Raw genomic sequence first — 57,671 nt, forward strand, 5'->3', positions numbered from 1 at the left:
TGGCGGAGAGATAGGGATTTGAACCCTAGATACGCTATTAACGTATGCCGGTTTTCAAGACCGGTGCTTTCAACCACTCAGCCATCTCTCCGTTGTTGGCGCGCATCTTAAGGGCTATTCATAAATATGTAAAGTACTTTTTTGAACTTTTGACAATTATTATAAAATACCGAGCTTAATAATATTGTTTTGGACGTCGCGCCAAGAAAGCACAGACAATGCTTACAAATACGATGCACAGAAACACAGCGCCAGAATCAATAGCAATATGGATCAGCTTTTCCCAACTGTTAAACTTTTCTGCCATTAACGGAATTACCGAAATAGATGCAACGACCATAAAAATCTTTAATGCTGCGAAAAAATCAAAACGCCGATTAAAGTTCATCCATGTGGTAATCAAAACAAGTAATAAAACAGGCGATGATAACGACACCCAAGCATTGCTAACATATATGAGCAAATAGTGGCAAATGATACACCCGAGTACACCCCATGTGATCCACACCCACCAATTTTCTCGTCGCTTTAGAAACAAATCTCCCATAACCTATCTTCTTATATTTATTCACAGGTAACAAACTAGGTACATCTATACTAAGAATTACTAGACTAACAAACACAGTTTAAAAAACAACCAGCATACGATGAATTATTTTGCTCATCAGTAGTAAGGTTTTTATTAGGGTTTAGTAATGAACATAGCTTTAAGAGAAATTACTTTTTGAACGGGAAAATACCTCGCTGATAATCATAGACTCCGCAAATAAAACAAAATTTAAGTAAAACCCCTCTATTCCATTAAAAACTTAATATATGGCAATTTTTCAAGTTGTTATATCTAAATCAGCTTGACTTCATAACGGCCATAACGATAATGCAAACCATTATCAGTTAACACCATATTTGGTACAAGCGTATGGACCGCATATTCCTTAACTGACTTCAGTTGCACCATTTATTGGTGTGGCATTCACTTGTTCTTCTGGATAGGATTTTATGGACAACTCAACTTTTCAATCTTCTATTAAGCGCCGTGGTACTCTCCGCTTGGCTCCTATTGCTATCGCGCTTGCTTCAGCTATAACGGGTACTCATGCCTTTGCCGAGACCGAATCAGATAGTAGTCAATCTGCAAATGAAATTGAACGCATCTATGTGACAGCGTCAACGGCAGGCAACTACTCTGACGCAGCGACCAAGTCTGCGACAAAGATGATTCTTTCTTTGAAAGAAACGCCGCAGTCGGTGTCGGTTATTACTCAGCAACAATTGGAAGACTGGAAATCAGTTAATATCAAGGACATTTTGCAACACACCACAGGGGTTTATGCCAGTACATCTCGCAGCCATGACCGTCCATTTTTCATGGCGCGTGGCGAGCGAGTCAACTTAGTTCAAGTTGATGGCGTTCAGCAATTTCCGGGTGGCCGCCGTTCAGATGTAAATGGTGACGCCATTGCCTACGAACGTGTCGAAATTTTGCGTGGTGCAAACGGTTTAATGACTGGTGTGGGCTCCCCTACAGCAACCATTAACTTAGTTCGCAAACGTGCTATTAGCAAAGAACTAGACGGTCATGTAGGTGTAACCACTGGACGCTGGAACAATAACCGTGTCGAGTTAGATGTTTCTACTCCACTTAGTAGTGACGGCAGTATTCGTGGCCGTGTTGCAGCAGCACACTATGATAGAGACTCTTTTGTAGACAGATATAGTCAGGAAAAAACTTCTGTTTATATGACAGCTGAAGCAGACTTAACAGAGTCTACACTTTTGCGTATCGGTTACGAGTATGCAGACACAGAGTCTTTGGGTGCAATGAATTCACACGCTGTTCCTTACTATTTCAGCGATGGCTCTTTGTTTAATGCTGACAGAAGTGATACGGGCCTTGCCGCGAAGTACAGCTCCTGGCCGCTTGAAGAAAATACTTATTTTGCAAGTATTAACCACGGTTTTGACAACGGGTGGCAGCTAAATACTATTGCAACGTATAACACCATTGAGATGGAAGGCGGCAACCTGTTCTTTGTGTGGACAGATGACTATTACAATCCAGACGGAACCAATACACTAGGGCACAGCTACAATTTTGTGATCAGTGACTCAAAAGACACGCAAAAGACATTTGATATTAACTTACAGGGTGGCTTCGAGTTTTTAGGTCGAGAGCATGACCTTATCGTCGGTTTTAATTTGTTTGATAGAGAGCGTGTTGGTTACAACAAAAAAGATGGTCAGCGCGATATCTCAATCGACAACATTAACTATTTCAAGTGGACAGGCGACGTACCGCGTTATTCATACACTAATTTAGGCACAGCTAACTACACCACAAATCATGATAGTAGCGGTATATATATAGCCACACGCCTTTCTCTTACTGATAATTTAAAGTCTATCATTGGTGTTCGACAAACCGATTGGGAAGTAGTTGAACATAGAACCAACCGCAAAACGGGTGAGTTTGCTCACAGCAAAGGCGGCAGCTATGAATTAAGCAACGAAATTACACCATATGCAGGCCTCATTTATGATGTGAACGACGAGTTCAGTATTTACGCAAGCTATACCGATGCATTCGAGCCTCAAAACAAATACGACAAAAATGATAACCTGCAAGATCCTGTAGTCGGCGACAGCATTGAAGCTGGTTTAAAGGCCGAAGTCGGGCTTTTAAACTTTTCTTTCGCAGTATTTGAAAGCAATAAAAACAATGTTGCACAAGATGACCCAACTCAAAAGCAGCTCACACCAAATGGTAATACAGCAACCATTCTTATCGATGGTGCCAGAACCAGAGGCTTTGAGTTAGAGCTCAGTGGTGAAATCTCTCCAGGGTTTAACATCTATTCAGGTTATTCATACGCTAAGACGGAAGATGAAACTGGTTACCCCCTGAATACCGAAGTACCAAAGCAACTATTTAACTTATACACAACATACGAACCAACTGAATTGATAGAAAATTTAACGGTTGGTTTAGGTGTCAACTGGAAAGACGGTTATTGGGTAAATAGTACCCGCCCTGCTGGCAATGGCGAATATTACGAAGCACCTTGGGGACCAATGCCTGTAGAGGTTAAAGAGCTTCGTACTCACGGCTCTATCGCATTATTTAATTTGATGGCCCGTTACGATGTAACCGACAACTTAAGCGTTTCACTTAATGTAGACAACCTGTTTGATAAGAAATACTACAACGCCATTTCTAAAAACCAAGGTTATGTCACGTGGGGTGAACCAAGGAATTGGAAGCTATCAGCAAGATATAACTTCTAAACCAATCTCTCTTTCTCTCTAACAAGCGAGCTGATCGGCTCGCTTTTTCGCACACACCAAATTTAACGCTAAAATCGCAACGCCGCCATGTAAATTTATTGTTACACCCAATTATTTGTTATTAATACTTATATTAACAATCTGTTTTAGAAACAAAGTGGTCAAACCTCTGTTTATTTATCCGTCAAATCTTGAAATCTAGGTGTATCTCAGATTATTCCTATATTAGCTCAATTCCGAGCTATTAAAGGAAACGATACATCATGAAAAAGGTTAATTTACTCCTGTCAGCGCTCACAATAATGACAGCTAATGCGTATGCTTCTCCACCTACAGATGTCCAACCAAATGTGGTTGGTGGTATAGAAACGCCAGCTTACTCAAGACCATATCAAGTTGCTCTGCTTATGAATGGCCGCCAAGGGTGCGGCGGAACACTGATCAGCCCAAATTGGGTATTAACAGCCGCCCACTGCCTCGATAGCGCTTCGACTTCGAGCTTAACCGTACGTGTCGGCGCACACTCAATCAGTCGTGGTGACGGTCAATCCATCAGAGTATCTCAGATTATAAACCATGAGCGTTGGCGCGGTGCAAATGGTATCCGCTCGGGCTACGACATTGCTCTTCTAAAACTAGCCTCACCTGCATCGAATCAGTATACACCGGCAAAACTACCAACTGCCGCCATTGAATCTCAATATGCAAATGTCGGCGATTATGTCACTGTCTCTGGTTGGGGTCTTACCTCAAACCGAGGCAGACCGAGCGATGTATTGCGAGAAGCAGACCTACCGGTGATCAGCAATAGTAGCTGTAGCTCATTGCTAAACTTCTCTATTCCAGGTTCGGTGATTTGTGGTGGTGGCGAAGGCGGTCGCTCTGCCTGTAATGGCGACAGTGGCGGCCCATATGCGGTGCGTGTAGGTAGTGACTTCTACAGTATTGGAACAGTCAGCTGGGGGATTGGTTGCCAAGGGGCAACTGCTTTTACGCGTACTACTAGCTATATAGACTGGATAAAACAAAAAACCGGGATTGGCGAAGACAACCCGCCAGTAGCAGATTTCTTATACGCAGTGAATGGAACTTCAGTCAATTTTACTAGCAAATCGACCGATGACAATGGCATCTCTGGTTTCGATTGGCAATTTGGTCAAGGAAACGCCTCTTCATCGTTAGAAAATCCAAGCCATGATTATAATTCAGAAGGTAGCTTTAACGTTACTTTGACAGTAACTGATACCAAGGGACAAACCGATAGTATTTCAAAACTCGTTACTGTAGGCAAACCGACTGATTGCGCCGCGCAATGGCAAGCAACACAGAATTACTCACCTGGTGATAAAGTGACATTTAATGGTGTGGTCTATGAAGCAATTTGGTGGTCACAAGGTGCGCAGCCTGATCTATATAGCAATGTATGGAAATCCAGTGGCAAATGTGATGGTTCAACAGGCCCGCTGCCTGTTGCTGATTTCACCATAGTAAAAAACAATCTAACCGTCTCGCTACAAAATCAAAGTACAGGGGCAGTTTCATACTCATGGGACTTCGGTGATGGCGCTACTAGTAGTCTACAATCACCAACACATACGTACGCAGTAAAAGGTCAGTACACTATCACTTTAGTTGCAAAAAATAACAAGGGTGAATCAGCAACGTCCAGCAAGCTTGTAACAGTTGGAGAAGTTACAGGTGGGTGTGGTGGTTTACCAACATGGTCTGCCGATGCTGTCTACCTAAAAGGTGACCGAGTTGCACACAATAATGCTATCTATGAAGCCAATTGGTGGGTACAAGGAGAAAACCCGGCTAATTCAGGTAACTGGGGTCCATGGACATATATCCAACCATGCAATTAACAAACTGATAGTAAAATGTAAATTTTACTTTTAAAGCCATTCAGTCCCATGTAATCTTGTAGGAAAAATTAGTCATACAGAGAGCATGGGACTTAATCAACAAGATAGAACAGAACTCACCCGGTTAGGTGAAAGGATCCAAAAAACCTTTAATGCAGTAAAAGATACGTTACCCGATCATGCACAAACAATTGGCGGATTTACAAAGCACCTAGATTATAACCGCTCAAATAGCCAACGGTTTTTCTCCGCATGTAAAGCCAACAGTGGTTTGCAAGTGCTCGTTGAGTTGCCTGGTATCCACGCTCTAAAACTGCTATCACAAAAGCTCTCCCCTGAAATATCCCACTCGCTAATGAGCCAAGTAAATCAAGTTGTCACTTTGTTTATTCAGTGCATTGAAAATAATGCGAAAAGTCATGCAGACTTAAAACGTCGTATTCTTGCGCCATTGCACCAAATAGATAACGGTGACGAAAACACTAACCACAAAGCCCAATTATATAAAGCGGCACAAGCACTTCTAAAATTTAGTGTTGAAGAAATATTTTGCGTCTATATTTTGCGTAAAAATCAGAACGATCCAAGATATTTACAAGAAGTCGCACTTATTAGTAAATCCGGTATAAACCGACAAGTTGGTGCAGTACCTTTCGTGCAATTTTACACCCACCCTCACCCAGAGCACTTTAAAGGTCCCATCACCATTACGCGCTCTAGTACTTTGCAAACAAACGAGTTCACCCTTGGTGTCTCTAAAGAATATTCAAGCACTGGGTTTATAGAGGCTTTCAGTACTTATTCACCTAGCAATTCTGGACTGGTATTTGACCCTTTACCTAGCAATAATTGTAACGTCACATTTGTGTTTAATAACCCCGACGAAGTAGTCAACCCGTTACATCAAAACAGCCCTTGCAGTTCCACAAGTCTATCGATTAAAAACCCAGCGAAAAAGCTCACTATGCTTGTTTTACTTGAAAAGCAAATAGATAAATGTAGTACCGTAAACATTGGCTGCTATCACAGCAACCAAAAAGTAGAGGAAGGTAAACTCAAGGCCAGTGACTTATGGACAGAGCGCTTTCCTGAGTTTCCCGAGCTTAAAATTACGTCTTTAGAAGAGCGCTTCGCGCACAGTCAATTGCAACCAGCTCAAAAAGAAAAGCTGCGCTATTTGCTTGACGTCAGTGACACCAATACAAACGACTTTATCTGTTATGCAACAGAAGTAGATTATCCTATTTGGTCAAGTACCTATAGAATATACTTCGAGCATCAGTGATCACAGCTTGTCCAAGTTGCTTAGAAGGTCTGAAGCATGCTTCAATATTTCGGCCTGTTGCTCAGGTGGCTTTTTACGCCATGTCGCGTAGACCATTCGGTTACGAGGATTAGCAGAAAACGTCTGTTCATGCTCGTTCATAAAGTGCCAATAGAGCGAGTTAAGTGGGCAAGCATTCTGTCCGGTAATAGATTTAATGTCGTAGTGGCAATTGGAACAGTAATCGCTCATTTTGTTGATGTAGTTACCGCTGGCTGCATATGCTTTAGAGCCAACAATTCCACCATCTGCAAACTGGCTCATACCACGAGTGTTTGGCATTTCTACCCATTCAATCGCATCAATATATACGCCCAGATACCACGCATCAACTTGAGATGGTTCGATACCAGCTATCAAACAAAAATTACCTGTCACCATTAAGCGCTGAATATGATGAGCATAGGCATAATCGAGGGACTGTTTAACAGCATGTTTTTGACAATTCATTTTGGTTTCTCCATGCCAAAACCAAACTGGTAAGTCTCGCTTTGCTTCAAGCGTATTTAATTGTCCATATCGCGGCATATTGAGCCAATAAATACCGCGTACAAACTCTCGCCAGCCAACAATTTGCCTAATAAAACCTTCCACTTGTGCAATATCTATTTCATCTTCATGTTGATGAAAATAAGCTATAGCAGTATCTACAACAAATTTTGGACTGATAATTTTGCTATTCATAGCAAATGACAGTCTAGAGTGGTACAGACTCCATTGTTTTTTTACATACATATCGTCAGCTTTGCACGTCATGGCATCTTGAAAAAAACCAAATTTACTTAATTGCGTTTCACAAAAAGAAACAAGAAGCGCCTTAGCTTGTTGTCTATTAATAGGCCACAGACATTTTGCTTCATAGGTACCAAAGGTGCTGACCTGATGCTTTTGTAATCTAGCAAACACATCACTCACATCATTTGCGAACACCAAAGGTTCTGGGATGTGGGATAAGTCTTTTTGCTTCAACTTATTACGGTTATTAGTATCAAAATTCCACTCTCCTCCCACAGGCTGTCCATTGTCCATGAGAATATTAAACCTAACCCGCATTTTTCGATAAAAAGCTTCTAACCGATGCTTTTTTCCAGCGCAGAAATAGGTCGCTAATTCACTATCGGATAAATAAAAGTGCTCTGTTTCATAACCTCGAGTACTCAATTTACTGTGTGCACAAAATTCACTAAGCTGTATGCGGAGCCGATACTCATCAGGCAGCTGATATTCAAAAGTCTCTATCGCATATTTTTCAAAAAGTGTATCTAATAACGTAGGTAAATCCTCATGAGGCTGAGTGTCATCTAGTGTTAAATGGACAACATGATGACCCGCTTTTTGAAGCGCAAGCGAGAATGCCTTCATTGCTGCAAAAAATGCACAAACTTTCTGGATATGGTGTTTTACATAATTTGTCTCTTGGTGCAACTCTGCTATCACGTACAAGGTGTTATCGTTTATACACTTGTACCATGAATGACTGGCATTGAGTTGATCGCCCAATATAAGTCGTAGCGTTTGGTAAGTTTTAGCCATGGTTTTTTAACTCTCTTTAACGCGGCTCAAAGCACAGCGTTTCGAACAATATTTCACATTCGGCCAATCCCTTGCCCACTTTTTGCGCCAGGAAAACGAACGCTTGCATACAGGGCAGGTTTTCGTAGGTAAGTTCAGTTTTTTGTGCATCACCCTTCCCTTACATGCGTCGCCAAAATACGTTTTGACTCTCTTTTAACGTCTTCTCGATTTTTCCAGTGCCATAACAAGGCTTGTGCTTTGGTATAACTTTCTTGTAAATTTATTATCGGTAACGGGTAATCAACACCAATCTCAATGCCGTACATCAATTGCTCCATGTCCGTTAAACCCCAAGGCAAATGCACCAAAGGTGCTGGAATATTGTCAAGCTCCGGCACCCATTTTTTGACAAATATGCCCTCGGGATCTTTTTCTTCACCCTGTTTAACAGGGTTATAGATCCGTATCGTATTTATCCCGGTTACACCGGCTTGCATTTGAAACTGACTGTAGTGTATCCCCGGTTCAAAATCTAAAAATAACTTTGCCAAATGCGCGACCCCAACTCGCCAATCTAGCTCTAAGTGGTGACATAAAAAACTCACTAACATGGCTCGCATTCTAAAGTTTAAGTATCCCGTTTTTATTAAGCATCGCATGCAAGCATCAACCATGGGTATGCCTGTAGTTCCTGTTTCCCAAGCACGAAGCCTCTCGGAGGCTTCATCACCATCAATCCTAGGCATGCATTCATATGCGCGGTTAACACATCTAAACTCCATCTCGCATTCACTCTCAAACTTCTGAATGAAGTGACAGTGCCAATGTAGCCTTGATGCAAAAGCCACAAGCGAGCGCCGCCATTGTGGCTTTTTCCAATTAGCCAAAACTGACTGGTATACCTGTTTCAAGCTCACATTTCCCCAAGCAAGGTGAGCTGAAAGCCTAGAACAATGTTTATGCGACTTCTCAGGGCTCGACAAAGAAAAAGCATACTCTTTTCCCCGACTGCCAAAAAAAGAGTCGATCGTAAGCCAAGCTTGAGTTTCTCCGCCGCTTTGAAAGTCAGCTGCATCGCTTTCATATTTAAAACGTGCTATGTCAACATGCCTATCGAATAGGTTACTAGCTGAAAACCAGTTAACCTGGCTACAATTAACGTCGAATAGCGGGCCACGCATGACTTGTTGCCAATGCTTGTCCCAGCAAGCTCGTGCTTTCAGTCCTCTGATCACCGCCCCTTGAGGAAATTCGCGCCAAGTAATATCGCGTTCATCGCACCACTGTGAGACTTGCTTATCTCTATCATATGTAAAACCAACTCCAATCTCCTGATGAGAATACAAGCCATCTATACCCACCTCTTGGTTGATCTGCTCTAGCACTTCAAGGATCTCTCCATAAGCGCAATATAAACTTTCGGACGGGATATTGTGTGCGATGTCTTCCAAAGATTGTGCAATAAATCTAAGATGACGACGTGAGGTATGCTTATCTTTTACCGCGCTTGGCTCAAAGCAATAAAACAGTAGTATCGGTTTGCCCGATTGGCTGGCCTCATACAATGCTGCATGATCCTTAAGACGCAAGTCTCTCTTTAACCACACTAGGTTAACGCCCATTTTCGGCTCTCATAACTGGCCAATCTACCATATCAACGCTTTCGAAACTTGGCTTTGATCCACAGAGCCATTTCTTTTGAAATGACCCGTCTTGATCATACATCTGAGTTTGTTTTTCGATATTGAAATGCCTACCGCCTCTGGGGTCATCGCCAACACCTGCAATGTACTGCCAATTCCCCCAATTTGAAGCAACATCATAGTCAATCAGTTGCTGTTGGAAATACGCTGCGCCATAACGCCAATCTACTTGAAGCTCGTTGACCAAACAGCTAGCAACTATTTGACGACCTCGATTAGACATGAACCCAGTCTCATTTAACTCTTTCATACAGGCGTTCACGAGCGGATACTGAGTTGTGCCGCAACACCAACTTTTAAATCGCTGTGGGTAATAGCTTGTCAAAGGCCGCCCCCCCTGCGAGCCTGTAAACTTAAACAACATAGCACCTTTTAGCATAGCTTTATGATGGAAGAAATCTCGCCACATCAACTCAAAGCGTATCCAATAAGTCGATTCATTTGCTCCATTCTCTTTTTCATACTGAGTTAAATGGTTAATTATTTGCCTTGGCGAGAGATTGCCAACGCTAAGATAAGGGCTAAATTTAGTTGAATTGTATTTTCCATCTAGCGTATTTCGGGTCTGTTTATATATAGAAGCAGCGGGCTTTAAAAAATATTCTTCAAGGTGGTTTTGCGCTGCTCGCTCCCCCCCTAAAAAATGGCTCAGGTCTGTTGAGTTTGTGCTTTCTAGCTGATAGTTTTTTGAATTAAATGCTTTTAAATTTAGGGGAAATGGCAATGTATCTGCAAAAACATCTTCTGACGACTCAGAGATAGCCAGTTTGTCCGCTTTTTTTCTAAATTTCGAAAAAGAGCCTCTTAAGTCTTGGTCATTTACCTGCTGAGGGCCAAACAACAAGTTGTTGTGCTGATGTATAAAGCGTACACCCCCATTATCGGATTTAATATCTCTCAGCAATACCTGTTCATAATAACCAGCTCCTGCATGACAGCCCACTATGTCTATATCTGCTTGTGAGATTACTTGATTTAATACTTCTCTTGAGTTCCCTTTAAACACTTGTAACTCATACCCCAATTGTTGCAACTGCTCAGCTAAATCAATTAGGCTGTCTTTTATAAACTGCTGCCGCTTTGGGCCGAGGTGGACATGACTATAGTTGGTAGGCTCAAAAAGTGCTTGGTCAAACACATAAATAAAAAGGATGTTTTTACACGCATATAGAGTGGAATTTAATGTAAGGTTATCTTGAAGCCTTAGATCATCGGTAAACCAATATAGTGCATTATTCATGACGCGTTAGTACTCTGCCCATAAAATCAATATTTGACAGAGATATACGTATCAACAAGGAGATTAGATTTACATACTTGTTAGAGATTGCGAGGAAAAGGGTTAAGGCTATAGACGGCCTTAACCAAAAGTCTTATGTTGTTTAAGCAATGCTCAGGTTGATCTCTCGAAGCGCCTGCGCAGGATTTTCTGCTTTAGTAATTGGTCTGCCAATAACCAAATAATCACTGCCTGCGGCAATTGCTTTTGCAGGCGTCATAATACGCTTTTGATCACCTGCATCACTGCCTGCTGGCCTAATACCTGGCGTGACCAACTTAAACTCGTTACCTAGCTCAGCCTTGAGAGATTCAGCTTCTTGAGCAGAACAAACAACGCCATCTAATCCCGACTCTTTAGCAAGCTTTGCTAGATAAAGCACTTGCTCTTGCGGTGTTTTATCAATTCCAAGCTTATCCAGCTGAGCTTGATCCATACTGGTCAGCACGGTTACGGCGATAAGTAATGGCGCTTTTTCACCATATTTGTTCAAAGCTTCTTTCGCTTTACTCATCATTTCAGTGCCACCACTTGCATGCACGTTAACCATCCATACGCCCAACTCTGCAGCCGCAGTCACAGCCTTGGCAACCGTATTCGGAATGTCGTGGAACTTCAGGTCTAGAAATACGTCAAATCCAAGATCTACCAGCTTTTTAACAAACTGAGGTCCAAAATAAGTAAACATCTCCTTACCTACTTTTAGTCTACACTCGTTTGGAGAAAGCTGAGACACAAACGCTAACGCTGCATTTTCGTCATCATAATCCAATGCAATTAGCACTTTTTTCAGTTCAATATTTGACATAATTACCTTAATTTTCTTTTAAAAGAATCACATACAATATTAATATCCATCTAAACCTCGACTTGGTACAACTGACTCCCATGTCTTACAAGATGGGCATAACCAGTATAGTTTATGGCTCGTAAAGCCACATTTATTGCACTGATAGTCAGGTTTTGTGGATATATAAGATGTCACTAGATGATCTATCTCTTCTAGCACATCTTGCATTTTTACATTTTTGGAACTCAATAACTGTAGTAAATAGCTGAAGCCTCTAATTGAGGGTTCTCTTTTCAAGCTATCAGTCAAAAACTCTATCGCTTCGGCTACTCTTCCTGATTCAACCAACCCCTGACAGTGTTTTATTTTTATTGTGACACCAGCGTTAGGTAGTAGCTCTTCAATCAACCCATAAAAATCATCTGAAATATTTAAGGATACATAGCAAGATTGAAGATCATGAATAACAAGAGGTGCAATTTGTGGAAACTCTGAGGTTAATTTTCGCCAATAATAAATGGCTTTAACATTGTCTTGGCGCCCATGCGCATCCAAACCTAGTTCATAAAGCGGCCTGATCGCCTGATGATTAAGTTTGGTTGCCCTTTCTAAATATTGGGTATCATTAGACTCAAGGGCAACTTCACAATAAAAGTTTGCTATCGCAGCGCAGCTTGCCTTATCGCTAAAAAGTTCTGAATACGCCTCATACATATTCACGCCTTTTTGCCAGTCCCTTGTTTGCGAGTAAAGCTGAATAGTCGGTTCCAAGGCTTCTTCAAAACCCGCTTTAACCAAAACAACTAAATTTGATTCAGCTCCGTCTAACAAGCCCGCCATTATATAATCTTTTGCGAGTTCAAGCCGACATGACTTTACCAGCTCAATGTCTAAATTGGGCTGTTCAATAAGAAGTTCATGGATTTTAATTGCTCTATCCAGTTCACCGCGTTTTCTAAATAGCGTAGCTAAGGTGAGATAGTGCTCGACGGAGTCTGCGGATACTTCTAATAATTCAATTAAATGCTCAAGACCCTGATCTTCTTCTCTGTCGAGCAAGAATTTCAGGCCTTTACTATATTCGGATGTGATTTTTCTATTTTGCTCATGTGCTAAGTTTTTAGCACTGTTCTTCCCCATTACATAACCGTAAGCGGCAGCAACAGGAAGCAGCAAGAACAAAAGCTCGATCATGGCTGGCTTTGATCTTTATTCAATAATAAGTTGTTTGTTTTATGTAACTGACTATTCTTTCGTTTTAACCTTACTATTGAGCCTAAGTTAAACAAAACACCAAGAATTATACCTGTAAATAGACATAAGCTCAGTAGTGTCGCTAACGGCATTTCGGCACTTGCAACGATAAAGTTTACTTCAACAACATTCGGATTTTGTGTGCCTACTACAAACGCCACTAAAAGCAACACCAAAAGTAGTCCCTTTTTTACAACTCGAACCAAACTAGGTACTCCAATTACCCTTCGAGACTGGCGTTAACGCGATCTCTTAATTCTTTACCAGGCTTAAAATGTGGCACGTACTTACCGTCTAGTTCAACCGTTTCGCCTGTTTTAGGGTTGCGACCAGTTCTTGGTGAGCGATAGTGCAGAGAGAAACTGCCAAAGCCACGGATTTCAATTCTATCAGAGCCAGATAGTGAACCCGCCATTTGTTCTAAAACTTCTTTTACTGCATTTTCTACGTCTTTTACAGGAACATGTGCATGCTGTTCAGCAAGTTTTTCTATTAATTCAGACTTTGTCATAACGTTTCCTTTAAATAAAAAAAGAAGGGCTAAAGTGCCCTTCTTGATTAGACTTAAAAATTAGTCTTTTTGAGCATTTTTGAAAGCTGCTGCCATTGCATTTTCGAATGCTGGCTCTTCTTTCTTCAGCTTCTCTAGCGCTTCTTTCTCTTCAGCTTCGAAGATAGCTTTAACTGATAGGCTGATCGCACGGTTCTTACGGTCAACACCAACAAATTTAGCTTCAATTTCGTCACCTGCAGAAACAACAGAAGTTGCATCTTCAACGCGCTCTTGAGCGATGTCAGCTACACGGATGTAACCTTCAACACCTTCAATAAGCTCTACAGTTGCGCCTTTCGCGTCAACTTCAGTCACTTTACCTTTAACAATAGCACCTTTTTTGTTTGCGTCTAGGTAGTTATTGAAAGGATCTGCTTCGATTTGCTTAACGCCTAGTGAGATACGCTCACGCTCTGGGTCAACTTGAAGAACGATTGCAGTGATCTCGTCGCCTTTCTTGTACTCACGTACAGCTTCTTCACCTGGAGTGTTCCAAGAGATGTCAGAAAGGTGTACAAGACCGTCGATGCCGCCGTCAAGACCGATGAAGATACCGAAGTCAGTGATTGACTTGATCTTACCAGTAACTTGGTCGCCTTTGTTCTGTAGACGAGCAAATTCCTGCCAAGGGTTAGCTTTACACTGCTTAAGACCAAGAGAAATACGACGACGCTCTTCGTCAATTTCAAGAACCATTACTTCAACAGTATCACCTAGTGAAACAACTTTTGAAGGGTGGATGTTCTTGTTAGTCCAGTCCATTTCAGAAACGTGTACTAGACCTTCAACGCCTTCTTCGATCTCAACGAAACAACCGTAATCAGTTAGGTTAGTTACGCGACCAGTAAGCTTAGCGCCTTCTGGGTAACGACCAGCGATTGCTGCCCAAGGATCTTCGCCAAGTTGCTTAAGACCTAGAGAAACACGAGTCTTCTCTTTGTCGAATTTAAGTACTTTAACAGCGATTTCGTCACCAACATTTACGATCTCAGATGGGTGCTTAACACGCTTCCAAGCCATATCAGTGATGTGAAGTAGACCGTCAACACCGCCTAGATCTACGAATGCACCGTAGTCTGTAAGGTTCTTAACGATACCTTTAACTTCTTGACCTTCAACAAGGTTAGCAAGAAGTTCTTCACGCTCTTGTGAGTTCTCAGATTCGATAACTGCACGGCGAGAAACAACAACGTTGTTACGCTTCTGGTCAAGCTTGATTACTTTGAACTCAAGCTCTTTACCTTCAAGGTGAGCAGTGTCACGTACAGGACGAACATCAACAAGTGAACCAGGTAGGAAAGCACGGATTGAATCAACTTCAACAGTGAAACCACCTTTAACTTTACCGTTGATAACACCGATAACAGTCTCTTGGTCTTCACATGCTTTCTCAAGACGGATCCAAGCTTCGTGACGCTTCGCTTTCTCACGAGAAAGGATAGTTTCACCGAAACCGTCTTCGATTGCGTCTAGTGCTACGTCTACTTCGTCGCCTACAGCAACTTCTAGTTCACCAGCAGCATTTTTGAATTGCTCTGCAGGGATTGCACTTTCAGACTTAAGGCCAGCATCAACAAGAACGATGTTGTTCTCGATTGAGATAACAGTACCTTTAACGATAGAGCCTTGCTCTGCTTCAAAACCCTTTAGGCTTTCTTCAAATAACTGCGCAAAATTTTCTGACATACTAAATACGTCTCATATATAAATGTACCAATAAGCAACCATGCTGCATGGGGTAGTTAAAAAAACACCGGCAGCCTTGCCAGTGCTATGAAAAATTAGCTAACTTTTGGAAGTTTACCTGCCAATACAGCTTCATCAACAAGTTTAAGTACTTGCTGGTACACTTGGTCGGCATCTAAAGTCGTGGTATCAATATGAATAGCATCATCAGCTGGCACTAGCGGCGCCACCTTTCTATTCATATCTCGCTCATCACGTGCTTTAATATCTTCTAAAAGGCCCTCAATTGTAACATCAAGGCCTTTTTCCTTCAACTCATTAAAGCGTCTCTTAGCTCGTTCTTCGGCACTCGCTGTGAGATAAATTTTTAATTCAGCTGATGGAAAAACAACGGTACCCATATCTCGGCCATCTGCGATAAGGCCGTTTTCTGTTCTGAACGCACGCTGCCTGCGAAGGAGCGCTTCCCTAACGCGTGGAAGCATTGCAATTTTAGAAGCTGTGGCACCTACTTCTTCATTTCGAATAGTGTTCGTTACATCTTCACCTTCTAGTACGATTTTAGACTTCTTTGACGCACTATCAATCACAAATTGGACATCCAGATTCGCAGCCAGTGGCACAAGCGCTTCTTCATTATCCAGAGCGATTTGATGATGTAACACTGCAATAGATAACACGCGATAAATTGCGCCACTATCTAATACATCCCAATTTAGTTTCTCAGCCAACAAGCGACAAACAGTCCCTTTGCCAGAACCGCTGGGGCCGTCTACGGTGATTACGGGCATTGCAGCCTGCATTAAAACCTCCTGAAATGCACACCTTATATAAATCGGCGCCCATTATACGCAAGTTTGCTGAATAGATCCTTATCAACATGTAACTTTTTGTTCTATTGTCGGATTTGTATCTTTTATAGGTATGAGAGCGTGTAAGAAACACGCTCTTTTTGCAGAAATATTAGTGATGTGAAATTGATGCCAATACGTCAAAGTAGGTCGGGAAAGTTTTAGCAGTACAACCTGGGTCGTTAATGGTAACGGGTTGCCCACCCACAGACACCATCGAAAAGCACATTGCGATTCGATGATCGTTATAAGTGTCGATCTCAGCAAGTTTAAACTCTTCTGGAGGCGTAATTTCAATAAAATCCTCGCCTTCAACAACTTCAGCGCCGACTTTACGAAGTTCTGTGGCCATGGCATACAATCGGTCAGTTTCTTTAACTCGCCAGTTGTAAATATTGCGAATGGCAGTTTTACCTTCTGCAAATAATGCCACTGTCGCAAGTGTCATTGCCGCATCTGGGATCGCATTTGCATCAATATCCACCCCTATTAACTGGCCCTTTTTGACAATAAGCTTCTCGTCAAACCATTCAATTTTTGCACCCACTTGTTCCATGACTTTTGCGAAGCCAATATCACCTTGTACACTCGATTTACCAACGCCATTGATCTCGATTTCACCACCGGCAATAGCAGCAGCTGCAACAAAGTAAGAAGCAGACGACGCATCGCCTTCAACCATTATACTTTTAGGCGATGTATAACCTTGCTGTCCTTTGACATAAAAAATTTGGTAGTCATCGTGCTCAACGACCACACCGAATTGCTTCATAACACCAAGCGTAATATCAATATATGGCTTAGAGACCAACTCTCCAGAGATTTTAATTTCACTGTCTCCGTCAAATATCGGCGCAGCCATCAACAAAGCAGTTAAAAATTGACTTGAGATACTACCGTCAATTTCAACTGTTCCGCCTTGCAGCTTTTTGCCTGTGATCTCTAGTGGTGGGTAGTGCTCATTTTTAAGATAAGTAACATCAGCTCCTAGTGCATCCAAAGCATCTACAAGGTGACCAATTGGGCGCTCTTCCATTCTCGGCTCACCCGTAAGCGTGAACTTACCTTGTGTCGCCGCCAAAACCGCTGTTAAAGGTCGAAATGCAGTGCCTGCGTTACCTAAAAATAAAGGTTCAGATGGCGTTTTAAACTGTCCGCCATTACCGTGCACCAGTGCAACCGTTTTGTCGTCGTTTAGTTCGACTTTAACACCCATGACGTCAAGTGCTGCGAGCATATGACGAATATCGTCACTATCCAGTAGATTTCGCACCTCAGTGACGCCGTCACACAAGGCTGCGAGCAACAAAATACGGTTTGATAAACTTTTTGAGCCAGGTAATGTAACTGAACCAGACACTTTCTTAATTGGTTTTAAAGGTAACTGTTCCATCAACTATGCTCCTTGGCAAACTTTTCCATAAATGCAATAAGTGCTTCAATACCTTCTTTTGGCATAGCGTTGTAGATGCTTGCACGCATACCACCTACAAATCTGTGGCCTTCAAGTGCCATTAAGCCGTTTTGTTCAGCTTGCTGTAGGAAGCTGTCATTTAATGCATCATCTTTTAACCAAAATGGGACGTTCATCAATGAACGACAAGACTCTGCCACTTTGTTGTAGTAAAAATCAGAGCTATCAATATAGTCGTATAGAAGCGCTGCTTTTTCCTTATTATGTTTCTCCATCGCAGGCACACCGCCTATAGACTCAAGATACTTAAATACTTCGGCAGCTAAATACCAAGCATAAGTTGGGGGTGTGTTGTACATGCTATTTTGCTTTGCTTCGATGGCATAATCTAAAATTGCAGGCTTTGGCAGGCCTTCTCTTTCTAATAACGTCTTGCGAATAATTGCGATACTTAAACCAGAAGGACCAATATTTTTTTGTGCACCAGCATAAATCAAATCAAAGTCATCTACGTTGATTTCGCGAGAGAGAATCATTGAAGACATATCGGCAACAATCGGCGCTGTAGGATGTTTAGGCACTTCAAATATTTCGATACCATCGATGGTTTCATTCGGGCAATAATGAATAAATGATGCGTTTTGTGGTAGTGACCATTCTGAAACTGGTAAAATATCAAATTGACCATCTTTGTCGGTGCGAATATCAACTGATTCTACTTGTGTAAATTTAGCGCCCTCTTTGGTCGCACCCACAGACCAAATACCATTTTCTACATACACGCCTGGCGCACTATCTAAATGCAGATTCAAAGGTACAGCAGAGAAGTGCCCTCTACCACCACCATGCATAAATAGCACTTCAAATTCATCCGAGATATTCATTAATCTTCTCAGGCTCGCTTCACATTCTTCTGCCAGTTTTAAAAATGGCTTTGAACGGTGGCTGATCTCCATAACAGATACGCCCAACCCCTGCCAGTTAATGAACTCAGCTTGCGCTTTCTCCATGACGGCGGGTGGCAACATAGCAGGACCTGCACAAAAGTTATAAACAGTCATATTTTCCTCATTCCAAATAAGACGTATCGCTCAAACAACACAAATAAAGTTTGTACAACGCGACACGGAAATAAAATTTTCAATCTATGAATTTACATCAAATACGGAGTCAGATAAAACAAAATTCTGGACTAAATCATCTTGGTTGGTTGAATTTTTTTAATAAAAAAGCGGCCTAAGCCGCTTTTGTATTATTCAGAATCTTGTTCTGGTGCACTTGGTGGTGCTTCTTCGCCAGTTGCATCATCTACAACTGCATCATCAATGTCATCTACTTCAATTTCTTCGATGCGCTGAAGCCCAACAACTTGTTCGTCTTCTATAGTACGGATCAAAATAACACCTTGCGTGTTACGACCGACTGTAGAGACTTCATTTACGCGTGTTCTAACCAAAGTACCACGGTTAGAGATAAGCATAATCTCATTGTTATCTTCTACTTGTACTGCACCAACCACGTTACCATTACGTTCAGTTACTTTGATCGATACAACACCTTGTGTTGCACGACTCTTAGCAGGGTACTCGTCAAGTGGTGTGCGCTTACCATAACCATTTTCTGTTACAGTCAAAATTGCACCATCATTTTTCGGCACAATTAAAGATACAACTTTCACGCCATCAGGCATCTTGATGCCGCGAACACCTGTCGCAGTACGACCCATTGGACGCAAGGCTAACATTTCTTCACCCGTTTCAGGGTCAAGTTTCACTTCACCAGTCTCAGAATCGCGTAACTTTTCATTGAAACGCACAACCTTACCGTGATCAGTAAATAGCATGATGTCATTACTGCCATCAGTGATATCTGCACCAATTAGGTTATCACCTTCATTAAGGTTGATTGCAATGATACCACTTGCACGTTGTCGACTGTACGCAGTCAATGGTGTCTTCTTAACTGTACCATTTGCCGTTGCCATCAAGACATATTTGTCTTCTTCGTACTCTCGAACTGGAAGAATTGTTGTAATTCGCTCGTCAGCTTCCAATGGCAATAAGTTTACTATCGGCTTACCACGTGCTTGACGTGACGCCAATGGTAATTGATAAACTTTTAGCCAATATAGTCGGCCAGCTGTCGAGAAGCACAATATCGTGTCATGGGTATTGGCAACAAGTAGACGCTCGATAAAGTCTTCATCTTTCATCTTAGTTGCCGCTTTACCTTTACCACCACGGCGCTGCGCTTCGTAGTCTGATAATGGCTGGTATTTTACATACCCTTCGTGTGAAAGCGTTACTACAACGTCTTCTTCATTAATCAGGTCTTCTAAGCTGATGTCATGAGCTGCTGCTGTGATTTCTGTCCGGCGTTCATCGCCATATACTTCTTTAATTTCAACCAATTCGTCACGGATTACTTCCATTAGACGCTCTGGTGAAGAAAGAATAAATAGTAGCTCTGCAATCACATCAAGAAGCTCTTGGTACTCACCTAAGATCTTCTCATGCTCTAGACCGGTTAGCTTATGTAAACGTAAGTCTAGAATTGCTTGTGCCTGTTGCTCGGATAGGTAGTACTGACCATCTCTAATACCAAGTTCATCCGCTAACCAGTCAGGTCTAGCAACATTTTGCTCGCCAGCACGCTCTAACATTGGTGCTACTGAACCTAGCTCCCATGCGCGTGAAGTTAACGCAGCCTTAGCCTCTGATGGAGTTGGTGACTTTCGAATAAGTTCGATAATAGGATCTATATTCGCAAGGGCGATTGCCAAGCCTTCAAGTGTATGTGCTCTGTCTCTAGCTTTACGCAAGTCAAATACAGTACGACGTGTGACAACTTCGCGGCGGTGGATAACAAACGCCTCTAGCATTTCTTTCAAGTTGAAACACTTAGGCTGGTTATTGTCTAGCGCAACCATGTTCATACCGAACACAGTTTGAAGCTGCGTTTGAGCGTATAGGTTATTTAATACAACCTCACCCACTTCTCCACGCTTGATCTCAATGACGATACGCATTCCGTCTTTATCAGACTCATCACGTAACGCACTGATGCCTTCGACTTTTTTATCTTTTACTAACTCGGCAATTTTTTCAATAAGGCGAGCTTTGTTAACCTGATAAGGGATCTCATGGACAATAATTGTTTCTTTGCCCGTTTTTTCGTCCGTCTCAATTTCAGCACGAGCACGGATGTAAACTTTACCACGACCCGTTTTATAAGCTTGCTCAATCCCTTTTTTACCACTAATGATTGCCGCTGTTGGGAAATCTGGGCCTGGGATATATTCCATTAGCTCTTCAATGGTGAGATCTGGGTTTTGAATAATAGCCAAACAGCCATTGATAACTTCAGTTAGATTGTGTGGCGGAATATTTGTCGCCATACCAACTGCGATACCTGATGAACCATTTACCAATAGGTTTGGAACCTTGGTCGGTAATACATCAGGAATTTGCTCAGTGCCATCGTAGTTTGGCACATAATCAACAGTTTCTTTCTCTAAGTCAGCAAGTAGTTCGTGAGACATTTTAGCCATACGTACTTCGGTATAACGCATTGCCGCAGCTGAGTCACCATCTACAGAACCGAAGTTACCTTGACCGTCTACCAACATATAGCGCAACGAAAACGGCTGAGCCATACGTACGATAGTATCGTATACCGCACTATCACCATGAGGGTGGTATTTACCGATGACGTCACCGACTACACGAGCTGATTTTTTATAAGGTTTATTCCAGTCATTACGTAGCTCGTTCATTGCGAAAAGTACACGACGGTGAACTGGTTTTAGTCCGTCACGTACGTCTGGCAATGCACGCCCTACAATTACGCTCATCGCGTAATCTAGGTATGAATTTTTCAATTCATCTTCAATATTGACCGGGAGGATTTCATTGGCGAGATCAGTCATTTGATACCACTTTCCTTCAGAGTCTTGCCCTTTTGTGTCAAACTATTAGCAACAAAGGGTTAAGTTATTATTTATTCGGCTGCCGATAGTAACACAGTTAAATTCAATTTGCAGTCGTAAAATGTCTGGTATTTTTATAAATAGCCAATACAATGCGCCCAGATAAACGAGGAAGCTTTTTATGACCGAACATCAAAATGTAGATCACCAAGAAATCGCAAAATTTGAAGAAATCGCCGAGCGATGGTGGGATACCGAGGGAGAATTTAAACCGCTACATGACATCAACCCATTGAGATTGGACTTTATTAATGACAAAAGCACAGGCTTGTTTTCTAAAAAAGTACTAGATGTCGGTTGCGGAGGTGGGATCCTGACAGAAAGCATGGCAAAGCTTGGGGCACAAGCCACTGGCATTGATATGGGTCAAGAGCCATTAAACGTTGCCAAGTTGCACAGTCTTGAAAGCGGCGTAGATGTGGACTACCAGAAGATCCCTGCCGAAGTATTTGCACAGCAGCATACAGAAGAGTTTGATGTAGTTACTTGTATGGAAATGCTTGAACACGTGCCTGACCCAGCTGCGATTATTGGCGCCGTTGCACAGGCAGCAAAACCAGGTGCCAGTGTCTTTTTCTCTACGTTAAATAAAACACACAAAGCCTACTTACTTGCAGTGGTCGCGGCCGAAAAAGTATTAAAAATGGTTCCTGAAGGTACGCATGATCACAACAAATTCATTCGACCGTCGACGCTAATTGGCTGGGCCGAAGAACATGGTTTAAAAGTGCGTAATGCAGCTGGTATCAGTTATAACCCATTTACTAAGACATTTACGCTTACTAAAGACGTCAGTGTTAACTACCTACTTCACTTTGAGAAATTAGCATGACCAAAGCCGTTCTGTTCGATTTAGATGGTACGCTATTAGATACCAGTGACGACCTCGGGGCTGCGTTAAATCACGTGCTCAAAGAGCACGGATTACCGACTTTACCCAAAAATGAATATAGTCCGGCAATCTCTAATGGGGTAAAAGCCCTGTTAGAAGTAGGCTTTAAAGACAAGTTGGTCGACTACGACTTTGCCTCATTAAGGAAGCAAGTTTTAGACTATTATGAACAAAATATTTCTGTTCACAGCCATTGCTTTGACGGTATTACCGATATGCTAAAATCGCTCTATGCGCAAGATATCGCTGTTGGTATAGTAACAAACAAGCCTGAGTTTTTGACTTTCCCACTTCTTGCAAAAATAGATGCATTAAAAGATATTAAAGCAGTTGTGTGTGGAGATACGTTAAAAGTCGCCAAACCCCACCCTGAACCACTGCTATATGCTGCTAAAAAACTTGGTGTTACGGCAACACAGTGTACTTATGTAGGTGATGCACAACGTGATATCGAAGCAGCTAAAGCAGCAAAGATGCGCTCAGTCACAGCTTTATGGGGGTTCATTCCTTCTCTTGACGAAGCACTTTCCTGGCAAGCCGAGTTAAACTTAAAGCAACCAAATGAGTTAATTTCGCACATATAGTGAAAAATTTAAATTTGAGACACTACATATTGTGTCTTACACTTAGTTGGGCAATAAATTGAACATAAAAAAATCATTCAGTTTTTTTGTTAAAAAAAGACAAAAATTGCCGAACTAACGTTGATTTTTTTACGCACGCAGACTTCGTGGATAACAGAAGGTTAGTAAACACTAACACGCTAATTTTATCCCAATGTTATCCACAATTTGAGTGAAGTTGTTCTATTGCAAAATACAAATAACCACACTATCTTGTGATGCACTTTCAAATAGGCACCATATCTAGTGGTGATTTCCTAGCCAATATAAGAATTTGGGAATACAGGCATAGCTTATGAACCAACAATTATCTGTCAGTAAAAGAAACGGTCGTAAAGAGCCGCTTGATTTAGATAAAATCCATCGTGTGATAACTTGGGCTGCCGAAGGCCTAGACAATGTTTCAGTCTCTCAAGTGGAATTGAAGTCTCATATCCAATTTTACGATGGGATCCGTACTGAAGATATCCATGAAACAATCATTAAAGCAGCTGCTGATTTAATTTCAAAAGATACGCCAGATTATCAATATCTAGCAGCACGTCTTGCAGTGTTCCATTTAAGAAAGAAAGCTTACGGTCAATTTGAGCCACCACATTTATATGATCATGTAGCCAAGTTGGTTGAAGATAAGCGCTACGACGAACACCTATTGAAAGACTACACCCGCGAAGAGCTTCACGAATTAAATGAGTATCTCGACCACAGCCGTGATATGACATTCAGTTACGCAGCGGTTAAACAACTTGAAGGTAAATACTTGGTACAAAACCGAGTAACTGGTGAGATTTATGAGAGCGCGCAGTTTCTATACATGCTAGTTGCAGCAAGCCTATTCTCAGATTATGAAAAAGAGACTCGTCTAGACTATATTAAGCGTTTTTACGATGCAGTTTCACAATTCAAAATTTCATTGCCAACGCCTATCATGGCAGGTGTGCGTACACCAACGCGTCAGTTTAGCTCATGTGTACTAATCGAATGTGATGATAGCTTAGATTCAATCAACGCGACCTCTTCTGCAATCGTAAAGTATGTGAGTCAGCGAGCTGGTATTGGTGTTAATGCCGGTCGTATTCGTGCACTAGGTAGCCCTATTCGCAACGGTGAAGCTTTCCATACTGGCTGTATTCCATTCTACAAGCACTTCCAAACAGCCGTTAAAAGCTGTTCACAAGGCGGTGTGCGTGGTGGTGCTGCGACCCTTTTCTACCCATTGTGGCATTTAGAAGTAGAAAACCTACTTGTTCTGAAAAATAACCGTGGTGTTGAAGAAAACCGTGTTCGCCATTTAGACTATGGTGTGCAATTCAACAAAACAATGTACACGCGTCTACTAAAAGACGACTACATTACCCTATTCAGCCCTTCTGATACACCGGGGTTGTATGATGCATTCTTCGAAGATCAAGCACTATTCGAAGAGCTATACCTAAAGTATGAGCAAGACGAATCTATTCGTAAAAAACGCATCAAAGCGATTGAGCTGTTTTCAATGTTCGCACAAGAGCGTGCAAGTACAGGTCGTATTTACTTACAGAATGTTGACCACTGTAATACACACAGCCCGTTTGACTCAAAAGTTGCGCCAATCCGTCAATCAAACTTATGTTTAGAAATAGCACTTCCGACTAAGCCTCTAAACAATGTAAATGATGCAGAAGGCGAAATCGCACTTTGTACCTTGTCTGCATTTAACTTAGGCGCGATTAACGATCTTTCAGAGCTTGAAGAACTCGCTGAGCTAGCGGTACGTGCACTTGATAACCTGCTTGATTTCCAAGATTACCCAGTACCAGCAGCTCACACTGCAACAATGGGACGTCGTACGCTAGGTATTGGTGTTATCAACTTCGCTTACTACCTTGCTAAAAATGGTAAAAAGTACTCAGACGGCAGCGCAAATGGCCTGACACACAAAACATTTGAAGCAATACAGTATTACTTAATGAAAGCTTCAAACGAACTTGCAAAAGAGCGCGGTGCTTGTCCTAAGTTCAATGAAACGACGTATTCACAAGGTATTATGCCAATCGATACATACAAAAAAGACATCGATGCAATTTGTGATGAGCCGTTACACCTTGATTGGGATTCGCTAAGAGCAAGTATCCAAGAGTATGGTATGAGAAACTCTACGCTATCAGCATTGATGCCTTCAGAGACCTCTTCTCAAATCTCTAACGCAACGAATGGTATTGAACCACCTCGAGGCCATATCAGCGTAAAAGCAAGTAAAGATGGTATCTTAAAGCAAGTTGTACCTGAGTACGAAAAGCTTAAAGACCAATATGAATTGCTATGGGATATCCCTTCAAATGATGGCTACCTTGGTCTAGTTGGTATTATGCAAAAGTTTGTCGACCAAACTATTTCTGCAAATACAAACTATGATCCAACTAAGTTTGACGGCGGTAAGGTGCCAATGAAGTTGTTGCTAAAAGACTTACTAACAGCATACAAGCTTGGTGTAAAAACTCTTTACTACCACAATACTCGCGATGGTGCAGCCGATGCACAAGATGAGTTAAAGCCTGAGCCAGAAGATGATGGCTGCGAAGGCGGCGCTTGTAAGATTTAACAAGCTTTAAAATAATAAAAGCCCAGTTATTGCTGGGCTTTTTTGTCAAAAAAGACACTGCTTTCACTCTCACTTCAGCAATCAACCCATTACATCAGATCCAACACAATATTAATCGCTCTAAATTATTCAGCCCAATTGACGTAACCAGCTATTTTTTCGTAAGCAACCTTCTTTTTGATGCCAAAATGCTCTTTCAAAGCTTGATTAAACAGCTGCTCACTGTCCAATATTGTCTCTATGGTTTCGTCTTGCGTGTCAATTTTTAACCTATTATTAAATAATATGTTTTTCCCATATTTTGTACGTTTTACCATCACTATATTCGATGTAAATAGAGAGCTAGAACCGGTAGAAGCAAAGTGATTGCCATACTCAATATCTCCCTCACAGACATAGCTCATGTCAAGGCTGTAAAGATTTTGCCAGCCATCTTCAATTTTACTTTGTAGCATCACACCAAAAGTAGTGTCTTTGACAAATCGAAAAACTTGTTTGTCGGTATCAAACTCCTGATCAAATATCAAAGGTAATGGCTTTCTCGGTGTATTAGCACCAAATCCTGCATCAACAACCCATTGCTGGTCATCTATTGACACTAAATTGACAAGGTGCCCACGACCTGTAGGCTTATCTGACAAATGAACTCTACCTAATGCTTGCGTCACCTCAAAACCAATGGTCTTTAATACTTGGTATAACAAGCCATTTAATTCATAGCAGTATCCTCCCCGCTGCTTGTCCACAAGCTTTTTAAATACATGCTCATTTGATAAGTCTATGGATTTACCATCAATAATGTCGAGGTTCTCAAAAGGAATGAACTCATGTTGTAATTGATGAATATGGAAAAGCGAATCAATATCCACAATCGCGTCAGTTTTAAGGTTAATTCTATTAAAATACTTTGCTAGTAATTCACTATTCATGGGTATACCTCTGCTTTATTACTGGATCTGGCTTAAACTGATAGGCTCAATGTCATTACTCTTAAACGAATTTAATAACTGAGTATTAAACTCATCACTCGTGACCGTGTTTGTTTCCAAATCAAAATTGTCATAAAAACTAGGAAGAGATATTGCGCCAATAAGGTTAGCACTGAAGCTACTAGCTGAAGATTGTGCTGATGATAACACTCTTTTTGCCCCTCCAGCACCCGGTGATGTGGCCAGCATGAGCACCTGCTTTTGCTGAAAAATATGCATGCCAACTCTCGATGTCCAGTCAAGCAAGTTTTTATAAGCGGCAGTATAAGAACTATTATATTCTGCGAATGAAACCACAATTAAGTCTGCCTCTGCTATTTTGTTGTAAAAGCAAGTTGCGAGCTCGGGTATACCAGACTCCTTCTCTCTATCTTCACTATAAATTGGCATTTCATAGTCATTGAGATCGATGAGAGAAATAGACGCGCCACTTACTTGTGAAGCCGCATAGAAAGCCAGTTTTTGATTTATTGATTTTTTACTATTGCTTGCACCAAATGCCAGTATATTCATTTAAAGCCCTCATTAATTAATCATTAGTTATCGATTTAAGTAGCAATTCTTTAAAGCCCTACATGCCTCAAACCGTGTAATGCAACTCTAAAACCTGAAGTTAAGTTGAGGTCAAGCACTTAAAATAACTTTTAGCTACAAGAGCAAAAAGCTAGAGAAAAACACGGACACTAACTGAGTCGTAACACAGTCAAATATGGCGACTCTGTAATACCTAGTAAAATAATTCGAAATTAATTTGAAGGTCTTAATAAATTACAGCGTAGATGTAAGCTCAAATAAAACACTATTATATTGCGATATGGTTTAGAGAAGGCGATTGCAGACATGCTAGTCAGATATAATACGACAACGGTCAGGTAAAAGAGATGCAAAGTACTTATTTTACCTGACCATCACGATTAATTATCCGCTGTGAGAAGTTGATTGTTTTCACTTTTTATCTGCTGAGCGTTTTTTGCAAGCAACATATAAACCGTCGGTAGCACAAATAGCGTGAACACTGTGCCTATCAACATACCAGCAACTAAAATAATCCCTATACTGTTTCTTGCTTCGGCACCGGCTCCAGAAACCAACACCAGAGGAAAATGACCCAACACGGTCGCTGCGGTTGTCATCATGATTGGCCTCAATCTAACCACAGCTCCTTCAATAATCGCCTCACTCTTGGACTTTCCTTGCGACAATAATTCATTTGCAAACTCTGTGATCAAGATGCCATTTTTTGCGATTAAACCAACCAATGTAATAAGTCCAATCTGGGCGTAGATATTCATACTTGTTAGATTGAAAAAGCTAAATGACATAGCGCCAGAGATCGCTAACGGCACTGACCCCAATAAAATCACCAATGGCGATCTAAAACTGTTAAATTGCACAGCTAGTACCAAGTAGACCACTAGAATGGCGACGCTCAATGTCGCTAAAAAGCTATTGCCTTGCTTTCTAAGCTGACGACTGTTTCCAGCATAATTTAGCGAATACCCATCGGGTAATATATTTCGAGCTTGTTCTTCAAGCGCTTGAAGTGCCTGCTCAGCCGTCACCCCGGGCGCCACTCCGCCAAGAATTCTAAATGCATTTTGCTGATTAAATTTCCCCCTTTGTCTTGGCCCAACCGCCTCTTTAAGCGCCGCAATTGAACTCAACTGGATCAAATCACCGCTGGGAAGTTTTATATGTAGTCCCAAAGCAGCTTCAGCGAAACGGCGGTCTTTATGTTCAACCATAGGTATGACACGGTATGCCCTACCGTCAGCATCAAAGCGATTCACCGCCTGCTCAGAAAGTAAAGATGACACTTGATTGACAACATTTGATACATCCAACCCCAAATCAGCCATTTGTTGATGATTAAATTCAAAATGTGCCAGCAAACGATCCACTTTTAAATCAGTATCTACAAAAAGAAACATGTTCGTTTCATATGCCGCGCCAACCAATTGATACGCATAATTCAACATTTCTTCATAACTATCTTGAGATTGCACCACTAGCTCCACATCAAACTGTCCAGCAGTTGGTAAAGGCATGGGCAAAACAGGAAATACTTTAATACCAGAAACCTGAGATAACTGCCCGTATATTGTCGGTAACATCGATTGAACTGACTCATCCCTTTGTTCAAAATCAACAAAGTTGATACCACTGAATGCATTACCTGGGCGTATAATTTGCCAAATAGCTTCAACCCCTTGGTTTTGACTCAAAGTATCAACGGCTTTAGACATATATTCAGTACCATAAGCCAACGTAGAAGCGGGAGGTGCATCCGAGACAATGTATACTGAACTTTGATCTTCAACAGGCGCTAACTCTTTTGCCGAGTACAAATAAAATGGCACCATCAAAGTGCTCAAGACAATTGATGCGAAAACGATTTGTACTTTATACCTAAAGCTTGCTTTTAATGCCTTGGCATACATCAATCCGAGTCTGTCAAAAAACTGGTTTACCCGTTTGGTGAAATTACTCTCTGCACCGCCTTCTTTGAGCACAAATGCGCTCATTACGGGAGATAAAGTGACCGCAACAATACCGGAAATGAAAACAGCGATTGCCAAGGTAAACGCAAACTCTTTAAACAAAGCGCCCGTGAGGCCCGAGACAAAGCCAATTGGCGCATACACTACGGCCAAAGTTATTGTCATTGCTACGATTGGTGAAAATAGCTCTTTGGAACTTATCAGCGCAGCGGCGAGACGAGATTTGCCTTGACGCATGTGTCTGGCAACATTTTCAACAACTACGATGGCATCGTCAACGACCAGTCCCACAGAGAGAACAATCGCTAAAATCGTCAGTAAATTAAGTGAAAAGCCCATCGCTAAAATCACAGCAATACTGCCTAGAATTGAAATGGGTATCGTCACTAAAGGAACAATCGCCGAGCGAAAAGATCCCATAAGAAACAGAATAACAATACCGACAAGCACCACAGTTTCCAGCAAGGTTGTAAAAATTTCCTGCAAGGCATCTCGCATATAAAGTGTACCGTCAAAGCTAATATTGATTTTGATGCCTTGCGGTAAACTTGCATTAATTTGCTCCAACTGTGCATACAGCGCATCACCGATTTCGATTTCATTCGCCCCCGGCAACGGATAAACAGACAGGTAAATGGTTTGGCGTTGGTTTATTCGAGCATCTACCCTGCCCCTATCTTCTCCTTTCTCTACCCTCGCTATATCAATTAACCGAATGAATCCGCCATCAAACTTTTTAATGATCATCATTTCAAAATCATTAACCGTTTTCATGGTTGCATTGCTTAAGAAATCTATCTCATGAGCATTATTTTTCGCACGACCTAACGAAGCGACTACGTTATTGCTTTTCATCGCTTCATATACTTCATTACTGCCAATGTTAAATGCGGCCATTTTTATCGGGTCTAGCCACACTCTCATCGCCGGGTTTCTTGCCCCTTCTAAATCTACTTTTTGAACACCATTAATACCCGATAGTAATGGCATGATTTTACGACTAAGAAAGTCAGTGAGTTCAGCTCGGCTCAGATTAGGTGCTTCAACATCTAAATAAAAGGTTGCACCGGGTCTGTCGACTCGAGAAACGGTAACAGCTGGGTCTTCCGCGCCTTCTGGAAGCTCAAACTTTATTTGGCTAAGCCTTGAATTGAGTTCAGCCATTGCGTCTGTGCTATTTTGATTCAGTTTAAGCCACGCTGTTACCGTAGATGAGCCTGCAATGGTAGTCGAGTCAACAAAATCAACGCCAGGAACCGTCATCGCGACCCGTTCAATGGGATCAGTTACAAACCCTTGCACGGTTTGCGCTGATACACCACTATATTGAGTAGAAATAACCAGTGAGGTGCTCTCAATCTTAGGAAACTGAGAAACGGAAATTTTAGTCGCGGCGAGTAGACCGCTTAATAAAATGACGACAGATAAGACAATCGCCAAGATTGGCTTTTTTACGAAAATTTCCATCTTATAGCTCCTTGTCCAACGGGATTGATTTACCAGCCAGAGCACTTGGTTGACTGACAATATTTACCAACACGCCATCAAACAACTTAAATGCACCAGGTGCTGCAACCAAACTGTTAGGTGCCACACTCGGCTTCAAAAATGTCACACCTTCATTCGCAGCAATAATTTCTACCTGTCGACGTTTAGCTCTGAATTGTTCGTTACCACCTGTAGGTATTAATTCGAAAATATATCCTCCTGAAACATCCCTTAGAACTGACATGTTAGGCACGCTAATAACATTGTCATATTGTCTCACCGGCACATGAACCGACAGGGCTTCATTTGCATCAACTTCCAAAGCAGAACGCCATACTTTCGCTCTGTACTTGCGGCTTCGGATCCCTGCTTGAAGCGCGTCTTCCACTGCGACAATACTTGCGTTTGCCTGTAATGGAGCCGTTGAATCTTCCACTTTTAGTAAATGAACTTCACTCCCTGCACTTAGCTTGTGATATGTCTGCGGAATATAAAAGTCGACCCACATATAACCGAGATCGCCAGTGACTGACACAACACGTGTATTGGCATCTAAAAACTCTCCCACTTTCGCTGAGTGGATACCCAATACACCGTCAAATGGCGCTGTGATTGTCTTTTTCCTAATTATGTTTTTGATTGCTTCTATTTCGGCTTCAATGACTACTAGGTTGGCCTGTGCGGTATCCAACTCTTCTTGGCTGATCGCTTGGTGAGCGCTAAGCGCTTTGACACGATTATAATTCGAAGACACTAGTTTCTTCTTAGCAATAGCAGCCTTGAGATTAGCTTGTTCGCTGCGAATATCTAATTGAATGATAACCTCGCCGCTTTTAACCCACTCTCCAGATGAATAGTTGACCGCTTTGATCACGCCTGATGTTTCGCTCAGCAGCACAACATGATCAGGCGCAACAGCATTGCCTATTACAGTAACGGACTGTGTATACATTGCCTTTTCAACTCGGGTAGCCTCCACGGTCTCGGAGTATTCCGGGGTGTTTGAAGCTGCTGCTAAAATAGCAGACATTTCAATCCATTTTATGTACCCCATGGTGCCTATTAGTGCAGCTATCATGACAACAGTTGCTATCCAAGCTCTTATTTTCATTCGTCAAACCTCTTTTAATGGATATCAATTCATAAAGTACGCGCACAATAAGACCTCAAGCTAAGTTGAGGTCAATAACGATATTGAAAAAATTAAAACCGGATTTTTTGTTTAGCGAGCTAGATAAAATTTAATGTTATGGGGGAGTTTGTACGCTTGCAAAAACACATACTTGATTGCTTTCTCGCGAGATTTGATAAAAAGCACCGTGACTGGACAATTGGAAACAATTGAAAACTTGATTGTTGGGCAGCTGCCAAAATGCCGCCAAAAGCGGTGCAGCGGATCCGGTTGCAGAATCTTCCTTGACCCCATATTGCGGTGCAAAATATCTAAAATATAAAGTGTTTGAGTGATTATCATCTCGTGTAGTAACAACAAGCGCTCTGCGCGTAGTTTGACAGTATTTATCTACTGCAAAATCAAACTTCAATAGACTATCTCTATTTGGTAACTGAGCTACAAAATAGCCATTTTCAGACTTCGTTTGCTTTAAATTTCTTACCTCTTGCCCAAAAATATTGTGCATATCATGCGTTAATGAGCTTATTCTCAGTTCAGGCTGAGGAAGAAACATAATATATTTACTTGAAGCCGTCCTTTTCACACAAATTGAGTGACTTACAGATTGAAAGTTTAGGGTCTCTTGTGAGCTATTCAGGAACGTTATCAATACATCTGCAGCTGCTAAAGTTCCATGACCACAAAATTGAATCTCACCATGGGGTGAAAACCAGCGAATTAAATGTGGGCCGTCAGGTTGAACAAATATAAAAACGGTTGCAGCCACCCCGTTTCGGATAGCAACCGATTGGAGGTACACATCATTGGTAAACTCTGCTAAGTTCACACACAGTTTTACATGAGCAGTATTTCCTTTATAACGGCCAGAGCAAAACACCTGACGAACAAAAACTGCATTCTTATGGGTGTCTTCAATGTGTTTTTTTAACAACGTATGTTCCCACCTAAAAATACTGTAATTGCTCGTCAAAGGTATATTCGCCAAAGGCTACTCAGCCTGTGTTACAAGCCATCTTTAACAACTTGCCACAGAGAATCAACGAAGTCATGCTGTTCATCCGAAAAATGCTTGGTGACTTTAAAGCCCGTTTGTTGACACAAACATTCAATATCACTTGGAGTGAATTTAAACGAGTACTCTAAATGAATGGCTTCATATGCATCGAAATGAAACGTTCGTTGCAACGCCTCTATATATACTTCCTGTTTTTCGGTTGATAACACGTAACTTTCCATAGCGCCCAAAATAGGGTTGTAAACGCCAAAGTGTTGAAACTTTTCCAACTGAAAGTTGCCACCCAGTTCTCTGTTGATGCGATGCAGTAAGTTGAGATTAAATTTTGCTGTAAGTCCAGCTCTATCGTTGTATGCTGCAGTGAGCTTATTCACGTCTTTTTTCAAATCGTAGCCGATCAGTATGTAATCTGATGCATTTAAGCTCATCCAAAGTTTTCTAAGAAATCCTTGGCTCTGCTCACGATTAAAATTACCAATATTAGAGCCTAAAAATAGCACCAACTGCTTGTTGCTCGATTGGCTCCTAACAAGCTTTAGCCCTTCAAAGTACTCTGCAACGACGCCATGAATCGATAGCTTGTCATCCGGTATGATGTTCTCTTGTAACATCACCATGGCTTTTTCTGAAATATCAATAGGGTAGAAATTTACTTTACAACCGCTTTGTAAAAAACCATCTATAATCAACTTACTTTTGTGACCATCCCCCACGCCAAGCTCAATAATATCAATTTCTTGTTCATCAACTAATTGTGCGAGCTGCCCGCTTATTCGGGTTAAAATTTCAACCTCTTTGGCAGTCAGGTAATAGTCTTCATGTTGAGTAATTTTCTGAAAAATTTCGCTCCCAATGTCGTCATAAAAGTACTTTGCTGACAAATGTTTTGGTGAAGCACTCAAGCCTGTCAATACCTCGATTGCCAGCTGGTCATCTTGCGTATTTTCACCGTGCGAGTCTTGCGTGAGTAATCTGAAGTGTGTCATTAAATATCCTTCGCTAATCTAATGCCTGAAAACATCCAGCGTTGATGGGGGGCAAAAAAGTTTCGGTAGCTATGGCGGTAATGATCACTGGGTGTAGCCACGCACCCACCTCTCAAAACAAACTGATTGCACATAAACTTACCATTGTATTCATTAAGCATGCCCTGATAGGGTTTGTAACCTGGGTAGCCCGAGTAGTGGCTTTTGCTCCAACACCAAACTTGCCCAAAAGGCATGTCACTCGATGTAGGATGAAAAATGTCTGCACTTTTTGCGCTTTGCTTTTTAATATTAGATATCCTCTCAAGATCAGAGCTAGCTGACAGGTAGATCTCTAGTTCCTGCTCCGTTGGCAGCCTCTTGCCTTTCCAGTTGGCAAACGCATCCGCTTCAAAATAACTAATATGTGTGACAGGAAGATTGAGCGCTAATGGCATTAATCCGTGCAGTGTGAACTCATACCATTCATTATCTATTTTTTGCCAATAAAGAGGGTGGACAATTTTATTGTCATTTGACCAATCCCACCCCAAACTCAGCCAAAGCTCAGCCCTGTCATAGCCGCCATCTTGAATAAAATCCAAGTATTCCCCATTTGTGACTAACTGTTCGCTCATGGCAAATGCATAGTTGTAGCTCTTATGCTTCGGTTTTTCATTGTCGTATGCAAAACAGCTCTCGGTTGCACCGATTTCGTACACACCTTCGTCAAATGAGTGCCAACGTGCTGTTTCAATGAGGGTATTGTCTAGAGAAGATTCACAAAATGTGGGAGATAGAGGGTTGCAACCCAAAATATATTTAATGTCCATGAGCAATAATTCCTGATGCTGTTGCTCATGATGCAGTCCTATTTCTAGTAAAGATAAGGTGGCTTCGTCTACTTCAACAGTCGATAAAAAGTTCACCAGCTGTTTATCTACATAATTTCGATAACTCATGATCTCACTGACGGTTGGCCTCGAAAGTTCACCCCGCTGACTTTGCAACCAATGTGCGCCAGCTGACTTGTAATAAGAGTTGAACAGCGTGCGATACCCTTGATGATATCTAGAGTAATCAACCCTGTGTTTTACTAGGATAATCTCTTCAAAAAACCATGTCGTATGCCCCAAATGCCATTTAGGTGGACTTACATCCGCAATGGGTTGAACTGTATAATCCTCAACCTCAAGTCTTTCACATAGCGCAGTTGAACGCGCTCGGATCCTGAGGTATTCCGCGATTAAATGTGTAATTTTGTTGTTCCTGCTCAGTTGCTGCTTACTCATAAGCTACCTAATTGAAAAGTCTGTTATGTGTCAATCGCCTATGAATTATTCTCTCGAACATACAGGCTTTGCTTCAATTCCTGTGTAAATTGTCGTCATCCCCCCGCTTGTGACTGTGTAAACACCCTACAGTGCAGTAAGTTAAGATTGTATAGCGATCGGCGGGTGTCAAGTTCATATCAGAAGAGATCACAAAATCACCAAATAAAGTCATTTCATTTTGTAACAACCATATGCATATCGCTTTAAAGGTATTATTCCTTACTACCCATAAAGCGTGTATGCCTGATGCAACTTAAATTATGTCCAACTGTATTTTTAGATTTGTTGCTGAGCTTTAAATATACCCAGTCATTAAAATTGATAGCTTGTAGAGATGCGTATTGCGCGCGGCTCACACTGTCATCGGAGAGATGGCAGGACTGAGCAAAAAGGAAATGGCGCTTAACTTAAAAGGTAAATCGGAAGAGTCAAAAACACAGTGTATATTAGAGTTTGTTAATCATATCCTCGAATCCCGCGGGCAAGTATATGATCTCGAGTTTATCAAGTTAAAAGAACTGAAACTAACAGATGCTGAGATAAGCGAAATTGTGGCGCACACCGCAATGAACATCTTTACAACTTACTACCATATGATTGCCAAAACGGAAATCGATTACCCACTTGTCAAGGCCCAAAATAAACAACTTGATAATTACTAACTACTGCCTGTCAAAGTTTACTTTTGATACTAATTCTAACCTACAGCCTGTGTACTGCTTAAAATTAAATGGGGTTAGGCTATTGGCCTAAAACTAATATGCAAAACAATCTCACAATACATTGCAAAACACAAAATCCAAATTCGCTATTTGGTTCAAATAGTCTTAAGTATTTGCTTCCACTACTGCTTTTAAACTCCTCTTTGGCATGGAGCCAAGTTGAAACATTAAACAAGCCGCCTCACTGGGATAGGCTAAAAGCCGCTCAGTGGCTCGACAACAGAGCACAGTGGTGGCTCGACTACCCAGTTCAACAAACGCCTACTGACCACAACGGTGCAGTGCAATGTAATGCCTGTCACACAACACACACTTACACACTCGTTCGTCCTAAGCTTATGCAAGGAACAGGACTGAATGAGCGCATATTTGATAACATACGTCGCCGCCTTGTTGCCGGCCCAGGCGTTGCGCCATGGTTTGTAAATCCTCCCGGCAGATTAACTCAGTCTCGTGGTAGTGAAGCGATTAATACCACTTACTTGCTCGCGATGAAAGAAGCCAGAGAAGGCGCTTTGCAACCTTCCCCTTTGTTAATTACCGCCTTCGAACGGCTTTGGCTTCATCAGCGCGCCGATGGCGGTTGGGATTGGTTTAACTTTACATACGAACCCCTAGCTTCAATAGAAGCACAGCATTTTGCAGCTTGTCAGGTTGCGGTTGCTATCGGCACCGCTCCTGGTTACTTTAATGAGAATGCACCACAAGCGCTTATAAATCGAGTAGATAAACTACGAAACTGGCTTAAAGCTAGTCGCAATCCAAATAATCTATTTGGAGAAGCTTGGTTGCTTTTTGCATCAACGAAATTGGAAGGGTTATTAACACCTCAAGAGCAAAATCAAATAATTGGTAAGTTGTTACAAAAACAAAATCGAGATGAAGTGAATAAAGGAAGTTGGATCCTATATGAGCTCAACGATTGGCGCTATAGTGAAAAAACAGCGCCAACCAAACCGAGAAAGCTGCACCCTGACGCGCGCAAGCCGGAAGCATATTCGACTGGTTTGATTGCCTATATTTTGATGCAGCCGGTGTTAAAAGTGACGATCCAAATATCATATCCGCCCTTAATTGGCTGCGTAACAATCAACAACCTGACGGCTCTTGGAGAACATACTCTATCAGTGTTAACCGAAGCAAAGACGATCCTGCCTATCTATTTTTATCTGATGAAGCAACCGCTTGGGCGTCACTCGCATTGCTCGAGGGGGAAAGGAGTTGAGATGATAGCGAACATGGTTTAGGCCCATAGATATTCATAGGCCTTGAAGGCGACTGACTGAAGTCGGTCGCCCTGCTAATCTTGCAGAGACACACGCCAGATTTAAATAAACTTTTTAATGATAAAGTCGACTTTAACGCGCTTAGCCTGCCCTAATATTTTTTGCACCGGTGCAGGGTAATCTTGCAAGGTTTCAATGTCATCAGGCCCACTTAACTTTCTGCAATGCGATAAAATCGCGTTTTTCTCATCGTCGATAAATGGCTTTAATACTTGATTTCTATCTTCAATTAAAATGCCATTTTCAATGTCTAGCCCCCATGCTCTTGGGTTTAAATTATGCCCAGTCATCAAATGAACTTGATTGTCTTGGTTGATACCTTTCAAATGAAATGAGTTGTCCCCATCTTTCCAAAGATAAACATTGAGCAACCCCTGCTCTATATACCTTTTTTGTGACTTTAAAAACTTGTGTAAGATTCGCTCATATAAATAAGGCAAAGCCCCAATGCGGCTGAATGGCTTATCTGGCGCAATATAAAAGTCATTTGCCGTCTTATCGCCAACGACAATGGTTATAGACTTACCTTGCTTGAGTAAACGGCGCAACGAACGAAGTAATGGAGCCGGAAAGTTGAAATAAGGCGTGTATAGGATCAACTCTTGTTCTGTTGTATCAAACAAGGTTTTAATCAATCTATTCAGCTTATTTGTTCTGCGTCCAAACCCTAGGAATGCACGAACATTTAAGTCTGTTGATTCGGTTGCCTTGGACATATCGTAATTGGCACGCTTCAGTGAACGCATTAACTTTTTCTGCGCCAATTTAATATCACTAAAAGGTGTTAAAGGCCGAGTGTCGATACGAGGGACCGCTTCTGAGCTTATTAGATGCTTTTCAATAAAGTCGGTAAAACTGTTAGCCAGCATCACATTTTCGATAAGGAAATAGCGATCAAGTCTATATCTGTCTTCTTGATGTAGATATACATCGTTAATACTCGCACCGCTGTACAGTACGGTATCGTCAATCACAAACCCTTTAAGGTGCAACACACCAAAAAGCTCTTTCGCTTTTACAGGCACACCGTAAACTTCTACATTAGAGTTAAACTTTTCCAAGTAATCACAGTACAAACGTGCATTTCCCTCGGACTTAGCTTCACCAATAAGACCTCTTTGTGCTCTGTGAAAGTCTACCAGTATTTTAATTTCTAACTCTGGATTCTGCAGTGACGCATTATGTAGCGCAGCCAATACGCCTTGGCCAGCAGTGTCATCTTGTAAATAAAGTGCTGCGATATAAATTCGCTGCTTTGCTTTACTGATCAGAGACAAAAGTTCACTGTGATAATGCTTAGCGTCTGTTAAGACTTTACAGCTGTCTGCTTGTAAAGCAAAGCCGGAGTTGTCCTGCCAAAATGCCATATACACCTTTTAATCTTGGGCTACTGATAATTTAGTAGCAAAAAAAATTCCTTCAAACATAACAAAAAAAAATAGAAAGGTCATGAAGATCCGACAATTTCAGCTTTGTTGGCTTACTTTTCCATCAAGTACACTATATTTGACAAGTTTAGAATTTCGAAATTTGCTTTATTTGATTTTTATTTTACTTCTGGGTTGATTTACTTAGAATCGGCATCATTGTAATGCTAATACTAAATTTTAGGATAGAAATTCATGAGTGAGAAGCACTGTAAACTATTGATCCTTGGCTCTGGCCCTGCTGGTTACACTGCGGCTGTTTATGCAGCGCGTGCAAACTTAAACCCGGTTTTAATCACGGGTATGCAGCAAGGTGGTCAGCTTACAACAACAACTGAAGTAGAAAACTGGCCTGGTGATGCACACGGTTTAACAGGACCTGCTCTAATGGAGCGTATGAAAGAACATGCGGAGCGCTTTGAAACAGAGATCATTTTTGACCATATTAATAAAGTAGATGTGACAAAGCGTCCATTTACACTAACAGGTGATCAAGGTACTTATACTTGTGATGCTCTAATCATCGCAACTGGCGCATCTGCAAAGTACTTAGGTCTAGAGTCTGAAACAGCCTTCCAAGGCCGCGGTGTTTCTGCTTGTGCAACATGTGATGGCTTTTTCTACAGAGGCCAAAAAGTTGCTGTAGTAGGTGGTGGTAACACTGCAGTTGAAGAAGCACTATACCTTTCAAACATCGCAGATGAAGTACACGTTATTCACCGCAGAGACAGCTTCCGCAGTGAAAAAATCTTATCTGACCGCCTAATGGAAAAAGCGAAAAACGGAAATGTTGTTCTTCACTTCGACCGTACGTTAGACGAAGTACTGGGTGATGACATGGGTGTTACTGGCATCAGAATCAAAGACACTCAATCAGACGCAACTGAAGACCTAGATCTAGCTGGTGTGTTCATTGCAATCGGTCATAAGCCAAACACCGACATGTTTGCAGGCCAGCTTGAAATGAAAGATGGATATTTAGTTGTTGAATCAGGCTTAAACGGCAATGCGACGCAAACAAGTGTTGAAGGTGTATTTGCTGCTGGTGATGTTTCAGATCATATCTACCGCCAAGCAATTACTTCTGCGGGCACAGGTTGTATGGCTGCACTAGATGCTGAGCGTTATTTAGATAACCTAAAATAATGCCACCGCACGCCATAAATCATGGCGTGCTTCACCCCTTAATTTGCTAAACTTGTCTTAGCGAACTTTTGACACAAAACTAAAGTCACTTATGACACAACAGCTGTTTCACCTATCGCCAACTGATTACATCTTTCCACCTTGCCACTTTGCATTAAAAGAACCTGATGGCCTATTGGCTATTGGCGGCTGCCTGAACACATTAAGATTAAAAAAAGCTTACCAGCAAGGTATTTTTCCTTGGTTTAATGAGCGAGAACCCATAATGTGGTGGTCACCTAGCGAGCGAGGTATATTGGCGTTAGAAGATTTTCATATTGGTCGCACCTTAAAAAAGGCTAAAAATAGACTCAACCCCCGAGTGACCATAAATCATGCCTTTGAGCAGGTGATTTCCCAGTGTCGTACCCAAAGGCTCAATGAAGAAGGGACATGGATAAACAAAAGTATGCTTAAAGCATATTGCCAAGCACATAAAGAAGGGTTCGCTCACAGTGTAGAGGTGTGGGTAGATAACCAACTCGTTGGTGGGTTATATGGCATTATGGTCTCTGGCGTATTTTGCGGTGAATCAATGTTTCACAACCTGCCAAACACGTCTAAGTTGGCCATGTGGGCGCTGGTGAATTGGCTTAAAAAGCACAATGCTCACTTTATTGATTGCCAGCTCGATAACCCTTACTTAAGCTCTATGGGCGCAAAAGTCATTCCTAGAGAAGAATTTTTGACTAAACTAAAAGAAGCAAGTGACTATCACCCTGCAAGCACCATGTGGCTACCACAAGACATAGGGGCAATATATGACTGAACACTTTCCTTCTAAAATAGGCCTCAGTCAACAATTTGATTGCAGCTATCTGCCAGACAGAAAAGAGCAACTGCTCGTAATATTGGATAACGAATGCTATACGGCACCTCGGTTTGAGGCGCTATTATCTCTGGGATTTAGGCGTAGCGGAGATCAAATCTATCGCCCCCACTGTCCTATGTGTAGCGCATGCCAGTCCGTCAGGGTACTTGCAAAAGAATATGTGCCTTCCAAATCACAAAAACGTAAATACAAAAAGATAGATAGTAACTTTTCAGTCAAAGTAAGCTATCAAGAGAAGGAAAATTACTTTCCGCTGTATGAAAAGTACATCAACCAAAGGCACAGTGATGGCACAATGTTTCCGCCAAATAGATTACAGTATGAAAGCTTTCTGTTTTGTCGTTGGATGCCGATTTCATTTATTGAACTTTGGCATGAGAAAAAGCTCGTTGCCGTCGCTGTAACCGATACTATGCCTAATGCGTTATCTGCGATCTACACTTTTTTTGACCCGGATTACGAACACTTAAGTTTAGGCACTATCATGATAATGGCGCAGCTTAACCTCGCGCATTCTGAAAATAAGGATTTTGTATATTTAGGTTACCAAATAGACGAATGTAAAAAAATGCGCTACAAAAAGCAGTTTGCGCCAGCTCAACAGCTTAAAGAAGATACTTGGACAAATATTTAAGTTACTAATTTAAGCTCTTACCTTTACTTATTGTGTGCTTTTGGGCAAAATCTCCAACGATAAACTTATATAGAGGTGATACGCTCCAAATGGCGAAAGAAGACGTTATTGAAATGCAAGGCACGGTCCTTGAAACATTACCAAATACAATGTTCCGTGTTGAATTAGAAAATGGTCACGTTGTTGTGGCACATATTTCTGGTAAGATGCGCAAAAACTACATCCGTATTTTAACAGGTGACAAAGTCACTGTAGAGTTAACTCCTTACGACTTAAGTAAGGGACGCATCGTTTTCCGTGCGCGTTAATTCTACCGTCTCGCCAGCATCTATTTGATGCTATAAGACGTATGTAGCAAAAAACCTAGCCAATTGGCTAGGTTTTTTGCTTGTACACTGTCTTTATTGAACCAGCCAGCTACGCCAGCCGATCCTAAGACTTTAAAAGTTAGCGATTGTTATGCAGAAACTAACTCCTGCTCAAAATCAAACTCCAAAGCATTGCCTTTCACAGTCACTTTCACGTTACCGCCGTCAATTAAAGAACCAAACAGGATTTCATTTGCCAACGGTTTTTTAAGGTTGTCTTGAATAACGCGTGCCATCGGACGTGCACCCATTGCTTTGTCATAGCCAATGTCAGCTATCCAATCTCTCGCTTCGTTAGTCAGCTCTAAGTTAACAGACTTTTTGTCTAATTGAGCTTGCAGCTCAACAATGAACTTATCAACAACCTGCAAAATAACTTCTTTTTCGAGGTGATTAAACCAAATGATATTGTCCAACCTGTTTCTAAATTCAGGTGTAAATACCTTGTTGATTTCAATCATCGCGTCATGAGAGTGATCTTGCTGTTGGAATCCAATCGATTTTCTCACTGTCTCTTGAACACCTGCATTTGTTGTCATAACAAAAATCACGTTTCGGAAATCAGCTTTACGACCATTGTTGTCTGTCAGCGTACCATGATCCATCACTTGTAAAAGTATGTTGTAAATATCAGGGTGGGCTTTTTCAATCTCATCTAACAATACAACAGCATGAGGATGTTTAATGACTGAGTCGGTCAACAAACCGCCTTGCTCAAAGCCAACATAGCCAGGAGGCGCGCCAATCAAACGGCTCACAGCATGTCGCTCAGAGTATTCAGACATATCAAAACGTATAAACTCAATGCCCATACATTTAGCGAGCTGCTTAGTCACTTCTGTTTTACCAACTCCAGTCGGGCCAGCAAATAAGAAAGATCCAATTGGCTTTTCTTCATTCGCAAGGCCAGAGCGTGATAAACGAATAGCCGATGTAAGCGCATCAATAGACTCATCTTGACCAAACACAAGCATTTTCAGATTTCTATCAAGATTTTTAAGTACTTCTTTATCGCTTGATGACACATTTTGCTGCGGAATACGTGCAATTTTTGAAACAATTTGCTCGATGTCAGCAACGCCTATGGTCTTTTTACGCCTAGACATAGGTAATAAACGTTGATTTGCACCCGCTTCATCAATTACGTCTATCGCCTTGTCAGGCAAATGGCGCTCATTGATATATTTTGCGCTCAATTCAGCTGCGGCTTTCAGCGCTTTTTGGGTGTAGCGAATACCATGATGTTCTTCGTAACGTTCTTTTAAGCCGTACAGGATCTTGGCCGTGTCAGCAACACTAGGCTCGACTACGTCAATTTTTTGGAAGCGACGAACCAGCGCTCTGTCCTTCTCAAAAATGTTCTTAAATTCAGAATAAGTTGTTGAGCCCAAACAGCGCAGCTTACCACTGGAAAGCAGCGGTTTAATTAAATTCGACGCATCCATTACCCCACCAGATGCAGCACCCGCACCGATAATTGTATGAATTTCGTCAATAAATAAAATGGCGTTCGGTTTGGCTTGCAGTTCTTTTAAAAGTGCTTTAAAACGCTTTTCAAAATCCCCTCGGTATTTAGTACCAGCAAGCAATGCGCCCATATCAAGAGAATAGACTACTGCATCTTCGATGACTTCTGGTACTTGATCATTCACGATACGATACGCCAACCCTTCAGCAATGGCAGTTTTACCTACCCCAGCCTCTCCAACAAGTAATGGGTTATTTTTCTTACGGCGACATAGCACTTGGATGGTTCTTTCAACTTCTTGATCGCGACCAACTAAGGGGTCTATTTGCCCCGCTTTAGCCAGTACATTGAGGTTTGCAGTAAAGTTTTCAAGCTTGGTTTTTTCGTCGCTTTGTACTTCTGCTCCCTCTTCGTTGATATCCTCATGCTCTTCTGGCTCAGGATCATCGTCCGATTTTGAAATACCGTGACTAATAAAATTAACGATGTCTAATCGACTGACATCTGCTTTTTTGAGTAAATATACAGCTTGGCTCTCTTGCTCTGAGAAAATAGCTACCAAAACATTGACGCCAGTTACTTCGTTTCTACCTGAAGACTGCACATGAAACACTGCTCTTTGTAATACACGCTGAAATCCAAGCGTTGGTTGAGTCTCCCGGTCTTCCTCTAACTCAGGAATAATTGGCGTTGTTTCATCAATAAACTCTGACAGTTCCCTTTTAAGGTTGTCAGTATCTACGCTACAGGCATTAAGCGCTTCACTTGCCGAAGGATTATCGATTAGGGCAAGTAATAAATGCTCCACCGTCATAAATTCATGACGACGAGTACGAGCTTCACGAAACGCGGTGTTAAGTGTAATTTCTAAATCTTTATTTAGCATTGGCAACCCCCAACGAGAATAAATAAGGTCATTCTTGCTCACAGCTACACAGGAGCGGATGCTCATGATCGCGAGCGTATCTGTTCACCTGCTCAGCCTTTGTATGGGCTATGTCTGCAGGATACATTCCACATACCGCTTTTCCCTCGTGATGTACTTTCAACATCACTTCAGTTGCTCTTTCGCTATCCATGTTGAAAAAAGTCATTAACACTTCGATGACGAAATCCATCGGCGTGTAATCATCATTGTTTAAAATTACTTTGTACTTTTTCGGTGGTTGAAGTTTTTGCTTCTCTAGGTCTTTGACCTCTTCCAACACACCTGAATCTTTTATCCCACTCATAATTAAATATAGTCTTGTCTTATATACTCAAGCAAACTTGAATTAAAAAATAAATAAAATGTTAAAAAACTGCACTAAAAAACTTGACTGTATGGTTATTTAAACTACATTCTAGTCCTAGTTGTTCATGTTATGGACAGCTTAGCAAATTTCAAAGGTTAGATTAACTTAATTAGTCAACTTATAGAAGGATGTAGAAGTATGGCTTGCGGAAAAGTCAAATGGTTTAACAACGCCAAAGGGTTTGGTTTCATCGTAGAAGACGGCAGTGACGAAGATATCTTTGCACATTACTCGACGATTGTAATGGATGGATACAAGACGCTTAAAGCTGGTCAAGATGTAACATTCGAGCTACAGGAAGGGCCTAAGGGCTTACATGCTACTAATATTGCACCGAAAGTTGGTGAAATGGCATAGCAAATTCTCAAGGCTCTAAAAGCGAGCTACGCAAGTTGCTCGCTTCATCTCTTTTTTCTCACTATAAATCCCCCTTGTAACATATTTTTCTATATCTTAAGTAAATTGCATTAGCAGCATTCCGATTAGATTGGTACAATCCCTGCCGATGTCCAGGTCTGTTAGTTATTTCTATTCCCTAACTTCAGTAGGAATAACTAACAAACTTGCTAATTACAAAGAGATTAAGCTTTTTATTTAAAGCTAATTTTTTTGTCACTCAATCGTCAAAATAACGTTGGGTAACAAAAGTTAGCAAGATCTTGCTTATTGTTGAACGGTCTAATTGACCCAAAACTATCTAGGAATGATGATGACATCAAAAATTATTTATACAAAAACCGATGAAGCACCAGCTTTAGCAACTTATTCTTTGCTGCCTGTGATCCAAGCTTACACAAAAGCAGCTGGTGTTGAAGTAGAAACAAGAGATATCTCTTTAGCTGGTCGTGTGATCGCTAACTTCCCTGAGTTTCTTACTGAAGAACAAAGAATCGCAGACGCCCTGTCTGAGCTAGGCGAACTTGCTAAGACGCCAGAAGCAAATATCATCAAATTACCTAATATCAGTGCTTCAATCCCTCAACTTAAAGCAACGATTAAAGAGCTACAAGAGAAAGGCTACGCACTACCTGATTACCCAGAAGAGCCGAAAGATGACAAAGAAGCTGCTATCAAAGCAACTTACGATAAGATCAAAGGTAGCGCGGTAAACCCAGTACTACGTGAAGGTAACTCAGACCGTCGTGCACCTGGTTCTGTTAAGGCATACGCACAGAAAAACCCACATTCAATGGGCGCTTGGTCTGCTGACTCTCAATCTTATGTAGCAAGCATGAGCGAAGGTGACTTCTTCGGTTCAGAACAATCTACAACAGTAGCAGAAGCAACTGATGTACGTATTGAACACGTTGCAGCTGACGGTACCGTGAACGTATTGAAGCAAAGCACTCCACTACTAGCTGGCGAAATCATTGATGCTTCTCGCATGAGTGTTAGCGCACTTCGCAGCTTCCTTGAAGCTGAGGTAGAGGCTGCTAAAGAAAAAGGCGTACTTTTCTCTCTTCACATGAAAGCAACCATGATGAAGGTTTCTGACCCAATCATCTTTGGCCACGCGGTAAAAGTATTCTACAAAGAAGTTTTCGCAAAGCATGGCGAAACTTTCGAGCAACTAGGTGTTGACGTAAACAACGGTATTGGTGACGTTTACAACAAACTTGCTAAATTAGATGATGCAAAACGCGCAGAAATCGAAGCTGATCTAGCAGCTGTATACGACGTTCGCCCAAGCATCGCAATGGTTGACTCTGATCGTGGTATCACTAACTTACACGTTCCAAGTGACGTTATCATTGATGCATCTATGCCTGCGGCAATCCGTACAAGCGGCCAAATGTGGAACGCTGATGGTAAGCAACAAGACACTAGCTTTGTGATCCCAGATCGTTGTTACTCTGGTGTTTACCAAGCAACAATTGACTTCTGTAAAGAGCATGGCGCATTCGACCCTCGTACTATGGGTACTATCCCTAACGTTGGTCTTATGGCACAAAAAGCAGAAGAATACGGTTCGCACGACAAAACGTTTGAAGCACCTTCAAACGGTGTGATCCGCGTTGTTGACCAAGCTAATAACGTGCTTCTTCAACACAACGTTGAGCAAGGCGATATTTGGCGTATGTGTCAGGTTAAAGATGCACCTATCAAAGACTGGGTGAAGCTAGCAGTTAACCGTTCTCGCGCATCTAACACACCTGCTGTATTCTGGTTAAATGAAGCGCGTGCACACGACGCTGAGCTAATCAAGAAAGTTAATGCATACCTGCCAGAGCACGACACAGATGGCTTAGACATCCGTATTCTTGCACCTGTTGAAGCGACTGAGTTCTCACTTGCGCGTATGAAAGACAGCCAAGACACAATTTCAGTAACTGGTAACGTATTACGTGACTACCTAACTGACTTATTCCCAATCCTTGAGCTTGGCACAAGTGCGAAAATGCTTTCTATCGTTCCACTAATGAACGGCGGTGGCTTATTCGAGACTGGTGCTGGTGGTTCTGCGCCTAAGCACGTTCAACAATTCGAAAAAGAAAACCACTTACGTTGGGACTCTTTAGGTGAATTCCTTGCACTAGCTGCTTCTCTAGAGCACCTAAGCCAAGTAACTAACAACCCTAAAGCGCAAGTACTTGCTGATACACTAGACGCAGCAACAGGTAAATTCCTTGATGAGAACAAATCACCTTCTCGTAAGGTAAATGAGCTAGATAACCGTGGTAGCCACTTCTATCTTTCTCTTTACTGGGCACAAGAGCTTGCTGCTCAAGGTACTGACGCTGAGCTTAAAGCTAAATTCGAAGCAGTTGCAAAACAACTTACCGAGAATGAAGCTGCTATCGTGGCTGAACTGAATGACGTTCAAGGCCAAGCGATGGATGTAGAAGGTTACTTCCAGCCAAACGACGAAAAAGCGTTTGCTGCAATGCGTCCAAGCAAATTATTTAACGATGCATTAAACCTAATCGCATAAGTTAAATAAACTCAATTATAAAGGCAGCAATATGCTGCCTTTTTTCGTATTCATGCTGAAGTAGCTGCTCATATTTGCTAGTATAAGCGCCCAATTATGCTGGTCCTCTGTGAGTTATGACACATAAAAATAGCAAGCGCCCAAACACATCACCTAAAAATAGATCCAATGGCAATACTCGACGACGCCCTTCCAACGGCTCCAAAAAACCGCCAGTCAAGCCTGAGGATGTTAAGATTGTCTTATTCAACAAACCTTTTGACGTTTTATGTCAATTTACTGATGACCAACACCGAAAAACCTTAGCTGACTTTATCGATGTCAAATCAGTCTATGCTGCGGGTCGACTAGATCGCGATAGCGAAGGTTTATTACTTTTGACTAACTGCGGCAAGTTGCAGCACAAACTCACTGAGCCGAAAAAAAACACCGATAAAACCTATTGGGTTCAAGTAGAGGGAGTGCCCGATGAGCAATCACTCGAGATGCTGAGAAAAGGTGTCGAATTAAAAGACGGCATGACCAAACCCGCCAAAGTCGAAGTCATTGACGAGCCTGACATTTGGCCTCGAAATCCGCCAATACGAGAGCGAAAAAATATTCCCACAACGTGGTTAAGTATTACGATTTCTGAAGGGAGAAACCGTCAAGTTCGGCGAATGACTGCACACATTGGCTATCCAACCTTGCGATTGATTAGATACAGCATTGGCAAATATACACTCAGTGGTCTAAATAACGGGCAGTATAAGGTTTTGCAGCCAAATAAAGTCTAGGGAGTGTCTTTTGAGGGCGGCCAAATGCGTGCTATACTCACGACCTTTCAAATATTACATATAGATGTACAGCGATATTATGAGCGATAACAGTAACATTAAAGTCATTGTCGGCATGTCTGGCGGCGTGGATTCTTCAGTTTCAGCTTACCTTCTAAAAGAACAGGGCTATCAAGTAGAAGGCTTGTTCATGAAAAACTGGGAAGAAGACGATAACGATGAATACTGTGCCGCAGCTGAAGATCTAAAAGATGCACAAGCCGTATGTGAAAAACTGGGTATTGAACTGCATACTGTCAACTTTGCAGCTGAATACTGGGACAATGTATTTGAGTATTTCTTAGAGGAATACCGTGCAGGTCGCACACCAAACCCAGATATCATGTGCAACAAAGAAATCAAGTTCAAAGCTTTCTTGGAATTTGCAGCAGAAGCACTAGGTGCTGACTATATAGCGACTGGCCACTACGTTCGCCGTGAAGAGCGTGATGGTAAGTTTGCAATGCTAAGAGGCTTAGACAACAACAAAGATCAAAGCTATTTCTTATATACGTTAAGCCACGAACACGTTGCGCAAACACTATTCCCTGTCGGTGAGATTGAAAAGCCTGAAGTACGCCGCATTGCAGAAGAACAAGGTTTAATCACTCATAACAAAAAAGACAGCACGGGTATCTGTTTTATTGGTGAGCGCAAATTTAAAGATTTCTTGCAAAAATTCCTTCCTGCTCAACCTGGTATTATTGAAGATGCTGAAGGCAATCAAGTCGGCGAGCATGAAGGCTTAATGTATCACACCCTAGGTCAGAGAAAAGGCCTACTGATTGGTGGTATGAAGGAAGGCTCTGGCGAGCCTTGGTATGTCGTCGATAAAGATGTTGAGCGCAATGTCCTTGTTGTAGGTCAAGGTAAAGACCACCCTCGCCTGTATAGTAACGGGCTCAATGCCAATCAACTGCACTGGGTTGACCGCGAAGGCCCACAAGGAACCACTCGCTGCACAGTAAAAACTCGCTACAGACAAGAAGATATTCCATGTACTCTGCTGGTCGGTAAAGATGGCATGGCGCGCGTACTGTTCGATGAGCCACAAAAAGCAGTTACACCGGGTCAATCAGCGGTATTTTACTTAGATGATGCATGTCTTGGCGGCGGTATCATCGAGTCGGTGATCAAATAATGCAACCAAAAGCCGTTATTCCATTAGCAGCTATATGTCAGATAGCTAAGCTTGTTCAAAAATGCGCACGTTATGGCACTTTTAACGAAAACGAAGTCCATACTTTTTTGCAAAGTATACTAAATACGTCACCTCAAAACCCAGAGGACGTCTATGACGACCACTTCGCTTTAAAAGGTGGCTATCAAGCTTTGGTAGCACAATTATCCAGCGAAGGTGAAAAAGACGTTGAAATCGTAAAATACGTCGGTAGCTTGCTACAGCTTGAACGCGCTTTGTCTGCAAATAGCGCTGTATTTTCAGAGCTGGCCAAACGCATTGAACAAGTCGAAAGACAAACCTTACATTTTAATGTATACGACGAACAAGTATTAGGTGCACTCGCTGATATCTACACCCAAGTTATCAGCCCTGCCGGCCCTAAAATCCAAGTATTTGGTAAACCAGATTTACTTCAGCAAAGCCATATTCAACACAAAATACGTGCATTGCTGTTGGCAGGAATTAGAAGTGCTGTGTTGTGGAGACAACTAGGTGGTAAACGCCGCCATTTCTTTTTTTCTAAAAAGAAAATTATCGCCACTGCACAACAGTTTATATAAATTATCGTTCAAAAAAACCAATTAGTTAGGAGAAATTATGGAGCTTTCAGCGTTAACCGCTATCTCTCCAGTGGATGGTCGCTATGGTAGCAAAACCAAAGAGCTGAGAAGTATCTTTAGTGAGTTCGGTCTTATCAAATACCGTGTCACAGTTGAAGTTCGTTGGTTACAAGCTCTAGCAAAAGCAGACGCAATCAAAGAAGTGCCTGCTTTCAGTGATGAAGCTAATGCGATACTTGACGGCATTGTTGCAAACTTCAGTGAAGAAGATGCACAACGTGTCAAAGATATCGAGCGCACTACAAACCACGATGTTAAAGCAGTTGAATATTTGCTAAAAGAGAAAGTAGCGGATAATGCAGAGCTACAAGCTGTAAATGAATTCATTCACTTCGCTTGTACATCTGAAGACATTAATAACCTATCTCATGGTTTAATGCTAAGTGAAGCGCGCGATCAGGTGTTACTACCATACTGTGATAACCTACTTGCAGCAATCAAAGAAAAAGCAGTTGAGTACAAATCAGTACCAATGATGACTCGTACTCACGGTCAACCTGCTTCACCTTCAACTATGGGTAAAGAGTTTGCTAACGTTTATGTTCGTCTACAACGTCAGCGCGAGCAAATTGCTAACGTCGCTCTTTTAGGCAAAATCAATGGCGCTGTTGGTAACTACAACGCTCACCTAAGTGCTTACCCAGAGTATGATTGGCATGCACATGCAGAATCATTTGTAACTAGCCTAGGACTAACTTGGAATGCATTCACAACGCAAATTGAGCCGCATGATTACATTGCTGAGCTATTTGACGCAATTGCACGTTTCAATACAATCCTACTAGACTTTGATCGTGATGTTTGGGGCTACATTGCTCTTAACCACTTCAAACAAAAGACCATTGCTGGTGAGATTGGCTCTTCTACGATGCCGCACAAAGTTAATCCTATCGACTTTGAAAACTCTGAAGGTAACTTAGGCCTAGCCAATGCTATTTTCGCTCACCTAGCACAAAAACTACCAGTTTCTCGCTGGCAGCGTGACCTAACTGACTCAACGGTTCTACGTAACCTTGGCGTTGGTATGGGCTATGCGCTAATTGCATACCAAGCAACGCTAAAAGGCATCAGCAAGTTAGAAGTAAACGCAGATCGTCTTCTAGCTGAACTGGATGACAACTGGGAGCTGCTTGCTGAACCAATTCAAACAGTGATGCGTAAGTACGGCATCGAAAAACCATATGAGAAGCTAAAAGAGCTAACGCGTGGTAAGCGTGTTAATCAAGAAATCATGGCTGACTTTATCGATGGTTTAGACTTACCAGACTCAGTTAAAGCGGAAATGAAGTTGATGACGCCGGCAAACTATATCGGTCGTGCTGAAGCGTTTATTGACGAATTAAACTAATCTAGTCAAATAGATTTTATTAAGCGAAAGGAGCAGCTTTGTGCTTGTAACTTTCGCTTTTTTTATGGAGAAAATATGTACCAGCTGTCTATTAATAACATGACTCAAGAAGCGTTTTTGAGTCAGTACTGGCAAAAAAAACCCTTGTTAATTAAAGGAGGTTTCAAAGACTTTCAGGACCCCTTGTCTGCAGAAGAACTTGCAGGATTGGCAATGGAAGACAGCATTGAGTCTCGATTAATCACTAATCATGACGAAAATTGGCAAGCGCACCATGGTCCATTTGAAAACTTCGAAAAACTAACTGAAACAAATAGCACGTTATTAGTGCAAGCCGTTGATCACTGGCATCCACCAGCAGCCCAACTACTTGTCCCTTTCAGGTTTATACCCAATTGGCGAATCGATGACTTGATGGTGAGCTTTTCAACACCAAATGGTGGTGTAGGCCCACATTTAGATCAGTATGATGTTTTTATCATTCAGGGTGAAGGCAAAAGACATTGGCGCGTTGGTATGCCAAATGCCAACTTAAAGCAATTCACCAAAGATAAAGCCTTACTACAAGTCGAGCAATTTGAAGCAGTAATAGATCATATTTTAGAACCTGGAGATATTTTGTATATTCCTCCGGGCTGCCCTCATGAAGGGTATGCTGTTGAAAATGCACTAAACTATTCTGTCGGTTTTAGAGCACCAGACCAAAAGGACCTCATCAGTAGTTTTGCTGACCATGTCATTGACGAAGAAGCTGGCATAGAGCGATACAATGATCCAGAGCTGACTATAAGGTCTTCTCTTGGTGAAATAAACACACAAGATAAAACCAAAATACAAGCGATGCTATCGAGTCTGATCCATGATGATGAATTGTTTAGCAAGTGGCTAGGGACGTATCTCAGCCAACCCAAACACGATATGGATTTGGCCCCTCTAGAGGATGCGCTTGTTGCTGAACACTTAGAATCAGAAATTGAACTGGATGACACAATAGTTCGAGCTGGTGGTGTGCGAGCAATATACCAAAGCATCGGCGAAAATATACTATTGAGTATAAACGGTGAATCCTATCAATTGTCACAAACCGACCTAGAACAGGTAAAGTTGTTAACTGATAATACAAATTTTTTGTTTAAACAGGTAAAACCAGCGTTAATGAGCTTGGAATTCAAACAAACGTTAACTACGCTTATAAACGACGGGCTTTATTATGTCGAAGCTTGGTCTTAATGCCTGACTGACAGGGCCAACCATACAAAAAGGTGTCACGATATTTGGCACCTAAAATAATAATAGGGGTTGAAACTTCCCTTATTCGTCAGGGCGTGTTGTATGATTTTCGCTAAGAGGTAATCATGAATTATCACGTCGACAAAGTGAGTTGGAAACAAACTCAGGGACAGCTGCGCCAAATTCGTGAAAGAGTGTTTGTGTGCGAATTACACTTACCAAAACATGTTGAGTTCGATCAACATGATAAAACAGCAGATCATGTCTTAATCCGCGATGAAAATCACCAGGCTGTTGGTACAGGTAGGCTGTGCAGTGATGGGTTAATAAGCCGTATCGCAATTGTTAAAGACCACCGAAATAGACAAGCCTATCAATCTTTGATCGGATACCTAGCAGATCTTGCCCAGCAAAAAGGCCTTAAAGAAGTTTTTGTGCAATGTATTTTGGAAGAAGTGCCCACCTTTGTAAAATCAGGCTTCAGCAAACAAGGTGGTGTTTTTATGGAAGCTGGGATCCCAAGACAACGTCTTAAGTGCCCTGCTTCGATGATAAATTCAGAGCCATTTACGATGCTACACTAGCCCACAATTTGTCGTTGTTATAAATTGCATATATATCATGAGCTTTGTTGACAAGTAAGTTAGCAAAGTCAACTTGTGTTTTCTCTTTAACACCAGCGTTAATAATGCCGTCTGCTTTGAGTTGCCATTGATATGAAAAATATCTCAGCGCTTCTCTTGCATTGCTCGCAGCTTTGTCTCCTGTAGCATCAGTAGGAACTTGCCCTGTAATTGCCCAATACCCTTTTCCCTTTTCGTCTTGCAGCTTCCAAACAGCAATCGCCGGAGGCAAAATGCGGCACTCTTTTTCAATAATTTTATTGGTGATAATTCCTTTTTCTGCCAAATGGCGCTGCGCAGCTTGTAGTTGCTCTCTTTGCCACAATTGTAGTGACTGCTGCTGTTGTGATTTTGACATAATAAACCTTGCTTACTTTTATTCTAACGCGCTTCAACTTGTCTCTAACTCTATTAATTTCATTAACGACTTGCAACATAGAAACGCCAAAGCGCAGACATAAATTAAAATTTGCACAATAATCATACTTTACTAGGCTAAAATTAATCCAACTGAAGATTAAGTAACATGTTTTTGTTTGTATCTTACATAGTGCCAATATTGGTACTCGTTATTGGTTTAATATTTATTGACTCAGTAGCTATTTCAGTGCTAATGGCGGGTTTGTCTGCTGCAAGTTTGTTTATGCAAAAGTTGGCACTCGCACAACAGCAAGCCGAACAGCAAGAGGAACCTCCCCTACCCCACGAAAACATAATGCAAGAGCAACAAGAAGACCTTGCTTGTTTAGAGCAGCTCAGCAGTGTCATCATTCCTCAATTGATAGCCCAAGTTACAAGCGCCAGAGAGCAGACAAAAGGCTCAGTTGTAAACATGTCGGGAGAGTTTTCTAATCTCGTTGGCAATATATCAGCGACGCTAGATAGAACAGCCAATGATAGTGGGGCTAGTTTGCAAGACGTTTCAGAGTCTAGCCGAGACAAGTTAAATGGCGTACTCGCCTATATTGAACAAACCAACGACTCACAGGCACAAATGACTACGACCATTAAGGATCTAGTCGACAAAAGCAATGAACTTCAAACCATGTCAATAGATGTGTCAAAAATTGCCGAGCAAACCAACTTACTTGCGCTAAATGCATCAATTGAGGCGGCGCGTGCTGGTGAAAATGGTAGAGGCTTCGCTGTGGTCGCAGATGAAGTTCGCTCCTTGGCTAATTCAAGTGGTGAGACTGGTGTACGTATTGGTCAGCTTATAGAGAGTATTGCTAATGCAATGCGCTCTTCAATGGATTTAATGAACTCAGAACTAGAGAAAAAGCAAGTACTGACCGAAAAGTATCGGACTGAGATAAATACCGTTGTTGACGAATGGCTGGATCTATCGCAACACGTCGAATCTCATGCCGCTGAATTACATGCGTCAAACTTAGAAATTCGAGAAAAAATCTCACAGATCCTTGTTGATTTACAGTTTCAAGACCGAGTCGATCAGATCCAAGACAGCGTCACAATCGCTTTAAACATCATGATTGAAGAAATAGACCAATTTATTTTGAGTCGCAGAGAGTGCCAAACAGCCAAATTTAATCATCAGAGGATCAGTAATGAATTGAAAAAAACTGCCGCGACTAATGAGCAACGCAGCATCTTGTCCAAAGGTCGTGACGACGACACTGTTGATGATTTAACTTTCTTATGAGGACGTTATGAGTAAAACCATTCTAGTTGTAGACGATTCTGATTCTCTCAGACAAGTTGTAAACATTGCCCTAACAGGGGCGGGATTTAATGTTATCGAAGCCAGAGATGGTAAAGACGCTTTAACTAAGCTAAATGGCAATAAAATACACTTGATAATCAGCGATGTGAACATGCCCAATATGAACGGCATCGAATTTGTAAAGCAAGCTAAGCAATTACCACAATACAAGTTTACGCCTGTCATTATGCTCACTACAGAAAACCAGCAAAGTATGATGGAAGAAGGGAAAAAAGCAGGTGCCAAAGCTTGGATGGTCAAACCCTTTAAGCCAGCACAAATGTTGCAAGCAGTATCGAAACTTTTAATGATGTAGAGAATAGGTATGTCTGAGTGTTTTAAATTTCCAACAGAGCTGACAATTTACGAAGTTCAACAAACGTTCAATGAAATAAAGTCATATATTTCAGAAAAAGACAGCGTTTCTTTTGACTTCAGTGAGACCACGGAAGTCGATTCAGCAGGCCTGCAACTCATTATTTGGGTTGTTTATCATAGCCAAAAGATTGGTTTAAAAATTGATACAATCTCTACCAATGACATCATCGAAGCGCGCTGTCAAAAACTGGGTGTTGGCATGTCCACGCCCCCAAATGACTAAGGGGTAGTCATGTCTATTGATTTGTCTTCGGCCATAGCAACCTTTGTAACGGAATCAAAAGAACTGTTGCAAGAGATGGAGAATGGCCTTTTAGACTTGGAGTCTGAGACCTCTGATGAGCATGCGAGCGAAATTATCAACGCGCTGTTCAGAGCTATTCATACAATCAAGGGCAGCGCGGGCATTTTTGATTTTGTGCATGTCGTAACACTGACCCATATCGCAGAAACGTTATTGGAAAGTGCCAGAAATGGTGAACTGCAATTGGGCAAGGACTTAATCTCACTTTATCTAGAAACTAGAGATGCAACAGAAACACTCATCACACTCGCCGCAGCAGAGACGGAACCTGACCAAGATTTACTTAATAAAGTAAATCACTTAGTTTCTTGTTTCTCTAAGTATATTGATACAGATGTCGATGATGCCCAAGGTGAGGTGTTGAAAAAAACCACCTCGGGAAACCAACTTGATAACGAGCGCTGGATACTGTTTTTTGTACCTAATGAGAATGTGCTCAGGAATGGATTAGACCCCTACTCGTTCATTCACTATTTGAATTCAGAAACAGATGATCTCAAAGTCAGTACTTGGTTTGACTCGATGTTTGGACCACAACAATTTGATCCTGAGTCTAATTACTTGTCGTTTATAATATCATTCAATACAGACAAAACGGAAAATGACATCATTGACGTTTTTGAATTTATTCACAGTGAAGCATATATCGCCATTTTACCACCTAAAGGCGACGCTGAAATCCTCAAAGCCAGTATTCAGAAATATCAAGACATAGACTTTGTAACTCATTCTCTCAAAGAGGCAGACCCAGCTTTCGCTGACATAATGCAGTTGCTCAATCAAAAAGAAAAAGCACCTCCACCAGAACAATCCACTGCTCAGTCCGGAGCTGCACCAGCGGTAAATACATCAAAGCTCCATAAAAGCAAAACACTTCGGGTTGAAGCACTAAAACTCGACAGGCTCATAGATCAAGTTGGAGAGATGGTCATAACTGGCGCTAGAACTAACCTACTTGCTCATGAAACTGGCAACGAAACCTTAATAGAAGCAATGGCACTGCTTGAACGACTTGTCGAAAACATAAGAGACAGCTCGTTAAAGCTCAGAATGGTGCAAATTGGAGAAACGTTCAATAAGTTTAAACGCGTTGTACGAGATATTGCAGACGAGCTTGGTAAGCAAGTGGAGTTAACCATTGTCGGTGCAGAAACCGAGCTGGATAAAACGTTTGTCGAAAAAGTCAGCGATCCACTGATGCATATTGTAAGGAATGCCATAGATCACGGGATAGAAGACCCTGATACCCGACGCGCACAAGGTAAACCTGAGCAAGGACAGCTAACACTTAAAGCCTACCATGACTCAGGTTCAATAGTGATTGAAGTAAGTGACGATGGTAAAGGGTTAGATCAAGAAAAGATTTTAAAACGAGCAGTCGACAGAGGCCTAATCTCTGCAAATCAAACCTTGCAAGAAAAAGATGTCAACTTGTTGATTTTTGAGCCTGGATTTTCCACTGCAGAGTCTATCACCAATATTTCTGGACGCGGTGTGGGCATGGATGTCGTAAAGCGAAATATCGACAGCTTGCGAGGCAGTGTTGAAGTTGAAAGCACACCGGGACAGGGGTCGACCATTTTAATTCGCTTACCTCTTACTTTGTCTATTATCGATGGCTTTATGTTCGAGGTTCATAAAGAAAACTATGTCATTCCATTGGATACCGTTGTCGAGTGTTTAGAACTTCATGAAGTTGTATCTGAGCAAGATATTCAGGATAAAAGTTATATCAATTTAAGAACCGAAGTACTGCCATTTATACGGTTAAGAACCTTATTTGGCATAGAAGAGCAAATAGATCATACCAGAGAATCTCTGGTCATTGTTCAGTTCGGCACGCTGCGTGCTGGTTTGGTAGTAGACTCGCTTAAGGGCGAGTTCCAAACAGTTGTAAAACCACTAGGAAGGTTGTTCGAAGGACTCAAATGTATTAGCGGTGCGACCATTTTAGGTAGCGGAAATGTCGCCATTATTTTAGACGTTTCCGCACTAATTAAGTCTGCAATTTCAGTTTATGAGGCGTTAGAGAAAAAGCATTAGGTAATCCCGGAGAGCTAACATGTTTAAGAACTTTACAATTCGCAACAAGATTATTCTTGCGATGTTTACCATGGGGGTATTGTTATTAGTCATAGCAATGTCTGTTCAGCTTAAAAACGGAGAAATTGAAGAGTTTGCGGTAGACGTCGGTAAAGTGGATATACCTGAAACAATCTACGCATTAAACATGTTGGATGAGCTTGGGGATATGAACAGTAATGTACT

The 57,671-nt window shown here is 41.6% G+C and carries 50 protein-coding genes and 1 tRNA gene (1 of these 51 running past the window's edge); 26 read left to right on the forward strand and 25 right to left on the reverse strand.

What is annotated here, in order from left to right; genetic code table 11:
• Positions 1-91, reverse strand: a tRNA-Ser gene (locus N483_RS11465).
• A gap of 127 nt (positions 92-218) precedes the next feature.
• On the opposite strand from N483_RS11465, the gene N483_RS27265 reads away from it, so the two are divergent.
• The 4 genes from N483_RS27265 (at position 219) to N483_RS11485 (ending at position 6,435) form a co-directional block, all read left to right on the forward strand.
• Positions 219-467, forward strand: a complete 249-nt coding sequence (locus tag N483_RS27265) for a hypothetical protein (protein ID WP_036977248.1) — start codon at positions 219-221, stop codon at positions 465-467.
• A gap of 532 nt (positions 468-999) precedes the next feature.
• Complete coding sequence (locus N483_RS11475; RefSeq protein ID WP_023401713.1) at positions 1,000-3,285, forward strand: TonB-dependent siderophore receptor; 2,286 nt, start codon at positions 1,000-1,002, stop codon at positions 3,283-3,285.
• Positions 3,286-3,548: 263 nt separating this feature from the next.
• A complete protein-coding gene (locus tag N483_RS11480) occupies positions 3,549-5,150 on the forward strand; it encodes a trypsin-like serine protease (protein ID WP_023401712.1) in 1,602 nt (533 codons plus the stop codon).
• Between the two features lie 85 nt (positions 5,151-5,235).
• Positions 5,236-6,435, forward strand: a complete 1,200-nt coding sequence (locus tag N483_RS11485) for a hypothetical protein (RefSeq protein ID WP_023401711.1) — start codon at positions 5,236-5,238, stop codon at positions 6,433-6,435.
• Here the strand turns inward: N483_RS11485 and N483_RS11490 are convergent, their stop codons facing one another.
• The 13 genes from N483_RS11490 to gyrA all read right to left on the reverse strand — a co-directional run bounded on the left by N483_RS11490 (position 6,436) and on the right by gyrA (position 21,447).
• Positions 6,436-8,007 carry a cryptochrome/photolyase family protein gene (locus N483_RS11490; protein WP_023401710.1) on the reverse strand — a complete coding sequence of 524 codons (1,572 nt, stop codon included), beginning with the start codon at positions 8,005-8,007 and terminating at the stop codon, positions 6,436-6,438.
• 6 nt (positions 8,008-8,013) lie between these two features.
• Positions 8,014-8,157 carry a DUF2256 domain-containing protein gene (locus tag N483_RS26670; protein ID WP_275446948.1) on the reverse strand — a complete coding sequence of 48 codons (144 nt, stop codon included), beginning with the start codon at positions 8,155-8,157 and terminating at the stop codon, positions 8,014-8,016.
• Complete coding sequence (locus N483_RS11495) at positions 8,157-9,611, reverse strand: cryptochrome/deoxyribodipyrimidine photo-lyase family protein (protein ID WP_023401709.1); 1,455 nt, start codon at positions 9,609-9,611, stop codon at positions 8,157-8,159. The genes N483_RS26670 and N483_RS11495 overlap by 1 nt, the downstream gene beginning before the upstream one ends.
• On the reverse strand, positions 9,601-10,932 hold the full coding sequence (locus N483_RS11500) for a DASH family cryptochrome (protein ID WP_023401708.1): 1,332 nt from the start codon (positions 10,930-10,932) through the stop codon (positions 9,601-9,603). Before N483_RS11500 ends, N483_RS11495 begins: the two co-directional genes overlap by 11 nt.
• A gap of 142 nt (positions 10,933-11,074) precedes the next feature.
• Positions 11,075-11,779 (reverse strand): orotidine-5'-phosphate decarboxylase, encoded by a 705-nt coding sequence (gene pyrF, locus N483_RS11505; protein WP_023401707.1) that lies wholly within the window; start codon positions 11,777-11,779, stop codon positions 11,075-11,077.
• 39 nt (positions 11,780-11,818) lie between these two features.
• The gene (locus tag N483_RS11510) at positions 11,819-12,955 is read right to left on the reverse strand and encodes a lipopolysaccharide assembly protein LapB (protein WP_023401706.1); all 1,137 of its coding nucleotides are present in this window, start codon (positions 12,953-12,955) and stop codon (positions 11,819-11,821) included.
• Entirely contained in the window at positions 12,952-13,188 is a 237-nt protein-coding gene (locus tag N483_RS27490) for a LapA family protein (RefSeq protein WP_331245862.1), read from the reverse strand. The genes N483_RS11510 and N483_RS27490 overlap by 4 nt, the downstream gene beginning before the upstream one ends.
• Positions 13,189-13,235: 47 nt before the next feature.
• Complete coding sequence (gene ihfB / locus N483_RS11520; RefSeq protein ID WP_023401704.1) at positions 13,236-13,526, reverse strand: integration host factor subunit beta; 291 nt, start codon at positions 13,524-13,526, stop codon at positions 13,236-13,238.
• A gap of 60 nt (positions 13,527-13,586) precedes the next feature.
• Complete coding sequence (gene rpsA, locus N483_RS11525; RefSeq protein ID WP_023401703.1) at positions 13,587-15,254, reverse strand: 30S ribosomal protein S1; 1,668 nt, start codon at positions 15,252-15,254, stop codon at positions 13,587-13,589.
• 95 nt (positions 15,255-15,349) lie between these two features.
• Positions 15,350-16,057: a (d)CMP kinase gene (gene cmk / locus N483_RS11530; protein ID WP_023401702.1), complete on the reverse strand. Its 708-nt coding sequence runs from the start codon at positions 16,055-16,057 to the stop codon at positions 15,350-15,352.
• Positions 16,058-16,217: 160 nt separating this feature from the next.
• Positions 16,218-17,498, reverse strand: a complete 1,281-nt coding sequence (aroA, locus tag N483_RS11535) for a 3-phosphoshikimate 1-carboxyvinyltransferase (protein WP_023401701.1) — start codon at positions 17,496-17,498, stop codon at positions 16,218-16,220.
• On the reverse strand, positions 17,498-18,580 hold the full coding sequence (gene serC / locus N483_RS11540; protein WP_063383347.1) for a 3-phosphoserine/phosphohydroxythreonine transaminase: 1,083 nt from the start codon (positions 18,578-18,580) through the stop codon (positions 17,498-17,500). Before serC ends, aroA begins: the two co-directional genes overlap by 1 nt.
• Before the next feature lie 191 nt (positions 18,581-18,771).
• On the reverse strand, positions 18,772-21,447 hold the full coding sequence (gene gyrA, locus N483_RS11545; RefSeq protein WP_023401698.1) for a DNA gyrase subunit A: 2,676 nt from the start codon (positions 21,445-21,447) through the stop codon (positions 18,772-18,774).
• Positions 21,448-21,628: 181 nt separating this feature from the next.
• On the opposite strand from gyrA, the gene ubiG reads away from it, so the two are divergent.
• The 3 genes from ubiG to nrdA all read left to right on the forward strand — a co-directional run bounded on the left by ubiG (position 21,629) and on the right by nrdA (position 25,603).
• Complete coding sequence (ubiG, locus tag N483_RS11550) at positions 21,629-22,339, forward strand: bifunctional 2-polyprenyl-6-hydroxyphenol methylase/3-demethylubiquinol 3-O-methyltransferase UbiG (RefSeq protein ID WP_023401697.1); 711 nt, start codon at positions 21,629-21,631, stop codon at positions 22,337-22,339.
• A complete protein-coding gene (locus tag N483_RS11555; RefSeq protein ID WP_023401696.1) occupies positions 22,336-22,983 on the forward strand; it encodes an HAD family hydrolase in 648 nt (215 codons plus the stop codon). Before ubiG ends, N483_RS11555 begins: the two co-directional genes overlap by 4 nt.
• A 334-nt stretch (positions 22,984-23,317) precedes the next feature.
• Positions 23,318-25,603, forward strand: a complete 2,286-nt coding sequence (gene nrdA / locus N483_RS11560; protein ID WP_023401695.1) for a class 1a ribonucleoside-diphosphate reductase subunit alpha — start codon at positions 23,318-23,320, stop codon at positions 25,601-25,603.
• Positions 25,604-25,728: 125 nt separating this feature from the next.
• On the opposite strand, the gene N483_RS11565 is transcribed toward nrdA, so the two are convergent.
• The 7 genes from N483_RS11565 to egtB form a co-directional block, all read right to left on the reverse strand.
• Positions 25,729-26,532 (reverse strand): arylamine N-acetyltransferase family protein, encoded by an 804-nt coding sequence (locus tag N483_RS11565; protein ID WP_023401694.1) that lies wholly within the window; start codon positions 26,530-26,532, stop codon positions 25,729-25,731.
• A gap of 18 nt (positions 26,533-26,550) precedes the next feature.
• Positions 26,551-27,105 (reverse strand): NAD(P)H-dependent oxidoreductase, encoded by a 555-nt coding sequence (locus N483_RS11570; protein WP_023401693.1) that lies wholly within the window; start codon positions 27,103-27,105, stop codon positions 26,551-26,553.
• Positions 27,106-27,506: 401 nt separating this feature from the next.
• Positions 27,507-30,560 carry an efflux RND transporter permease subunit gene (locus tag N483_RS11575; RefSeq protein ID WP_023401692.1) on the reverse strand — a complete coding sequence of 1,018 codons (3,054 nt, stop codon included), beginning with the start codon at positions 30,558-30,560 and terminating at the stop codon, positions 27,507-27,509.
• 1 nt (position 30,561) lies between these two features.
• Entirely contained in the window at positions 30,562-31,692 is a 1,131-nt protein-coding gene (locus N483_RS11580; RefSeq protein WP_023401691.1) for an efflux RND transporter periplasmic adaptor subunit, read from the reverse strand.
• 136 nt (positions 31,693-31,828) lie between these two features.
• A complete protein-coding gene (locus N483_RS11585; RefSeq protein WP_036977245.1) occupies positions 31,829-32,647 on the reverse strand; it encodes a PhzF family phenazine biosynthesis protein in 819 nt (272 codons plus the stop codon).
• 71 nt (positions 32,648-32,718) lie between these two features.
• Positions 32,719-33,717: an L-histidine N(alpha)-methyltransferase gene (locus N483_RS11590; protein WP_023401689.1), complete on the reverse strand. Its 999-nt coding sequence runs from the start codon at positions 33,715-33,717 to the stop codon at positions 32,719-32,721.
• Positions 33,717-34,988 (reverse strand): ergothioneine biosynthesis protein EgtB, encoded by a 1,272-nt coding sequence (gene egtB, locus N483_RS11595; protein ID WP_023401688.1) that lies wholly within the window; start codon positions 34,986-34,988, stop codon positions 33,717-33,719. Before egtB ends, N483_RS11590 begins: the two co-directional genes overlap by 1 nt.
• 383 nt (positions 34,989-35,371) lie before the next feature.
• Here egtB and N483_RS11600 point away from each other — a divergent pair, with 383 nt between their 5' ends.
• Positions 35,372-35,692 carry a hypothetical protein gene (locus N483_RS11600; protein ID WP_155735411.1) on the forward strand — a complete coding sequence of 107 codons (321 nt, stop codon included), beginning with the start codon at positions 35,372-35,374 and terminating at the stop codon, positions 35,690-35,692.
• Between the two features lie 98 nt (positions 35,693-35,790).
• Positions 35,791-36,999 carry a hypothetical protein gene (locus N483_RS11605; protein WP_036977244.1) on the forward strand — a complete coding sequence of 403 codons (1,209 nt, stop codon included), beginning with the start codon at positions 35,791-35,793 and terminating at the stop codon, positions 36,997-36,999.
• Between the two features lie 80 nt (positions 37,000-37,079).
• Here the strand turns inward: N483_RS11605 and pssA are convergent, their stop codons facing one another.
• Positions 37,080-38,405 (reverse strand): CDP-diacylglycerol--serine O-phosphatidyltransferase, encoded by a 1,326-nt coding sequence (gene pssA / locus N483_RS11610; protein WP_023401685.1) that lies wholly within the window; start codon positions 38,403-38,405, stop codon positions 37,080-37,082.
• A gap of 255 nt (positions 38,406-38,660) precedes the next feature.
• Here pssA and trxB point away from each other — a divergent pair, with 255 nt between their 5' ends.
• From trxB to infA, 4 genes are all read left to right on the forward strand, one after another.
• Positions 38,661-39,611, forward strand: a complete 951-nt coding sequence (gene trxB, locus N483_RS11615) for a thioredoxin-disulfide reductase (protein ID WP_023401684.1) — start codon at positions 38,661-38,663, stop codon at positions 39,609-39,611.
• Positions 39,612-39,702: 91 nt separating this feature from the next.
• The gene (aat, locus tag N483_RS11620; RefSeq protein WP_023401683.1) at positions 39,703-40,419 is read left to right on the forward strand and encodes a leucyl/phenylalanyl-tRNA--protein transferase; all 717 of its coding nucleotides are present in this window, start codon (positions 39,703-39,705) and stop codon (positions 40,417-40,419) included.
• A complete protein-coding gene (locus N483_RS11625; RefSeq protein WP_023401682.1) occupies positions 40,412-41,116 on the forward strand; it encodes an arginyltransferase in 705 nt (234 codons plus the stop codon). Before aat ends, N483_RS11625 begins: the two co-directional genes overlap by 8 nt.
• Positions 41,117-41,205: 89 nt before the next feature.
• A complete protein-coding gene (gene infA / locus N483_RS11630) occupies positions 41,206-41,424 on the forward strand; it encodes a translation initiation factor IF-1 (RefSeq protein WP_023401681.1) in 219 nt (72 codons plus the stop codon).
• 149 nt (positions 41,425-41,573) lie between these two features.
• Here infA and clpA read toward each other — a convergent pair whose 3' ends face one another.
• On the reverse strand, positions 41,574-43,838 hold the full coding sequence (gene clpA / locus N483_RS11635) for an ATP-dependent Clp protease ATP-binding subunit ClpA (RefSeq protein ID WP_023401680.1): 2,265 nt from the start codon (positions 43,836-43,838) through the stop codon (positions 41,574-41,576).
• A gap of 28 nt (positions 43,839-43,866) precedes the next feature.
• On the reverse strand, positions 43,867-44,184 hold the full coding sequence (gene clpS / locus N483_RS11640) for an ATP-dependent Clp protease adapter ClpS (RefSeq protein ID WP_023401679.1): 318 nt from the start codon (positions 44,182-44,184) through the stop codon (positions 43,867-43,869).
• Positions 44,185-44,385: 201 nt separating this feature from the next.
• Here clpS and cspD point away from each other — a divergent pair, with 201 nt between their 5' ends.
• From cspD to N483_RS11680, 8 genes are all read left to right on the forward strand, one after another.
• Complete coding sequence (gene cspD / locus N483_RS11645; protein WP_023401678.1) at positions 44,386-44,604, forward strand: cold shock domain-containing protein CspD; 219 nt, start codon at positions 44,386-44,388, stop codon at positions 44,602-44,604.
• 352 nt (positions 44,605-44,956) lie between these two features.
• On the forward strand, positions 44,957-47,179 hold the full coding sequence (locus N483_RS11650; protein ID WP_023401677.1) for an NADP-dependent isocitrate dehydrogenase: 2,223 nt from the start codon (positions 44,957-44,959) through the stop codon (positions 47,177-47,179).
• 116 nt (positions 47,180-47,295) lie between these two features.
• Positions 47,296-47,955, forward strand: a complete 660-nt coding sequence (locus tag N483_RS11655) for an rRNA large subunit pseudouridine synthase E (RefSeq protein ID WP_023401676.1) — start codon at positions 47,296-47,298, stop codon at positions 47,953-47,955.
• Positions 47,956-48,034: 79 nt separating this feature from the next.
• Positions 48,035-49,135 carry a tRNA 2-thiouridine(34) synthase MnmA gene (gene mnmA, locus N483_RS11660; protein WP_023401675.1) on the forward strand — a complete coding sequence of 367 codons (1,101 nt, stop codon included), beginning with the start codon at positions 48,035-48,037 and terminating at the stop codon, positions 49,133-49,135.
• Positions 49,135-49,737 carry a high frequency lysogenization protein HflD gene (hflD, locus tag N483_RS11665; protein WP_023401674.1) on the forward strand — a complete coding sequence of 201 codons (603 nt, stop codon included), beginning with the start codon at positions 49,135-49,137 and terminating at the stop codon, positions 49,735-49,737. Before mnmA ends, hflD begins: the two co-directional genes overlap by 1 nt.
• Before the next feature lie 37 nt (positions 49,738-49,774).
• The gene (gene purB / locus N483_RS11670) at positions 49,775-51,145 is read left to right on the forward strand and encodes an adenylosuccinate lyase (protein ID WP_023401673.1); all 1,371 of its coding nucleotides are present in this window, start codon (positions 49,775-49,777) and stop codon (positions 51,143-51,145) included.
• A gap of 75 nt (positions 51,146-51,220) precedes the next feature.
• The gene (locus N483_RS11675) at positions 51,221-52,375 is read left to right on the forward strand and encodes a cupin domain-containing protein (protein WP_023401672.1); all 1,155 of its coding nucleotides are present in this window, start codon (positions 51,221-51,223) and stop codon (positions 52,373-52,375) included.
• Positions 52,376-52,500: 125 nt separating this feature from the next.
• Positions 52,501-52,959: a GNAT family N-acetyltransferase gene (locus N483_RS11680; protein ID WP_023401671.1), complete on the forward strand. Its 459-nt coding sequence runs from the start codon at positions 52,501-52,503 to the stop codon at positions 52,957-52,959.
• Here the strand turns inward: N483_RS11680 and N483_RS11685 are convergent.
• Positions 52,943-53,356, reverse strand: coding sequence for a DUF4826 family protein (locus N483_RS11685; RefSeq protein ID WP_023401670.1), 414 nt, complete (start codon positions 53,354-53,356; stop codon positions 52,943-52,945). The genes N483_RS11680 and N483_RS11685 overlap by 17 nt on opposite strands.
• 168 nt (positions 53,357-53,524) lie before the next feature.
• On the opposite strand from N483_RS11685, the gene N483_RS11690 reads away from it, so the two are divergent.
• The 5 genes in view from N483_RS11690 to N483_RS11710 are tightly spaced (at most 19 nt apart) and all read left to right on the forward strand, a layout consistent with a single transcriptional unit that may run on beyond the window.
• The gene (locus N483_RS11690; RefSeq protein ID WP_023401669.1) at positions 53,525-54,661 is read left to right on the forward strand and encodes a methyl-accepting chemotaxis protein; all 1,137 of its coding nucleotides are present in this window, start codon (positions 53,525-53,527) and stop codon (positions 54,659-54,661) included.
• 7 nt (positions 54,662-54,668) lie between these two features.
• On the forward strand, positions 54,669-55,037 hold the full coding sequence (locus tag N483_RS11695; RefSeq protein WP_023401668.1) for a response regulator: 369 nt from the start codon (positions 54,669-54,671) through the stop codon (positions 55,035-55,037).
• 9 nt (positions 55,038-55,046) lie between these two features.
• Positions 55,047-55,322 (forward strand): STAS domain-containing protein, encoded by a 276-nt coding sequence (locus tag N483_RS11700; protein ID WP_023401667.1) that lies wholly within the window; start codon positions 55,047-55,049, stop codon positions 55,320-55,322.
• A gap of 9 nt (positions 55,323-55,331) precedes the next feature.
• Positions 55,332-57,446: a chemotaxis protein CheA gene (locus N483_RS11705; RefSeq protein ID WP_023401666.1), complete on the forward strand. Its 2,115-nt coding sequence runs from the start codon at positions 55,332-55,334 to the stop codon at positions 57,444-57,446.
• A 19-nt stretch (positions 57,447-57,465) separates the two neighbouring features.
• Positions 57,466-57,671: the 5' portion of a methyl-accepting chemotaxis protein gene (locus N483_RS11710; protein ID WP_023401665.1), read on the forward strand. Its footprint extends 1,777 nt past the window's final position; only the first 206 of its 1,983 coding nucleotides appear in the window; its start codon is at positions 57,466-57,468; its stop codon lies off the right edge, out of view.

The organism is Pseudoalteromonas luteoviolacea NCIMB 1944, from assembly GCF_001625565.1.
In the GTDB taxonomy this organism is placed as follows: domain Bacteria; phylum Pseudomonadota; class Gammaproteobacteria; order Enterobacterales; family Alteromonadaceae; genus Pseudoalteromonas; species Pseudoalteromonas luteoviolacea_F.

Coding starts and splice junctions, on each gene's coding strand:
- N483_RS27265 (WP_036977248.1), top strand. CDS start 219: ATGCTTACAAATACGATGCACAGAAACACAGCGCCAGAATCAATAGCA.
- N483_RS11475 (WP_023401713.1), top strand. CDS start 1,000: ATGGACAACTCAACTTTTCAATCTTCTATTAAGCGCCGTGGTACTCTC.
- N483_RS11480 (WP_023401712.1), top strand. CDS start 3,549: ATGAAAAAGGTTAATTTACTCCTGTCAGCGCTCACAATAATGACAGCT.
- N483_RS11485 (WP_023401711.1), top strand. CDS start 5,236: ATGGGACTTAATCAACAAGATAGAACAGAACTCACCCGGTTAGGTGAA.
- N483_RS11490 (WP_023401710.1), bottom strand. CDS start 8,007: ATGGCTAAAACTTACCAAACGCTACGACTTATATTGGGCGATCAACTC.
- N483_RS26670 (WP_275446948.1), bottom strand. CDS start 8,157: ATGCACAAAAAACTGAACTTACCTACGAAAACCTGCCCTGTATGCAAG.
- N483_RS11495 (WP_023401709.1), bottom strand. CDS start 9,611: ATGGGCGTTAACCTAGTGTGGTTAAAGAGAGACTTGCGTCTTAAGGAT.
- N483_RS11500 (WP_023401708.1), bottom strand. CDS start 10,932: ATGAATAATGCACTATATTGGTTTACCGATGATCTAAGGCTTCAAGAT.
- pyrF (WP_023401707.1), bottom strand. CDS start 11,779: ATGTCAAATATTGAACTGAAAAAAGTGCTAATTGCATTGGATTATGAT.
- N483_RS11510 (WP_023401706.1), bottom strand. CDS start 12,955: ATGATCGAGCTTTTGTTCTTGCTGCTTCCTGTTGCTGCCGCTTACGGT.
- ihfB (WP_023401704.1), bottom strand. CDS start 13,526: ATGACAAAGTCTGAATTAATAGAAAAACTTGCTGAACAGCATGCACAT.
- rpsA (WP_023401703.1), bottom strand. CDS start 15,254: ATGTCAGAAAATTTTGCGCAGTTATTTGAAGAAAGCCTAAAGGGTTTT.
- cmk (WP_023401702.1), bottom strand. CDS start 16,057: ATGCAGGCTGCAATGCCCGTAATCACCGTAGACGGCCCCAGCGGTTCT.
- aroA (WP_023401701.1), bottom strand. CDS start 17,498: ATGGAACAGTTACCTTTAAAACCAATTAAGAAAGTGTCTGGTTCAGTT.
- serC (WP_063383347.1), bottom strand. CDS start 18,580: ATGACTGTTTATAACTTTTGTGCAGGTCCTGCTATGTTGCCACCCGCC.
- gyrA (WP_023401698.1), bottom strand. CDS start 21,447: ATGACTGATCTCGCCAATGAAATCCTCCCGGTCAATATTGAAGATGAA.
- ubiG (WP_023401697.1), top strand. CDS start 21,629: ATGACCGAACATCAAAATGTAGATCACCAAGAAATCGCAAAATTTGAA.
- N483_RS11555 (WP_023401696.1), top strand. CDS start 22,336: ATGACCAAAGCCGTTCTGTTCGATTTAGATGGTACGCTATTAGATACC.
- nrdA (WP_023401695.1), top strand. CDS start 23,318: ATGAACCAACAATTATCTGTCAGTAAAAGAAACGGTCGTAAAGAGCCG.
- N483_RS11565 (WP_023401694.1), bottom strand. CDS start 26,532: ATGAATAGTGAATTACTAGCAAAGTATTTTAATAGAATTAACCTTAAA.
- N483_RS11570 (WP_023401693.1), bottom strand. CDS start 27,105: ATGAATATACTGGCATTTGGTGCAAGCAATAGTAAAAAATCAATAAAT.
- N483_RS11575 (WP_023401692.1), bottom strand. CDS start 30,560: ATGGAAATTTTCGTAAAAAAGCCAATCTTGGCGATTGTCTTATCTGTC.
- N483_RS11580 (WP_023401691.1), bottom strand. CDS start 31,692: ATGAAAATAAGAGCTTGGATAGCAACTGTTGTCATGATAGCTGCACTA.
- N483_RS11590 (WP_023401689.1), bottom strand. CDS start 33,717: ATGACACACTTCAGATTACTCACGCAAGACTCGCACGGTGAAAATACG.
- egtB (WP_023401688.1), bottom strand. CDS start 34,988: ATGAGTAAGCAGCAACTGAGCAGGAACAACAAAATTACACATTTAATC.
- N483_RS11605 (WP_036977244.1), top strand. CDS start 35,791: ATGCAAAACAATCTCACAATACATTGCAAAACACAAAATCCAAATTCG.
- pssA (WP_023401685.1), bottom strand. CDS start 38,405: ATGGCATTTTGGCAGGACAACTCCGGCTTTGCTTTACAAGCAGACAGC.
- trxB (WP_023401684.1), top strand. CDS start 38,661: ATGAGTGAGAAGCACTGTAAACTATTGATCCTTGGCTCTGGCCCTGCT.
- aat (WP_023401683.1), top strand. CDS start 39,703: ATGACACAACAGCTGTTTCACCTATCGCCAACTGATTACATCTTTCCA.
- N483_RS11625 (WP_023401682.1), top strand. CDS start 40,412: ATGACTGAACACTTTCCTTCTAAAATAGGCCTCAGTCAACAATTTGAT.
- infA (WP_023401681.1), top strand. CDS start 41,206: ATGGCGAAAGAAGACGTTATTGAAATGCAAGGCACGGTCCTTGAAACA.
- clpA (WP_023401680.1), bottom strand. CDS start 43,838: ATGCTAAATAAAGATTTAGAAATTACACTTAACACCGCGTTTCGTGAA.
- clpS (WP_023401679.1), bottom strand. CDS start 44,184: ATGAGTGGGATAAAAGATTCAGGTGTGTTGGAAGAGGTCAAAGACCTA.
- cspD (WP_023401678.1), top strand. CDS start 44,386: ATGGCTTGCGGAAAAGTCAAATGGTTTAACAACGCCAAAGGGTTTGGT.
- N483_RS11650 (WP_023401677.1), top strand. CDS start 44,957: ATGACATCAAAAATTATTTATACAAAAACCGATGAAGCACCAGCTTTA.
- N483_RS11655 (WP_023401676.1), top strand. CDS start 47,296: ATGACACATAAAAATAGCAAGCGCCCAAACACATCACCTAAAAATAGA.
- mnmA (WP_023401675.1), top strand. CDS start 48,035: ATGAGCGATAACAGTAACATTAAAGTCATTGTCGGCATGTCTGGCGGC.
- hflD (WP_023401674.1), top strand. CDS start 49,135: ATGCAACCAAAAGCCGTTATTCCATTAGCAGCTATATGTCAGATAGCT.
- purB (WP_023401673.1), top strand. CDS start 49,775: ATGGAGCTTTCAGCGTTAACCGCTATCTCTCCAGTGGATGGTCGCTAT.
- N483_RS11675 (WP_023401672.1), top strand. CDS start 51,221: ATGTACCAGCTGTCTATTAATAACATGACTCAAGAAGCGTTTTTGAGT.
- N483_RS11680 (WP_023401671.1), top strand. CDS start 52,501: ATGAATTATCACGTCGACAAAGTGAGTTGGAAACAAACTCAGGGACAG.
- N483_RS11685 (WP_023401670.1), bottom strand. CDS start 53,356: ATGTCAAAATCACAACAGCAGCAGTCACTACAATTGTGGCAAAGAGAG.
- N483_RS11690 (WP_023401669.1), top strand. CDS start 53,525: ATGTTTTTGTTTGTATCTTACATAGTGCCAATATTGGTACTCGTTATT.
- N483_RS11695 (WP_023401668.1), top strand. CDS start 54,669: ATGAGTAAAACCATTCTAGTTGTAGACGATTCTGATTCTCTCAGACAA.
- N483_RS11700 (WP_023401667.1), top strand. CDS start 55,047: ATGTCTGAGTGTTTTAAATTTCCAACAGAGCTGACAATTTACGAAGTT.
- N483_RS11705 (WP_023401666.1), top strand. CDS start 55,332: ATGTCTATTGATTTGTCTTCGGCCATAGCAACCTTTGTAACGGAATCA.